The sequence below is a fragment of the Helicobacter sp. 'house sparrow 1' genome (assembly GCF_900199585.1).
Taxonomy (GTDB): Bacteria; Campylobacterota; Campylobacteria; order Campylobacterales; family Helicobacteraceae; genus Helicobacter_H.
The window spans coordinates 1-57,671 of the sequence record NZ_FZQY01000005.1; the positions used below are offsets into that span (position 1 = coordinate 1).

General features: G+C 32.4%; 54 protein-coding genes, 4 tRNA genes and 1 other RNA gene (1 of these 59 running past the window's edge). 19 read left to right on the top strand and 40 right to left on the bottom strand.

Annotated elements, in window-relative coordinates; all coding sequences use genetic code 11:
• Positions 1-362 precede the first annotated feature (362 nt).
• Positions 363-1,688: a TrkH family potassium uptake protein gene (locus tag C6H31_RS03205; protein ID WP_158654724.1), complete on the top strand. Its 1,326-nt coding sequence runs from the start codon at positions 363-365 to the stop codon at positions 1,686-1,688.
• A 100-nt stretch (positions 1,689-1,788) separates the two neighbouring features.
• Here C6H31_RS03205 and ssrA read toward each other — a convergent pair.
• Both ssrA and lolA read right to left on the bottom strand, forming a co-directional pair.
• Positions 1,789-2,156: a transfer-messenger RNA gene (gene ssrA, locus C6H31_RS03210) on the bottom strand.
• Positions 2,157-2,184: 28 nt separating this feature from the next.
• Positions 2,185-2,700, bottom strand: a complete 516-nt coding sequence (gene lolA, locus C6H31_RS03215; protein WP_104697391.1) for a LolA-like outer membrane lipoprotein chaperone — start codon at positions 2,698-2,700, stop codon at positions 2,185-2,187.
• An 84-nt stretch (positions 2,701-2,784) separates the two neighbouring features.
• On the opposite strand from lolA, the gene secA reads away from it, so the two are divergent.
• The gene (gene secA, locus C6H31_RS03220; protein WP_104697392.1) at positions 2,785-5,331 is read left to right on the top strand and encodes a preprotein translocase subunit SecA; all 2,547 of its coding nucleotides are present in this window, start codon (positions 2,785-2,787) and stop codon (positions 5,329-5,331) included.
• On the top strand, positions 5,324-6,553 hold the full coding sequence (locus tag C6H31_RS03225) for an ABC transporter permease (protein WP_104697393.1): 1,230 nt from the start codon (positions 5,324-5,326) through the stop codon (positions 6,551-6,553). Before secA ends, C6H31_RS03225 begins: the two co-directional genes overlap by 8 nt.
• Here the strand turns inward: C6H31_RS03225 and murI are convergent.
• From murI to C6H31_RS03250, 5 genes are all read right to left on the bottom strand, one after another.
• Positions 6,532-7,299: a glutamate racemase gene (murI, locus tag C6H31_RS03230; protein WP_104697394.1), complete on the bottom strand. Its 768-nt coding sequence runs from the start codon at positions 7,297-7,299 to the stop codon at positions 6,532-6,534. The two genes, C6H31_RS03225 and murI, sit on opposite strands and share 22 nt — an antisense overlap.
• Entirely contained in the window at positions 7,296-8,591 is a 1,296-nt protein-coding gene (gene rho, locus C6H31_RS03235) for a transcription termination factor Rho (protein ID WP_104697395.1), read from the bottom strand. The genes murI and rho overlap by 4 nt, the downstream gene beginning before the upstream one ends.
• Positions 8,592-8,691: 100 nt before the next feature.
• The gene (locus tag C6H31_RS03240) at positions 8,692-9,363 is read right to left on the bottom strand and encodes a response regulator (RefSeq protein ID WP_104697396.1); all 672 of its coding nucleotides are present in this window, start codon (positions 9,361-9,363) and stop codon (positions 8,692-8,694) included.
• Positions 9,363-10,847: a sensor histidine kinase gene (locus tag C6H31_RS03245; protein ID WP_104697397.1), complete on the bottom strand. Its 1,485-nt coding sequence runs from the start codon at positions 10,845-10,847 to the stop codon at positions 9,363-9,365. The genes C6H31_RS03240 and C6H31_RS03245 overlap by 1 nt, the downstream gene beginning before the upstream one ends.
• Positions 10,837-12,273, bottom strand: a complete 1,437-nt coding sequence (locus tag C6H31_RS03250) for a coiled-coil domain-containing protein (RefSeq protein WP_104697398.1) — start codon at positions 12,271-12,273, stop codon at positions 10,837-10,839. The genes C6H31_RS03245 and C6H31_RS03250 overlap by 11 nt, the downstream gene beginning before the upstream one ends.
• A gap of 153 nt (positions 12,274-12,426) precedes the next feature.
• Between C6H31_RS03250 and C6H31_RS03255 the strand changes: the two genes are divergently transcribed.
• Genes C6H31_RS03255 through C6H31_RS03265 form a run of 3 tightly spaced genes read left to right on the top strand, consistent with a single transcriptional unit; the run spans position 12,427 to position 16,226 of the window.
• Positions 12,427-14,055: a cation:proton antiporter domain-containing protein gene (locus C6H31_RS03255; protein ID WP_233709911.1), complete on the top strand. Its 1,629-nt coding sequence runs from the start codon at positions 12,427-12,429 to the stop codon at positions 14,053-14,055.
• A gap of 3 nt (positions 14,056-14,058) precedes the next feature.
• Positions 14,059-15,774 carry a M3 family oligoendopeptidase gene (locus C6H31_RS03260; RefSeq protein WP_104697399.1) on the top strand — a complete coding sequence of 572 codons (1,716 nt, stop codon included), beginning with the start codon at positions 14,059-14,061 and terminating at the stop codon, positions 15,772-15,774.
• Entirely contained in the window at positions 15,771-16,226 is a 456-nt protein-coding gene (locus C6H31_RS03265; RefSeq protein WP_104697400.1) for a hypothetical protein, read from the top strand. Before C6H31_RS03260 ends, C6H31_RS03265 begins: the two co-directional genes overlap by 4 nt.
• Here C6H31_RS03265 and recG read toward each other — a convergent pair.
• The gene (gene recG / locus C6H31_RS03270; RefSeq protein WP_104697401.1) at positions 16,223-18,082 is read right to left on the bottom strand and encodes an ATP-dependent DNA helicase RecG; all 1,860 of its coding nucleotides are present in this window, start codon (positions 18,080-18,082) and stop codon (positions 16,223-16,225) included. The genes C6H31_RS03265 and recG overlap by 4 nt on opposite strands.
• A 43-nt stretch (positions 18,083-18,125) precedes the next feature.
• On the opposite strand from recG, the gene queF reads away from it, so the two are divergent.
• From queF to C6H31_RS03285, 3 genes are all read left to right on the top strand, one after another.
• Positions 18,126-18,599 (top strand): preQ(1) synthase, encoded by a 474-nt coding sequence (gene queF, locus C6H31_RS03275; RefSeq protein ID WP_104697402.1) that lies wholly within the window; start codon positions 18,126-18,128, stop codon positions 18,597-18,599.
• 6 nt (positions 18,600-18,605) lie between these two features.
• A complete protein-coding gene (locus C6H31_RS03280) occupies positions 18,606-19,400 on the top strand; it encodes an alpha/beta hydrolase (RefSeq protein ID WP_104697403.1) in 795 nt (264 codons plus the stop codon).
• A gap of 101 nt (positions 19,401-19,501) precedes the next feature.
• Positions 19,502-21,589: a TonB-dependent receptor domain-containing protein gene (locus C6H31_RS03285; RefSeq protein WP_158654723.1), complete on the top strand. Its 2,088-nt coding sequence runs from the start codon at positions 19,502-19,504 to the stop codon at positions 21,587-21,589.
• Between the two features lie 29 nt (positions 21,590-21,618).
• Here C6H31_RS03285 and cysS read toward each other — a convergent pair whose 3' ends face one another.
• The gene (gene cysS, locus C6H31_RS03290; RefSeq protein ID WP_104697405.1) at positions 21,619-23,025 is read right to left on the bottom strand and encodes a cysteine--tRNA ligase; all 1,407 of its coding nucleotides are present in this window, start codon (positions 23,023-23,025) and stop codon (positions 21,619-21,621) included.
• 115 nt (positions 23,026-23,140) lie between these two features.
• Between cysS and C6H31_RS03295 the strand changes: the two genes are divergently transcribed.
• The gene (locus C6H31_RS03295) at positions 23,141-23,746 is read left to right on the top strand and encodes a hypothetical protein (RefSeq protein WP_104697406.1); all 606 of its coding nucleotides are present in this window, start codon (positions 23,141-23,143) and stop codon (positions 23,744-23,746) included.
• On the opposite strand, the gene murJ is transcribed toward C6H31_RS03295, so the two are convergent.
• The gene (gene murJ, locus C6H31_RS03300) at positions 23,743-25,176 is read right to left on the bottom strand and encodes a murein biosynthesis integral membrane protein MurJ (RefSeq protein ID WP_104697456.1); all 1,434 of its coding nucleotides are present in this window, start codon (positions 25,174-25,176) and stop codon (positions 23,743-23,745) included. The genes C6H31_RS03295 and murJ overlap by 4 nt on opposite strands.
• Positions 25,177-25,391: 215 nt before the next feature.
• Here murJ and C6H31_RS03305 point away from each other — a divergent pair, with 215 nt between their 5' ends.
• A complete protein-coding gene (locus C6H31_RS03305) occupies positions 25,392-27,203 on the top strand; it encodes a hypothetical protein (RefSeq protein ID WP_104697407.1) in 1,812 nt (603 codons plus the stop codon).
• 8 nt (positions 27,204-27,211) lie between these two features.
• A complete protein-coding gene (gene ruvA / locus C6H31_RS03310; RefSeq protein WP_104697408.1) occupies positions 27,212-27,769 on the top strand; it encodes a Holliday junction branch migration protein RuvA in 558 nt (185 codons plus the stop codon).
• Here the strand turns inward: ruvA and ruvX are convergent.
• The 9 genes from ruvX to C6H31_RS03355 are packed head-to-tail and all read right to left on the bottom strand — an operon-like array spanning position 27,730 to position 36,097.
• Positions 27,730-28,152 carry a Holliday junction resolvase RuvX gene (gene ruvX / locus C6H31_RS03315; protein WP_104697409.1) on the bottom strand — a complete coding sequence of 141 codons (423 nt, stop codon included), beginning with the start codon at positions 28,150-28,152 and terminating at the stop codon, positions 27,730-27,732. The two genes, ruvA and ruvX, sit on opposite strands and share 40 nt — an antisense overlap.
• Positions 28,149-28,931 (bottom strand): DNA-processing protein DprA, encoded by a 783-nt coding sequence (gene dprA, locus C6H31_RS03320; RefSeq protein WP_104697410.1) that lies wholly within the window; start codon positions 28,929-28,931, stop codon positions 28,149-28,151. Before dprA ends, ruvX begins: the two co-directional genes overlap by 4 nt.
• A gap of 2 nt (positions 28,932-28,933) precedes the next feature.
• Entirely contained in the window at positions 28,934-29,173 is a 240-nt protein-coding gene (gene minE, locus C6H31_RS03325) for a cell division topological specificity factor MinE (RefSeq protein ID WP_104697411.1), read from the bottom strand.
• The gene (gene minD, locus C6H31_RS03330; protein ID WP_104697412.1) at positions 29,170-29,973 is read right to left on the bottom strand and encodes a septum site-determining protein MinD; all 804 of its coding nucleotides are present in this window, start codon (positions 29,971-29,973) and stop codon (positions 29,170-29,172) included. Before minD ends, minE begins: the two co-directional genes overlap by 4 nt.
• A gap of 8 nt (positions 29,974-29,981) precedes the next feature.
• Positions 29,982-30,983: a ketol-acid reductoisomerase gene (gene ilvC, locus C6H31_RS03335; RefSeq protein WP_104697413.1), complete on the bottom strand. Its 1,002-nt coding sequence runs from the start codon at positions 30,981-30,983 to the stop codon at positions 29,982-29,984.
• Positions 30,984-31,032: 49 nt separating this feature from the next.
• On the bottom strand, positions 31,033-33,246 hold the full coding sequence (locus C6H31_RS03340; protein ID WP_442778070.1) for an endonuclease MutS2: 2,214 nt from the start codon (positions 33,244-33,246) through the stop codon (positions 31,033-31,035).
• Between the two features lie 5 nt (positions 33,247-33,251).
• The gene (locus C6H31_RS03345) at positions 33,252-33,647 is read right to left on the bottom strand and encodes a hypothetical protein (RefSeq protein WP_104697414.1); all 396 of its coding nucleotides are present in this window, start codon (positions 33,645-33,647) and stop codon (positions 33,252-33,254) included.
• The gene (gene murC / locus C6H31_RS03350) at positions 33,648-34,976 is read right to left on the bottom strand and encodes a UDP-N-acetylmuramate--L-alanine ligase (RefSeq protein WP_104697415.1); all 1,329 of its coding nucleotides are present in this window, start codon (positions 34,974-34,976) and stop codon (positions 33,648-33,650) included.
• Positions 34,973-36,097 carry a succinyldiaminopimelate transaminase gene (locus C6H31_RS03355; RefSeq protein WP_104697416.1) on the bottom strand — a complete coding sequence of 375 codons (1,125 nt, stop codon included), beginning with the start codon at positions 36,095-36,097 and terminating at the stop codon, positions 34,973-34,975. The genes murC and C6H31_RS03355 overlap by 4 nt, the downstream gene beginning before the upstream one ends.
• Before the next feature lie 125 nt (positions 36,098-36,222).
• Here C6H31_RS03355 and C6H31_RS03360 point away from each other — a divergent pair.
• From C6H31_RS03360 to C6H31_RS03375, 4 genes are all read left to right on the top strand, one after another.
• Positions 36,223-36,297: transfer RNA gene (locus tag C6H31_RS03360), tRNA-Gly, on the top strand.
• 35 nt (positions 36,298-36,332) lie between these two features.
• A tRNA-Leu gene (locus C6H31_RS03365) sits at positions 36,333-36,420 on the top strand.
• A 13-nt stretch (positions 36,421-36,433) separates the two neighbouring features.
• Positions 36,434-36,508, top strand: a tRNA-Cys gene (locus C6H31_RS03370).
• Between the two features lies 1 nt (position 36,509).
• Positions 36,510-36,597: transfer RNA gene (locus C6H31_RS03375), tRNA-Ser, on the top strand.
• A 190-nt stretch (positions 36,598-36,787) separates the two neighbouring features.
• On the opposite strand, the gene selA is transcribed toward C6H31_RS03375, so the two are convergent.
• The 5 genes from selA to alaS form a co-directional block, all read right to left on the bottom strand.
• Positions 36,788-38,137: an L-seryl-tRNA(Sec) selenium transferase gene (gene selA, locus C6H31_RS03380; protein WP_104697417.1), complete on the bottom strand. Its 1,350-nt coding sequence runs from the start codon at positions 38,135-38,137 to the stop codon at positions 36,788-36,790.
• A 446-nt stretch (positions 38,138-38,583) separates the two neighbouring features.
• On the bottom strand, positions 38,584-39,534 hold the full coding sequence (locus C6H31_RS03385) for an NAD(P)-binding domain-containing protein (protein ID WP_104697418.1): 951 nt from the start codon (positions 39,532-39,534) through the stop codon (positions 38,584-38,586).
• A complete protein-coding gene (gene ccoS, locus C6H31_RS03390; RefSeq protein WP_104697419.1) occupies positions 39,518-39,742 on the bottom strand; it encodes a cbb3-type cytochrome oxidase assembly protein CcoS in 225 nt (74 codons plus the stop codon). The genes C6H31_RS03385 and ccoS overlap by 17 nt, the downstream gene beginning before the upstream one ends.
• Entirely contained in the window at positions 39,739-40,290 is a 552-nt protein-coding gene (maf, locus tag C6H31_RS03395; RefSeq protein ID WP_104697420.1) for a septum formation inhibitor Maf, read from the bottom strand. The genes ccoS and maf overlap by 4 nt, the downstream gene beginning before the upstream one ends.
• Positions 40,287-42,839: an alanine--tRNA ligase gene (gene alaS / locus C6H31_RS03400; RefSeq protein WP_104697421.1), complete on the bottom strand. Its 2,553-nt coding sequence runs from the start codon at positions 42,837-42,839 to the stop codon at positions 40,287-40,289. The genes maf and alaS overlap by 4 nt, the downstream gene beginning before the upstream one ends.
• Positions 42,840-42,979: 140 nt before the next feature.
• Here alaS and C6H31_RS03405 point away from each other — a divergent pair, with 140 nt between their 5' ends.
• Genes C6H31_RS03405 through C6H31_RS03415 form a run of 3 tightly spaced genes read left to right on the top strand, consistent with a single transcriptional unit; the run spans position 42,980 to position 45,171 of the window.
• A complete protein-coding gene (locus C6H31_RS03405) occupies positions 42,980-43,258 on the top strand; it encodes a NifU family protein (protein ID WP_104697422.1) in 279 nt (92 codons plus the stop codon).
• A 24-nt stretch (positions 43,259-43,282) separates the two neighbouring features.
• Positions 43,283-43,882, top strand: a complete 600-nt coding sequence (locus tag C6H31_RS03410; protein WP_104697423.1) for a histidine kinase — start codon at positions 43,283-43,285, stop codon at positions 43,880-43,882.
• Positions 43,879-45,171, top strand: a complete 1,293-nt coding sequence (locus tag C6H31_RS03415) for a UDP-N-acetylmuramoyl-L-alanyl-D-glutamate--2,6-diaminopimelate ligase (RefSeq protein WP_104697424.1) — start codon at positions 43,879-43,881, stop codon at positions 45,169-45,171. Before C6H31_RS03410 ends, C6H31_RS03415 begins: the two co-directional genes overlap by 4 nt.
• Before the next feature lie 8 nt (positions 45,172-45,179).
• Here C6H31_RS03415 and fliY read toward each other — a convergent pair whose 3' ends face one another.
• The 16 genes from fliY to gltX all read right to left on the bottom strand — a co-directional run.
• Entirely contained in the window at positions 45,180-46,019 is an 840-nt protein-coding gene (gene fliY / locus C6H31_RS03420; protein WP_104697425.1) for a flagellar motor switch protein FliY, read from the bottom strand.
• Entirely contained in the window at positions 46,012-47,082 is a 1,071-nt protein-coding gene (gene fliM / locus C6H31_RS03425) for a flagellar motor switch protein FliM (protein WP_104697426.1), read from the bottom strand. The genes fliY and fliM overlap by 8 nt, the downstream gene beginning before the upstream one ends.
• Complete coding sequence (locus C6H31_RS03430) at positions 47,075-47,764, bottom strand: RNA polymerase sigma factor FliA (RefSeq protein ID WP_104697427.1); 690 nt, start codon at positions 47,762-47,764, stop codon at positions 47,075-47,077. The genes fliM and C6H31_RS03430 overlap by 8 nt, the downstream gene beginning before the upstream one ends.
• On the bottom strand, positions 47,761-48,078 hold the full coding sequence (locus C6H31_RS03435) for a hypothetical protein (RefSeq protein WP_104697428.1): 318 nt from the start codon (positions 48,076-48,078) through the stop codon (positions 47,761-47,763). Before C6H31_RS03435 ends, C6H31_RS03430 begins: the two co-directional genes overlap by 4 nt.
• A 14-nt stretch (positions 48,079-48,092) precedes the next feature.
• Positions 48,093-48,959, bottom strand: a complete 867-nt coding sequence (locus tag C6H31_RS03440; RefSeq protein ID WP_104697429.1) for a P-loop NTPase — start codon at positions 48,957-48,959, stop codon at positions 48,093-48,095.
• Positions 48,956-50,299, bottom strand: coding sequence for a flagellar biosynthesis protein FlhF (flhF, locus tag C6H31_RS03445; RefSeq protein ID WP_104697430.1), 1,344 nt, complete (start codon positions 50,297-50,299; stop codon positions 48,956-48,958). Before flhF ends, C6H31_RS03440 begins: the two co-directional genes overlap by 4 nt.
• On the bottom strand, positions 50,299-50,784 hold the full coding sequence (folK, locus tag C6H31_RS03450; protein ID WP_104697431.1) for a 2-amino-4-hydroxy-6-hydroxymethyldihydropteridine diphosphokinase: 486 nt from the start codon (positions 50,782-50,784) through the stop codon (positions 50,299-50,301). The genes flhF and folK overlap by 1 nt, the downstream gene beginning before the upstream one ends.
• A 2-nt stretch (positions 50,785-50,786) precedes the next feature.
• The gene (locus C6H31_RS03455; protein ID WP_104697432.1) at positions 50,787-51,812 is read right to left on the bottom strand and encodes a M24 family metallopeptidase; all 1,026 of its coding nucleotides are present in this window, start codon (positions 51,810-51,812) and stop codon (positions 50,787-50,789) included.
• Positions 51,813-51,816: 4 nt separating this feature from the next.
• Positions 51,817-52,296, bottom strand: a complete 480-nt coding sequence (gene aroQ, locus C6H31_RS03460; protein ID WP_104697433.1) for a type II 3-dehydroquinate dehydratase — start codon at positions 52,294-52,296, stop codon at positions 51,817-51,819.
• A 63-nt stretch (positions 52,297-52,359) separates the two neighbouring features.
• Positions 52,360-53,013 (bottom strand): MotE family protein, encoded by a 654-nt coding sequence (locus tag C6H31_RS03465; RefSeq protein WP_104697434.1) that lies wholly within the window; start codon positions 53,011-53,013, stop codon positions 52,360-52,362.
• Positions 53,010-53,435, bottom strand: coding sequence for a flagellar export protein FliJ (locus C6H31_RS03470; protein WP_104697435.1), 426 nt, complete (start codon positions 53,433-53,435; stop codon positions 53,010-53,012). The genes C6H31_RS03465 and C6H31_RS03470 overlap by 4 nt, the downstream gene beginning before the upstream one ends.
• A complete protein-coding gene (locus C6H31_RS03475) occupies positions 53,432-54,673 on the bottom strand; it encodes an adenylosuccinate synthase (RefSeq protein WP_104697436.1) in 1,242 nt (413 codons plus the stop codon). Before C6H31_RS03475 ends, C6H31_RS03470 begins: the two co-directional genes overlap by 4 nt.
• 55 nt (positions 54,674-54,728) lie before the next feature.
• Positions 54,729-55,658: a ribose-phosphate pyrophosphokinase gene (locus C6H31_RS03480; RefSeq protein ID WP_104697437.1), complete on the bottom strand. Its 930-nt coding sequence runs from the start codon at positions 55,656-55,658 to the stop codon at positions 54,729-54,731.
• Positions 55,659-55,708: 50 nt separating this feature from the next.
• On the bottom strand, positions 55,709-56,860 hold the full coding sequence (locus C6H31_RS03485) for a hypothetical protein (protein WP_158657711.1): 1,152 nt from the start codon (positions 56,858-56,860) through the stop codon (positions 55,709-55,711).
• Positions 56,841-57,389 carry a YceI family protein gene (locus C6H31_RS03490; RefSeq protein WP_104697439.1) on the bottom strand — a complete coding sequence of 183 codons (549 nt, stop codon included), beginning with the start codon at positions 57,387-57,389 and terminating at the stop codon, positions 56,841-56,843. The genes C6H31_RS03485 and C6H31_RS03490 overlap by 20 nt, the downstream gene beginning before the upstream one ends.
• A 67-nt stretch (positions 57,390-57,456) precedes the next feature.
• Positions 57,457-57,671, bottom strand: partial view of a glutamate--tRNA ligase gene (gltX, locus tag C6H31_RS03495; RefSeq protein WP_104697440.1) — the end only. The gene runs 1,168 nt beyond the window's last position; 215 of the gene's 1,383 nt are visible here — the last part of the coding sequence; its start codon lies off the right edge, out of view — the gene reads right to left on this strand; it ends in the stop codon at positions 57,457-57,459.

The following is a 57,671-nucleotide window of genomic DNA, read 5'->3' on the forward strand; positions in this document are numbered from 1 at the left end:
TATATTATTTAATTCATTGATAGTAACCTTTTCCAGATTTTCTTGTTTTTATATAAATCCATCTTTTGAGATTAATCATTACAAGATCCCTTATCGCCCCTTTTTAAACCCTTAGCAGATATTATCTATTTGAGATTAAAACTTTTAATCTTTATCAGATGGTTTAAGATATTAATGGTTGTAACTTTTAATTTTTGTAAAACTAATGGTTTTTTAGGTAGTAAGAGTTTTTATATAGGAGAAGGGGATAAAAATAGATTGTTTGATATTTTTGATAGGAAGCAAAACTAAACCTTTATAAAAACTGTTTATATATTTTGTAATAAACTTATTTTTACACTATTAAAAATAAAGAGGTTATTTTGGATAAACAAAGTGCTAAGTTTTTATTATTTGCTTACATTATTATCATTTTTCTTGGAACTTTGATTTTATTATTACCCCAGATGCATTCTAAGGATTTAAACTTTATTGATGCATTATTTATGGTTACATCAGCAATTAGCTCTACGGGTTTGGTGGTTAAAAGTGTTTTTAGTGATTTTACATTTTTAGGGCAGATATTTTTACTCTTTTTAATACAAGTTGGCGGACTTGGGTATATGATTATTGCGAGTTTTATTTATATTTTTTTTAAAAATTCTTTTGTGAAAAACAAAATTTTAAAAAGCAATATAGATTTGACATTTAAAGATGATCTCTCATTGGTATTAAAAAATATGATTATTTTAGTTTTACTTATAGAGTTTTTTGGAGCATTGATTCTATTTTTATTTTTTTATCCAATGATGGGTTTTTTAAATGCATTATGGGCAGGGATTTTTCATAGCATTTCTGCTTTTAATAATGCTGGTTTTTCGGTTTTTCAAGGTGGGATGTTGCCTTATGTCCATCATTATGGAGTCAATTTGACAATTAGCATATTAGTAATTCTTGGAGGATTGGGGTATTTTGTGCTGCTAGAAATTTTCCATTTAATTAAAAGAAAAAATTTATCTATTCATACCAAGATTGTGATAATTGGAACAATAAGTTTGATATTAATTTCTTGGATTTTCTTTTTCCTACTTGAATATCATAACCAAGATTCCTTAGAGAGTTTTGATTTTCAAGAAAAACTTCTTGCATCATTTTTTACAATTATTAATTATCGTACCTCGGGTTTTAATACATTGGATTTAAGTATGATTCGAGACACTTCTTTATTTTTTGCATCCTTATTTATGATAATTGGAGGATCTCCTGCTGGAACTGCTGGAGGCATAAAAATCACGACTATAGTGGTAGTGATTTTATATATTTATTGGAGTATTAAGGGTGAGGAGAGGGTAATAGTTTTTAGAAGAGAAATAGAAAAAGAAATTGTTTATCAAGCTTACTTAATTATCATGCTTACTTTTTTTGTACTCATTATCAGTTTAATGGTGCTAAGTTTTCTTGAAGATGGAAATCAAAGAGGGTTTTTAGCGTTATTATTTGAGGTTTGTTCTGCCTTTAGCACAACTGGTCTTTCTGTTGGTAATGGTGATGATTTAAGTCTTTCTGCATTATTTGGAGATTCTGGAAAAATGCTAATTATTTTTTTAATGATTATGGGCAAAATAGGAGCTTTGGCTTTTTTGATCGGCTTTTTTAGACAACAAAAACAAAGCAGAATTTCTTATGTCCAAACAAAGATTTTGCTTTAATATGCCTTTGTTAAGGCATTAATGATTAAAAAATAGGTTAGGATAAACAAAGATATGCTATTTTTAAAATCTTAGAGATCTTATACAATCTTAGATTAAGTGGTGGAGCTGTGGGGAATTGAACCCCAGTCCAAAAATCATATCCACAAAGGCATCTATACATACTTCAGTATTTGCTTATCTTATTGCGTGAGGGTGCAAACACCAAAACCATTTCACACAAGCAGTCACTTTTTTAACTCTTTTCTTTTGACATAAAAAAGAGCTAGCCTACTTAATGACGGATCTATAGATAGTAGGCATTTCTATATCACCGGCTCCAAAGCTAAGATAAACTTACGCCACTTTTGCGTAAGCTGGAGCGTAATTTGTATTATTTGCGTTTAATTTTAAAGTGGCAGGATTACGGAATGCCATCCGGTATGCAACCTAAGCAATACAACTCCTGTCGAAATCCAAGTCAGCCCCATATCAGACAAGAGGGCTGATTTTATCATCATTGTCTTATAATGTCAATATGCTCATTAGGTGTGAAATCAAAGATTTTTTTATCAAGTGAAATATTGATTTTTACTTGTTCTAGACTGATCTCAATGGAATTTTGAAAATCATCCTTATATAAAATCTGATAAGGGAGATTGTTTCTTAGAATTAATGTGTAGTCTGTATTGCCAATTCTTGTATGATAGTTTCCATCCTCACCAACTTTTGCAGAAGTGACAATGCTAAAAAAATCTACCTGTTGTGCAATATGAGAAATTGTAGCTTGTTCTAATAAAGGTTCAAAAATAATCACATTATTACCATTTAGATAAATTTCTTTTTTAATGGGGCTGGTATAGACCCATTTTGCTAAATTAGGATTTATGGCAAAGAGTTTTCCTGAGTAGATAATTTTTTCATCATTTTGATATGTTGTTTGAATAAAATCAGCCTTTATACTTTTTATGTTTTCACCCCAACCAAGAAGTAATAATAGAGTGGAAAAATAAAGCAGTAGCTTTTTTGTCATATGCTTGCCTCATCTAATTTTGTAATAAAAATTCTATCGTAACTTATGCTAGAATTGCAATTATTTGTCAATTGAGGGTTTTAGATGATACAAGCTATTTTAGGGAAGATCTTTGGCACAAGAAATGATCGTTTAATTAAGCTTTATAAAAAGCGTGTCGCATACATTAATAGTCTTGAAGCTCAATATGAGGGTATGAGTGATGAGGCACTTAAAGAATCTTTCTTTCAGCTTAAGCAACAAGTAGAACAAAAAGGTTTAGATGAAGTTTTAGCGCAGAGTTTTGCAATTACTAGGGAGGCCTCCAAGAGAATTTTGGGGATGCGACATTTTGATGTCCAATTGATTGGAGGAATGGTATTGCACGAGGGGAAAATTGCAGAAATGAAGACAGGAGAGGGAAAGACTTTAGTGGCAACTCTGCCTGTAGTTTTAAATGCATTACTTGGCAAGGGGATTCACGTAGTGACTGTAAATGATTATCTTGCAAATCGTGATGCTAAATTAATGGAGCCTTTGTATAATTTTTTAGGTTTTGAAGTAGGAGTTGTTACAGGGGATTTAAAGGATGATGCTCAAAGGCTAGAGGTTTATTCTAAAGATATTGTTTATGGAACAAATAATGAATTTGGTTTTGATTATTTAAGAGACAATATGAAATATGACCTGGAACAAAAAGTGCAAAAGAGTCATTATTTTGCAATTGTTGATGAAGTGGATTCTATTTTAATTGATGAAGCGCGAACTCCACTGATTATTTCAGGACCTGTAAATCGTCAAATGGAAAATTATCAGAGGGCTGATAGTGTTGCGTGCAAACTAAAGATTGATACTGATTTTACTATTGATGAAAAAAATCGCATTGTTTTGCTTACAGAAGAGGGAATAAAAAAAGCAGAGCAGTTATTTGGTGTAGATAATCTCTATAGTTTAGAAAATGCTGCTTTGTCACATCATTTAGATCAGGCTTTAAAGGCAAATTATCTTTTTTTCAAGGATAAAGATTATGTTATTTTAAATGATGAAGTTGTTATTGTAGATGAATTTACTGGTAGATTGAGTGAGGGGAGAAGATTTTCAGAGGGATTGCATCAGGCATTAGAGGCAAAAGAGGGGGTGAAGATAAAAGAAGAGAGCCAGACTCTAGCAGATATTACTTTTCAAAATTATTTTAGACTTTATGAAAAGTTAGCCGGAATGACAGGAACCGCACAAACTGAGGCTACAGAATTTTTGCAAATTTATAATCTTGAGGTTGTTTCAATTCCTACAAACTTACCAATTCAAAGAAAAGATCTTAATGATTTGGTTTATAAAAGTGAGGCAGAGAAATTTGATGCTGTAGTCTCAAAAATTGTAGAGTTACACACCAAGGGGCAACCTGTTTTGGTAGGAACAGCAAGTATTGAAAAAAGTGAGATATTGCATTCTTTATTGCAAAAAAAGAGAATCCCACATACTGTGTTGAATGCAAAGCAACATACAAAAGAAGCAGAGATCATCAAAGATGCTGGTAAAAAAGGGGCTGTTACTATCGCTACAAATATGGCAGGTAGGGGTGTAGATATTAAGCTTGATGATGAAATAAAGGCAATGGGGGGGCTATATATCATTGGGACAGAGAGACATGAGAGTAGGCGTATTGATAATCAGTTGCGAGGTAGGAGTGGTAGACAGGGGGATCCTGGAACAAGTCAATTTTATTTAAGCTTAGAGGATTCTTTACTTAGAATCTTTGGAAGCGATAAGATTAAAAATATTATGGAAAAATTGGGATTAAAGAATGGAGAGCATATAGAATCTGGACTTGTCACAAGATCTGTTGAAAGTGCTCAAAAGAAAGTAGAAAATTTGCATTTTGAATCTAGAAAGCATCTCTTAGAATATGATGATGTGGCAAATGAGCAAAGAAAGACAGTTTATAAATTTCGTAATGAGCTTTTAGACTCACAATATGATATTGCCAAAAGAATTGAAGAAAATCGTGTAATCGCACTTACAAGTATTTTCTCAAGATTGCAGATTATCAAAGAGGATCTGATAAACCTTGATTTAGATGCATTGATTGAGGGGATTAAAGAGAGCTTTAACTATACTCTCCAAAAAGAAGAACTGCAGGACCAAGATTATAATTTATTGTTAGAAAAAGTAAATGAGATACTTCAAAAAAATTATGAAGAAAAAATGAGTGTTTTATCTAAAGAGCAACGCAGTGAAATTGAAAGAATTGTCTATCTTCAGGTGCTAGATAATGCTTGGAGAGAACATCTTTATACAATGGATAATTTAAAAACAGGAATTGGACTAAGGGGTTATAATCAAAAAGATCCTTTAGTGGAGTATAAAAAAGAGAGTTATAATCTATTCTTAGAGTTGATTGATTCTGTTAAGATTGAAGCGATAAAGACCTTGCATATCATTCAGTTTCAGCAAGAGCAGGTTGAAAGGCAAGCTCAAGAAATTAGAAACGAATTAAATGATGAGAATCAAATAAGTTGGGGTAATACCGGAGCTTTAGGAGAGAAAAAATTAGCTAGAAATGATCCTTGCCCTTGTGGAAGTGGGAAAAAATATAAACAATGCCATGGAAAAAGTGGACCCAAAAAAGGACTTCTAGCAAAAAATGCATAAAAAACTTATCAGCTTTTTACTTTTTAGATATTTACGTTATGACAAAACACAACCCTTTATTACCATTACCGCACTACTAGCCTTTTTTGGTGTGGCTATTGGTGTGATGGTTTTGATTATAGCAATGGCTATTATGAATGGTATGAGCAAAGAGTTTGAAAAAAAACTCTTTGTAATGAATTATCCACTCAATATTTTTGCAACATCTGCTAGAGGCATATCTGTTGATGTCATAAATGCCTTAGAGCAAAGATTTCCTCATCTAATTTTTAGTCCTTATTTGCAAATGCAAGTTGTTGCCAGAAGTGGTAATGAGATGTCTGCAGGTATTATTTTTGGTATAGATTTAGAACGTGAGACGCGAATTAATGAGGTGCTTTTTAAGGCCGTTGAGAATAATGATTTAATAGAATTTAAAAAGCAGAGATTCCCTCTAATAGTGGGTAATGCACTTTCTGAAAAGTTTTTTTTGCAGAAAAATGATAAATTAACACTCTTTTTTACAAAGTTGGAACCAACGGGATTAGTTTTAAGCCCTGTAATGAAAAGATTTGATGTGAAAGCAATCTTTGATTCTGGGCTCAGGGCTTATGATATAGGATATTTATATACTAACCTTGAGGCGCTATCAAAGATTAGGAATATGCCTGCTGGGATCTTTGATGGGATTCATATTTATTCTCCAAAGCCTATGGAGGATATCAATGAGATCAAAAAAGCTTTGGGAGATATTCCTCATCATGGTTTGGGAATTGAAGGATGGTGGCAACAAAATGGTAACTTCTTTGCTGCAATGGCGCTAGAGAAGCGAGCATTGTTTATTGTTTTAATGCTAATTATATTAATTGCTTCTTTAAATATTATCAGCTCGCTTTTAATGGTTATTATGAATCGTAGGAAAGAGATTGCATTACTTTTAAGTATGGGAATGAGTAGCTCTGAGATTAAAAAGACATTTTTTTACTTAGGTATTTTTGTTGGCATAGGTGGTATTATTTTGGGGGTATGCCTTGCATTTTTAGGAATGTATATTCTTGATGCTTTCCCAATTATCTCTTTACCCGCAGATGTGTATGGGATCACAAAATTGCCTCTTGATTTGTCTTTATTGGACTTTTTATTGACAGTTTTTGGCGCAGTTTTGGTGGTAGGTTTGGCTTCCTATTATCCTGCTAAAAAAGCATCACAAATTAATGCACTCTATGTCTTAAGAAATGAGTAGTTTGGTAAGTGGAGCCACTTATTAGCAGTTTCTTTGAGAGTCTCCACATCGCTTGAAGCATAAAACTCTAATTTGGTAGTTGGAGTTTTAGAGAATATCCTTTGTCTTTGAATAAAATCTATAATAGCTTCTCCTGAATGTATTAGAGTGCTTTTGTGATTAAAATAGTTGGATATAGATGCACTTAAAAGAGGAAAATGGGTACAGCCTAGAATAATGGCATCGGGTATAAAATGGATGTCTTTGAAATAAAAATGCATCACCTCATCAAGAATTTTTCCCTCAAATATATTTTCCTCCACAAGAGGGACAAAAAGACTTGTAGCAATTGCAGTAAGGTTATGATAACCCAGTTTTATGAGGTGGTTTTGGTATTGTTTGGATTGGATGGTTGCTTTTGTAGCAAGAATAAGAATTTTTGCATCAAGATTTTTAATTTTATTTTGTAGTGCCAAAATACCAGGTTCTATTACCCCAATTATAGGTATCTTGCTTTTTTTTTGCATGTGTTTTAGACCATAGGCACTGGCGGTATTGCAGGCTACAACTATCATATCTGTTTGTTGTTGATGAAAAAAATCCAATGCTTCAAGAGAGAATTGAGCAATACTTAAAGGATGTTTGGTTCCATAAGGAAGTCTTGCGGTATCACCATAGTAGATAATGGATTCAAAAATTTGTGCCTCAAGGATGTTTTTTAATACGCTTAAACCCCCAGCACCACTATCAAAGATTCCAAGTTTCATTCTTTTTCATTCATAAGATTTAGAAATTCTTCATTATCTTTTGTTTTTTGCATTTTAGAATAAATAAAACTTAATGCTTCAATATCATCCATTTGTTGCATTACATTTCTTAGCATCCAAACTTTTGTAAGCTTTTCTTTACCAAGCAATAAATCATCTTTTCTTGTCCCTGATTTTAGAATATCAAATGCAGGATAGATTCTTCTATCAGCAATATTTCTTGCAAGAACAATTTCACTATTACCTGTTCCCTTAAATTCTTCAAATATTACCTCATCCATTCTTGAACCAGTTTCAATCAGCGCAGTTGCAATAATTGTAAGACTGCCCCCTTGTTCAATATTTCTTGCAGCACCAAAAAACCTCTTAGGTTTGTGTAAAGCATTGGCATCAACACCGCCACTAAGAACCTTTCCGCTAGATGGAGTAATAGCATTATAGGCCCTTGCAAGACGCGTAATAGAATCTAGCAAAACCACTACATCTTGCCCCATTTCTACATGGCGCTTTGCTCTCTCTAATACAAGTTCTGCTACTCTAATGTGATTATTTGCAGGTAGATCAAAAGTAGAGCTATAAACCTGTCCCTTAACACTTCTTTGCATATCAGTAACTTCTTCAGGTCGCTCATCGACCAACAAAACAATAAGTTGAACCTCAGGATGGTTTGAAGTAATACCATGTGCAAGCTCTTTCATTAATTCTGTTTTTCCGGTTCTAGGAGGAGCTACAATCAATGCCCTTTGTCCCTTCCCTATAGGGCTAAATAAGTCTAACATTCTTCCTGTAACCTTTAGGGGTTGGTATTCTAAAATCAATCTCTCATTGGGAAATAAAGGGGTAAGATTATCAAATAGGGGTCTTGTTTTTATTTCTTCAAGAGGCTGATAATTTACCGCCTCAATTTTTAATAGTGCATAATATCTTTCTTGATCTTTAGGAGGTCTTACTTGCCCTGTTACAATATCTCCATTTCTTAGAGCAAATTTTTTAATTTGAGATTGGCTGACATAGGTGTCATTTTGGCTATCTGTAAAATTCTCATCAATCCCTCTTAAAAAACCATAGCCATCGTGAGTAATTTCTAAAATGCCTGTAAATAGAATAAAACCACCTTGACTCACTTGGTTTTTCAAAATCTCAAACATTAGATCTTGTCTTTTGTATTCCTGTGGATTTTCCACTCCAAGCTCTTTGGAAATTTTGATAAGTTTTTCTATGCTATAAGTTCTTAAATCCTCTATCTTATAGCCTTCTACTGGTGTGTGAGTTCTATTTTTTTCACTTGCCATTCTTGTCCTTTTGGTGAATTACATTCTTGAGGTATCTGGATTGCTTAAACACTGAAAAATTAAAGTAAGGCTAGGATTTTATAATAACACTAAATCAAAGTCAAGTTGTTTCATCTCTAATTTCTACATTTGGATGAATTTTATAAACCTTGTTTTTGATTTTTATTAATAATCCTGCATCAATGAGTTGTTTAAAAGTTTTTACAATAGTTGGTTTTGAAACATTAATCTTTGAGATGATATCCTCATAAGATCCATAATAAATATTGTCTTTTGTAGAATTATCCAATAAGAATTTGATAATTTCAATTTTTTTGCCCCCAACAAAAGCAGATATTGCACGGATTAATAGATCCTTAGATTCCAATTCTGTTGCTTGGATTTTTGGCAAAATAGCTCTTTGTAATGCACTTAGTAATTCATCAATATCAATAGGCTTTAATATATAGCCATCTACTTTAAGACTAATAGCATCAAGGAGATAGGGAACTTCTGTATGAGCAGTTGTGATAATAATGGGGCAATTGTAATTGTGCTGATTTTCTCTTATATTGCGTATAAACTCAATCCCATTCATCTTTGGCATTAAAATATCTGTGAGCACGAGGTCAATGGGTTGTTCTTGAAAGATTTTAAGAGCTTCTTGACCATTTTTTGCCAAAATGATATTGCCTATGTAGTCCTCTAAGACCATGGTGGTTAATCTTCTAGTATCTGCATCATCCTCCACATATAAAACCCTGAGTTTGTGTAAATCCTCATATTTTTTCATTATTGCTCTCCTGACATTGGGCCTTGAAGATGAGGAATCTCAATTATAAACATTGCTCCATAAAATTCTAAGTTATTTAGCTTCCAATGAGTATTTTGGATACCTATTTTGCCCTGCATCTGTTTTTCGATGATTTCCTTTGTCATATATAATCCTATGCCTGTTCCAACGGATTTATGCTTAGTAGTAAAGTAGGGCTCAAAAATTTTATAGAGGCTTTTTTGCTTTACGCCACCAGCATTATCTTTTAAAGTGATAATGATTGTATCATATTTTTTTTCTAAAGTAATAAGGCAATATCCTTGTGATATTTTTCTTTCGATAATGGCATCTTGAGAGTTTTTTAGTATATTGAGAATAACTTGAGTAAAGGAGTTTTTATATCCATAAATTTTGTAATCTTCTTTAATATTTGTATGGATTTGAATGTTGTTTTGCTCAAGAACAAATTCAATAAGTTTTATAGAATCAAGAATGCTTTCTGTAATTGAAAAGATATCCTTATTTTTATTGGGTTGGAAAAAGTTTCTAAAGTTTTCAATAGTATCAGACATGTTTTTTGCGATTTTTAATCCATCTTCTGTTTGGCGCTCTATGAAATCTGCATCAAGTTTGCCATTATGAAATTTAGTTCTAAAGCTTTGGATTAAAATAATAAGAGAGTTTAGAGGTTGGCGCCATTGGTGTGCGATATTTTGTATCATTTCCCCCATTGAAGCTAGTCTGTCTTGTTGATACATAATTTGATCTTTTTTTCTGGAGGATTCTACTTCTTCTTGGATTGTCTTTTGTAAATTTTTATTGATTACTTCTGCTTCTAGTGTTTTTTCTCTTACAATCCTTTGGAGTTCTTTGTGATGTAGTTTGATAGAAGATAATGTATTGATTGATGAAAATACAATAACTAGCAAAATTAAAAGTAAGAAAGAAAACAAAATAATACTAGTTTTGGCATAAAAAGAATTTATTGTGCTATTTTGAATTGTTGTAATTTGTAGTTTTAAGTCAATAAGGCTGGAAATGATTGCTTGGATTTCTTGAGTAAGTTCTAAGTTTAAATTTTTGTTTGAAAATTTATAATCTTTTAAAAGAGAAATTTGTGATTGCAATTTTGAGGTTTTTGTCTGTTCTTTGAGCATTAGTTCTTGAAGTTGTATATGATTTTTTTCTAGAAAGATTTTTTCATAGCTTTGATAGATTGTAAGAAAATAATCCCCAATTTGTTTATTTTTAGATTTGTAAAGATAAGGCTTGGTAATTTTTGCATCTAAATTAAGCAATACTTCTAGATTCTTAGAATCTTGAATCATTTTTAAAAGTTGAATTTCTTGAATTTGATGTATAAAAAATTTGTCATGTTGGTATTTAAAAATATTAATCATGATAAAAGAAAGAATGCAAAATGAAACTAAAATAATTATGGTGGCTAGAAGAATTAATTTTGTCTTGGATCTGATTAAATCAATAAAATTTTTATATTTCATCTTGCAGTAAGCAATCGCTAAATGCCTGTGCTAATAGATTGAAATCCTTTTCTTGGGATTGGGATTTAAAATGAATTTGCTGGATAGCTTCCTGAATATCTTTTTTATCATTATTGATTTGTGTTTTTTCCTTATTAACTAAATCTATTTGTTGAGCAATTTTTTCTAAATCTTCTAGGATAAATTTTTTTTCATTGATAAAGTTAGATAGACTTGTGCTAAGCGCCTCTTCTTCTATGGCAGATAGATTTTGTTCTTTGATGGACTTTTTTTTGTTTTCATAGACAAGATTAAGATCTTGCAAAATAGTTTCTTTGATTTTTGCTTCTTGTTGAATAGTGTCAATTTGTTGGTCTTTTTGTTTTAAATCATCATCTAGTTTTTGAATCTTTTGTTTAAGAGTGTCAATTTTTTCTTGAACTAAAAAGAAATTTTTAGTGATAGTTTTTATCATCTCATTGGTATAAAAGTAAGAAGAGCTAAAAATGGAAGTCTTAAATTTGGGATTATTGTTTTTAATTCTATTGTCAAAATGCATCATTAGAGGGGTTGTTTCTGCTTCTTTGTAATGATAGTTTTGCAAAATATTTTTTGCTAAAAGCAAAATAGTGGTATGTTTGTTGGTTCTAATATATTCCTCAGCAAAGCAGGTTTGATGTAGGCTTGGAATTTGACTATTAAGAACCTTTCCAATTAACAATCTTAAATGCTGTGCTACAAGATCCAAAAAAGTTTCACACAATTCTTTTGTGTTGGTATTGAGATGATGGTTTTTTTCTTTAAGGGCCTGTTGTGCAGATAAAATGAGGTACTTTTTCATATCTGTATGTTTAAGAAGTCTTATAATCCGATTGCGATCATTTTCATTTAATAAAACAGCTGTATCCAATCTTTTAATGCTTCGTAATTCTTGATTAATCTGCACAAAATCATAATCAAACTTCTTGACAAAAAAATCAAAATTTTTAAAAAAAAGGCTATCTCTCAAGCTTAGCTTAAAATATTTTTTTATTGCTCCCCTTGCTATGTCCCTATAAAGCAAAATATCTTCAAAATCAAAATTGGATTTGATGTAGCCAAAAATAGATTCAAAGAATTCTGGCGTCAGCTCCTTTGGGTTTTGATCTTCTATCCAGTTTATAAGGAAATATGTATAAAGATTTTCACTGCGATTTTTGATTGTTAGGGTGATTTTTAGTGCAGGATTTTTTTGGAAAATTACAAGGGCATAAAGTCCATATTGATAGAAAAAATCAACAATCCCCCTGCGAATTTCATCAATATTTTTTTCAACACTGATTTTTTGCGTTTCTAGTACGGGAATAAAATTGTGCGTAATATCATATTTAAATTCCGCAAAGGTTTTTGAAGAACTTAAAAAATCATTAATTAATTCTATGGTTAAGCTATAGGCTTTATTTTGCATAATTTTCCCAAAAAATCTAGAGTTAGGTTGGCTCAAGCTTAAAAAAATCATATAATTTTTAGTTTGCTATTATACACATATACATAAAAATTTTTAAATCTTAAGGGGGAGATTATAGAAAACATACTTTTTATGGTCATATTGGGACTTGGAATGTCAATTGTTTTTAATCTGATTTTGAGATACTTTGATATTCCTGTCATCATTGGATATATTATCACAGGGATTGTAATTGCGTACTTTTCGCAGTTTTATGGCTCAGAGATATTAAGTGAAATTGCAGAATTTGGCATTGTATTTTTGATGTTTATGATTGGGCTTGAATTTAGCTTTGATCGTTTGAGAGCTATGAAAGAGGAGGTGCTGGTTTTTGGCATTTTGCAGGTTGTTTTCACCTCTTTTATATTTTTCCTAATAAGTTATTTTATATTTGGTCTTTCAGCTAGCATTTCTCTTATTATTGGTATGTCTTTTTCTCTTTCATCTACAGCAATTGTTTTGAAGTACTTTAATGAGAATAAACAACTTTCTTCAACCTATGGTAAGAGTGTTGTGGGAATCTTGATTTTGCAAGATATTGCAGTGATACCTATTTTAATTATTCTTGCATTAATAAGCGATAAAAATTTAGGTTTATGGAGTTTGCTTTTAAAAACTTTTGTTTCAGGTGCCATTGCTTTAACTGTACTTATTTTGCCTGGCAGGAGAATTGCTTCAAAGTTTCTTAAACTTGCAGCTAAAAGTAAGATAGATGAAATTTTTATGGCTACAGTTTTATTTATTGTTTTGGGTTCGGCTTTTTTAAGTCAAGCATTTGGTTTTTCCATGTCTTTAGGGGCTTTTGTTGCTGGAATGCTAGTTTCAAAATCAAGATTTAAGTATCGTGTAGAATCTGATTTGTCGCATTTTAGAGATATTTTCTTAGCGTTATTTTTTATAACTGTTGGAATGCAAGTTGATCTAAGCTTTTTAGTCAGTAATATTTTTAGTATTGCTTTACTTTTATTTTTTGTCGTTGCTATTAAAACTTTTGCAATCTTTAGCATTTTAAAATTTTTTAGAAGTAAAAAAAGCGCGCTAAAGACCGCGTTGTCTCTTGCTCAAATTGGGGAATTTTCTTTTGCAATTTTTATAAATGCAAGTGGAGCAAAATTATTTGATACACCACTGCATTATGGTATTTTAAAGGCTTTGCAAGATCGTGGGGTGATTAATCTCTCATCTCAAGATATTCATCAATTTTTGGTTTTAATGGTAATACTTTCCATGATTACTACTCCTTTTATTTTGAAGGGGTTGGGGGGAATTATTGAGCTTCTTTTGAGAAAAAAAGAGAATGCTTATAAAGGAAAGAAAGAGGTTGAGGTAAATATTCCTTTATTGGATTATGTGGTTGTGATTGGATATGGGACTTTTGGGAGTGTTGTTGTAAAGGAGTTGAAGCAAAAGAAGGTTAATTATATAGCCATTGATTGTGATATCACAAAAGTAGAGATGGGAGAAAAAAACAAAGATAGGGTAATTTTTGGGGATATCTCTAAAAAATCTTTTTTAAAAAAGTTTCATTTTGATGAGGTGAAATGTATTATTATTGCTATTGATAATACATCTATCGTGCATACAATTTGTGAGGAGATATTAGAAATTGCACCAAACATAGATATAATTGCTAGAGTAGATTCTGAATTGCAAGAAATAGAATTAAAAGATTTAAATGTAGTAGGTGTAAATACAAGAAGCGAGATTGCAAGGCTGTTGGTTAAGTATGCAATTAGGGAGTAAAAAATGAAAGAATTAAAGCATTATTGGGATTTAAAGTCTTTATTTGAAAATGAAGAGAAAGCACAGGATTTTTTGGAAACTTTATTAAAAAAAGCCAAAGATTTTGAGAAAAAATACAAGGGGAAGTTGGCAAAAAAATGCCTGATGATATTAGAAGAATATGAAAATCTGCTTGAGGGCATAGGAAAGGTGATGACCTATGCTTTCTTAAATTTTGCAAGAGATACAAATCAAGGGGGATTTTATGCACAATGTGAGATGTTGTGCAATCAAGTGGAAAAGTATTTGTTATTTTTTGAGGTGGAGTTTTGTGCTATTGATGAAAAAGAGCAACAAAAAATTCTCAAGCAAGCCAAAAAATATTCTTATTTTCTTGAAAAAATTATTGAAAAAAAACAATACCAACTTAGTTTGAAAGAAGAAAAAATATTATTACAACTTGCTCCAGTTGGTGCTGATGCATTTGCAAGGTTATTTGATGAGTTTTTTTCTACTCTAAAAATCCCCTATCAAGACAACTTAAAGAGTGAAGAAGAGATTTTATCACTATTGCATCATTGTGATTCTAAGGTGCGAAAAGATGCTCAAAAATCCTTTAGCAAGGAGTTGAAAAAGTCGCAATTTCTTTTAGGCTACATTTTAAATATGGTGAGAAAAAATCTCCAAATACAAGCAAAACTAAGAGGTTATCCTAACAAAGAGACTTTTAGACACTTAAGTAATCATATAAGCCAAAAGAGTGTGGATAGTCTTATAGATACTGTTAATGGTAATATGGACTTGGTGGAGCGCTATTATCTTGCAAAGTCTAAGATACTTGGCTTTAAATTAAAAGATTATGATAGATATGCACCTATTTCTTCTCAATCACAAGAGGTTTCTTATCAAGATGGCTTACAAACAGTGTTGGAATGTTTTAAGAATTTTTCTCCTGTATTTTATGATATTGCACAAAAGGCAATTAAAGAGGGTTGGATTGATTCTCATCCTAGGGATGCAAAAAGAGGGGGTGCATTTAGTCATGGGGCAGTTCCAAGCGCCCACCCGTATGTTCTTTTAAACTTTACCTCAAATCGCAGAGATGTTTTTACAATTGCCCATGAGTTTGGACATATGATTCATCAAGAGCTGAGCAAGAAGCAGGGGTATTTAAATATGGATACACCACTTACAACAGCAGAAACTGCATCTGTTTTTGCAGAAATGCTACTCTTTGATCACATTAAAAAAAGTTTATCTAAAGAGGAATTGCTAGAAGTGTATGCCTCTAAGATTGAAGATATTTTTTCTACAATGTTTAGGCAAATTATAATGACAAACTTTGAGCGTAGAATTCACGCAGTTGATGAAGAGTTAAAGATTGAAGATTTTAATAGAATCTGGCTTGAAGAAAATAAAAGGATGTTTGGAAAATCTGTAAAGCTTACCAAACGCTATGGTTTATGGTGGAGCTATATCCCTCACTTTATCCACTCTCCATTTTATTGTTACGCATATGCTTATGGCCAGCTTTTGGTATTGGCATTATTTGGTCTTTATAAGAAAAATAAAAGTAAGAATTTCATAAAAACTTATATAGACTTTTTAAGCAAGGGTGGTAGTGCTAGTCCAAAGGATCTTATTAGCGCGTTTGGATTTAATATTGAAGATCCCAGTTTTTGGGAAATTGGTATGCAGGAAGTTAGAGAGATGGTAAGAGAGTTTGAGGAACTTTTATGAGTAGATATTTAAGATTTGAAAAATTACTAGACAAACAATGCGAGGATGTAATTAGATTCTTATCTAGAGAAAAAGTTAATTTTGCTTTGGTGTGTGAAGTTAAGAATGTGGTTTTTGAACCGCCATTGCCTCAAGAAATTTTAGAAGGGTTTCAACCTTTAAGCCTTTTTGTGTTAGCAGGTTATACCTTTGAGAGTTTGGCATTTTCTCAAGATGGTATTATGTTTGAAGCAGGGTTTGGTCCTAATAATATTGGTAGTTTTGTGCAGATAAAATTTAAACATATACTCCAACTTAGTATTTCAAACCATAAAAATAAGGATATGGTAGTTTTTAGAAGATTGGATTCGTTTGAAATCTTTGGGGATGAGGAGCAAAGCAAAGTTCAAAACTTGCAACAATCAATGCAGGCAATTTTATCAAATCCTCACAATCAAAAATATTTTCATTAATCTTTAATCAACAAAGCAATAGGTTTGTTTTGTTGATTTTTTTGAGCTTCTATAAGAATATCTTGATCATTTTTTAAATCAAAAAACTTAAAGCGTTCTCCACTTTGCCTTTCTCCTTGCAGTAAATCTCCCCCATTGCGATATTTTAGATCAAGTTCTGCAATATCAAATCCGCTAAGGTGTTTTGAAAAATCAATCAGTCTTGATGAACTAGGTTGATTAGTATAAAGAAAGCAATATCCTTTTAATCCATTGCGACTTACTCTGCCTCTTAGTTGATGTAAAGTGGCAAGCCCCATTCTCTCTGGTGCAATGATTACAATGGTGCTTAGTCTTGGTAAGGAGATTCCAACTTCAATAAGCGTAGTAGCAAGTAATATATCTCCAGTTTCTCTAAATTGCTCCAAAATTTCTTCTTTATTTCTATCACCACCAAAGGTTACAAAAACATTCTTAAAATGTTTTTGCCAAAAAGGAGCACCCTGCTCCAAAGATAAATAATCTAAATGATTGCTTTCTTCAACAAGAGGATATACAATGACGCATTGATGTTTTAAATTCACTTCATTTTGGATATGAGAAAATAAAAAATTAAAGTCTTTTTTGCTAATGATAGTGGTGGTAATATCTTTTTTAAAAGGTAGATCTCTAATGAAGCTATAATCAACTAAATTTGCATTAATCATACTAAGGGTTCTTGGAATTGGGGTTGCTGAAAATTGTAGAAAATGAGGTTTTGCATTAGAGTTTTCTTGAGCAATTTTTTCAAGCTGGTGTCTTTGATTTGTTCCAAAACGATGCTGTTCATCTGTAATCACTAATGCGAGATTTTTAGAATCAAGTTTTTGATATAAAAGAGCTTGGGTTCCGATGATAAAGTGGGTTTCTCTCTCAAAAAGATTTTCTGTTTTTGGCTTATTTGAACTCATAATGCATTCAATATTGACAAAGTGGGGCAAAATTTTTTTGGCTTCTTCATAAATTTGCATTGCAAGAATTGTGGTTGGAACCATTAAAAGGGTTTTATAGGGATATGCAATTAAAGCACTAGCTAGAATAACAATAGTCTTGCCACAACCCACATCCCCCATAATAACTCTTCGTGCTGCTTGTTTGCTTTTTAAATCTTTTGCAATAGTGTCAATAGTTTGCTGTTGGGCTGGAGTAAGAGCAAAGGGGAGAGAATTTATAAAATTTTTGTAATCACCCTTGCATTGGAATTTTGAGGGAAAGTAGCGTCTTTTTTTAGATAGGCTTGAGATATGATGAAAAATTTCAATATATTTAAGTGCTTGCAGGGATTGATTAGGGAAAATTTTATATTTTTCAAAATAATTTAAAAAGCCCTTTGTTGGATTAAAAATATTATAGAGGTGTTGGGCGTAATTTTTTGGCACAGAAAGTTTGTCAAGATTTTCTATAGTGATATATTTTTTACATAGATCTTGAAGTAGAGAATCTTTTATGAGGGGAATTTTAAAGTGCAAACTAATGGTATTAATTTGATGGATAACTTTTGGTTGCAAGATGCTAAGATTGGAGAATTGATTTTGAAGCTTGCCATAAATAAATAGTGTTGCATTGATGGGGAAAAGTTTTTTATAAAAAGGCTTAGGATAAAAGAAAATAAGACTTATAGGCTTGTTAAACAGGGGCAAAAAAGCAGAAATTTTAAGAGTTTTTTTAATAAGAGTATGCTCCAAAATAAGGACTTCAAAAGCACCTAAACTGTCATTTTGCAAGGTTTTTGCCAAAGATGTATCCATATAACCCTTTGGGACACAAAGACAAAGTTCTAAGAGATTCTTTATGCCTATTTTTTGTAGTTTGTTATAATCACCCTGCTCAAATTCCATAACACTTATTTTAACATTTTAATAGAAGTTTAGGAGAAATCCGATGTCAGATCTTACGCTACTTGGAAACAAAGAAATAAGCTATGATTTTAGTTATAATCCAAAAATTTTAGAAGTTTTTGATAATAAGCATAGAGAAAATGATTATTTTGTAAAGTTTAATTGTCCAGAATTTACTTCATTGTGCCCGATTACAAATCAGCCAGATTTTGCAACAATCTACATTAATTATATTCCCAACCTCAAGATGGTAGAATCTAAGTCTTTAAAGCTTTATCTCTTTTCTTTTAGGAATCACGGAGATTTTCATGAAAATTGTATCAATGTGATAATGAAAGATTTGATTGCGCTGATGCAACCAAAATTTATTGAAGTAAGTGGAAAATTCTTACCTAGAGGGGGTATTAGTATTGATCCCTATGTAAATTATGGAATGCCAAATACCAAATATGAAGAAATGGCGCATTATCGTCTTTTAAATCATGATCTAATTTTTGAGAAAATTGATAATCGTTAGATCAAAATGAGATTGTGTATTTTGATTTTTTGTATTTGGGGTGCTTTAGTTTGTGCCCCATCACAAGAGATTGAACCCATTTCACAAAGAGCAAGAAATTTTTTTGAAATTCAAAGTCCAAAAATACTTTCTTATCAAGATACAAAATATAAAATTTTTATTGCAAAAACTAAAGCAGATGCAAAAAGATATAAGGTTTTGTTTTTGCTTGATGGGAATGCTCTTTTTTCTCAATATCTTAATTCCTATCTAGATTCACCAAAACAAGATCTCCTAGTAATTGGCGTAGGTTATGAGGATAATTTTGCTTTTAATATTCCTAAGCGCACAAAAGACTATACTCCAATGGTATTGGGAAAAGAGTTTGAAAAAGGAGGGGGTAGTCTTGATTTTTTTAATTTTTTTAAAAGAAAACTTTTGCCTTATATAAGACAACATTACCCCATTAATACATCCTACCAAGGAATTTTTGGACATTCTTTTGGAGGATTATTTGTATTATGGAGTCTTTTGCAAGAGAGTGGTTTATTCTCTCATTATTTTATAGTCTCCCCTTCTTTGTGGTGGGGAGAGGCCTCCTTTCTCCCTGATAATATTTTAATAAAAAAATGTCCAAAAATTTTTTTACTAAAGGGTTCTGAGGAAAGAATCAGGAGTAAAAATCCACAGACGGATATGATAAATTTTGCAGAAAGATTAGAAAAAGAAAGTTTTTGTTTTCCAGAAATAAAAATTTTTATAAATGAAACTCATGGTAGTGTGATTAAAAAAGCACTTGATTTTACAAAGAAAAGTTTCTAAAAGTTGTTGAATTTTTCCTGATTTTTATTGCAATTTCACACAATAAGAAATATAATAACTATTCTTATGTTTAAAAATAAAGGCAAAGAGGGAATATTATGATGAAGAAATGGCAAAGAAATATTCTAATGGTTCTATTTATAACAGGAAAAATGGTCTTGGCTCAAGATGAAAAGAAAGATACTGAGGGAAAGGATTATGATTTAGATTCTATTGTTACAAGTGCAACAGGTTTTGAACAGGACAGAAAGGATGCACCTGCAACAATTAGTGTGGTTACTAGTGAGGAAATTTTATCAAGACCTATTAAGGATTTAGGTGATGCTGTGCAGGATGTTCCAGGTGTTTATGTAGAGCAGACAAAAACAGGACAAAATCAAATTTATATGAGGGGTCTTGGATCAGAATATACGCTCATTCTCATTGATGGAAGAAGACAAAATGTCAATAGTGCATTTAATACCAATGGGTTTAATGGTGCACATTCTAGTTTTATGCCACCTGCATCAATGATTGAGAGAATTGAGGTGATTAGGGGACCTGCTTCTGTGGTTTATGGAACAGATGCAATGGGTGGAGTAATAAATATTATCACCAAAAAGAATCCTCAAAAATTTACAGGTAGTATTCAGCTTGATGCTACTATCCAAGAGCAGAGAAAAAATTTTGGGGATAATTATGGTGCAAATATGTATATTGCAACTCCTTTAATCAAAGATAAATTAAGTTTGAGTTTAAGAGGAGGAGGCAAATACAATGATGCAAACTACTTTTATGCACCAATTGTCACATCTGCAAATGGCAATCCCTATACAACTCATTCCCCAGGCAAATGGTATTCTTATAATGCTGGAGGTAGGTTAGATTATATTTTAGATGATTCAAATAATTTTTATTTTGATGGAGAGTATTATCATATTACAAATACCTCTCTTAATACTTCTGGTCGATCTATCAGTGCCACTAATGACTTTAATAAGTTAAATTTGGCATTTTCGCATGATGGAAAGTATAGTTGGGGAAAAATGCAAAGCTATGTGCAATATGCACTTACAGATAGAATTCCACAATCTACCACAGGTTTTGGTAATGTTGGTGGGAGTTTGAATTATGGTGCGATGATAAGAAACCAAGATGTTGCTGTGAGTTCAATGTATAATCATGATTTTAGCTTTGGAAAAGCAGGGGACTTAGCCCTAACTAGTGGGATTTATTATCTCTATGAGAGTTTGATTAATAAGGGACAAAAGTTTAATAGGGATATGCATCAATTAGCTGCTTTTGCAGAAGGACAATATTTTATTAATCGCTATGTTTCTACTACTTTAGGTTTGCGATACAATTGGGCAAATTTATATACTGCAAGACCCAATCCAAGATTTTATGTAAATGTGAATCCTACTTCTTGGTTTACTATTAAAATGGGTATTGCAAGTGGTATGAAGATCCCAAGTCTATCGCAAAGTTATAATGGACTTTATAATATTGATACTAGTGGTAATTACTATTATGGAACAAAGGATTTGCAGGCAGAGAAAAGTTGGAATTATGAGGTAAGTTTGATTTTTGATACAAAACCTGTTTATATTATAGCTACAACCTACTATACAGATTTTACTGACCAAATTCAGACCAATACCGCTACAAGTGGTACAACACTACCAGGAGGTTTTACCTGCCAAGGAGTCCAGTGCTACTACTTTGATAATGTAGATAGATCTTTTATGACAGGGTTTGAATTTAGCTTGCAAACAAAAGCATTTTATGGGGTAAGTTTTGATACTAGTTATGCTTTTACTTACACAGAACAGCTATCAGGAACCAAAAAAGGGTTGCCTGTTAATAGTATTCCAAAACATAAACTAATGGCTAAAATAAAATATACTTATGAAAAATTTAGTACTTATTTAAGATTGCAGGGGAATTTTTTAACTCCTACTCTCCCATCTAATAGAGGTGGAAATCCAAGAGAGATTCTTGGGGCATATTACAAGGATTATGTGCTATTGGATTGGGCAATGAGCTATAAGTTTTTAAAATTTTTCACAGCAACCTTTAGTATTAATAATCTTTTAAATACAAACTTTATTGATTTTGCAATTGCTGCAAATGGAAGAAACTATGTGAATAGCTATCAGAGATATTTACCTGGTAGAAATTATTGGTTTAGCCTCAAGATGGATTTTTAGGTTTACAGAAAGATTTTAGAAATCCTTGTTTAAAACAAGGATTTCTCCCATATACAACCATTTGGTGTATCCATAATGAGTATTCCTTGATTTTTTAATTCCTCTCTAATAGAATCTGCAAGTTCAAAGTTTTTACTTTCTTTTGCCCTTTGTCTCTCTTGTAGTTTTTGTTCAATTAGGCTTTTTTGCTCCATTGATACTCCAAGTTGAAAGTATTCTATGCTATCTTTTAGGCCAATACCTAGAATTTTTCCCAAAAAATCTAGATCATTTGAGATTCTAGCTTGCAATTCTTTATTTTTTGGGCTCTTATCTAGTTCTTGATTGGCAGTATTTAGCATTTCTTCTAAGATACTAAGAGCTTTTGAAATATTAAGATCATCTTGAAGTGCTACAAGGAAGTCTTTTTGAAATTGTGTTTTTTCTGATGTGATACTTGCACCCTGGATTCTTTTTTTGAGGCGGTAGATTTTATCTAATCGTTTTTTGCTATGAATTAAATCTTCTTCATTGAAATTTAATATCCCTCTATAATGGGTTGATATAAGATAATTGCGTAAAATTTCCCCATCATAAATTTTAAGTGCATCTTTTATAAAAAAACTATTATTAAGGCTTTTGCTCATTTTTTCACCATTGATATTAACAAAGCCATTATGCATCCAATATTTTGCAAGTTCTTTTTGATGGGCACATCTGGTTTGTGATGCTTCATTTTCATGATGCGGAAAGAGCAGGTCTGCGCCACCTGCGTGGATATCAATACAAAAATCCTTATCTTTATAAGCAAGGTGTTTATCAATCATCGCAGAGCATTCTATATGCCAGCCAGGTCTTCCAAACCCTAGAGTGCTTTCATAGCCTATATCATTTTCACCCTTGTAGGTTTTCCATAATGCAAAATCTCTTAAATCCTTTTTTTCTTCATTTTCTAAAATTCTGCTTTGATTTAGATCTTCAATTCCCCTTTGGCTGATAGAACCATAGTGTTTGTCTTTACCTACCTCAAGATAAATATCCCCGTTGCCAGTTTTATAGGCATATCCTTGTTCTAAAAGTCTTTGAATGAGATCTGTGATTTCTTGCAAGCTTTCTGTTGCCTTTGGTTGAATATCAGGAGGCAAAACATTAAGAGCTTGCATATCATCAAGATAGGATTGAATATAGGTCTTTGTTAGGACATTGATATCCATTTTATTTTGCAAGGATTTATTAATAATCTTATCATCAATATCAGTAAAGTTTTTTACTAAAGTAACCTTATAGCCACTTGCTTGTAAAACTCTTTTGAGTAAGTCAAATGCAATGGAGCTTCTTGCATGCCCTAAGTGTGCATGATCATAAACTGTTGGACCACAAACATAGATTCTAACTTCATTATCGCATAATGGAATTAAATCCACTTTTTCTTTTAATCTACTATCATAGATTTTCATTACATATCCTTGAAATTGGGTAAAAATCAAGCCTTTATTCTATCTTAAAATAAATAATTGCTATAGGGGTTTGGAGGTGTTATAATTGTAGAAGTTTTATTTTTAGAGGGAAAGTTTGAGACTTTTTGTTCTAGGCATCTTGCTAATTTCTATTTGTTTTGGAGGCGAAAAAGTATTAATTGGAGGGAATGGTGGTCTTTTGCCTTTAGGAAAGTCTCAAGATAATTGGAATGCAGGTTTTTTTGTTGGATTTGATTCGCAAAAAATAGAAGAGGAGGATATCGCAATAACATCAAGAATAGGCCTGCTATATACCTATGGTAATTTAGGTTTTGGAAGTGCTAAAATGCGATATCATAGTGTTGATATAATCCTTGATGCAATTTTTGGAAAAAAGAATAAGGGACAATCAAGAAATTTTTTTGAATACCTAGGCGGTATTGGAGGAGGCTATAGCTACAATCAGGCTATTGATTTTCGCAACTATCACGCAGGTAATATTTTATTAAGATTGGGATTAGTATTTAACTTAACAGATTTTTTAGAACTTAGTAGTATTTTTACTACTAGATTTGTACTCAATTCCTTTGGAGATGGGGATTTAAACCACGCCTCATTTTTTATCAATCGTGTTGCAATCCAAGTTTATGAAAAAGGATTGTGGATGATTCTTCCAGAATTAAGCCTTAATCTTAATTTTAAGTTTAAATCACCTTTTTAGATTGATAAAAAAGATAAAAAGAGTTTTAATACTGCTATTTCTAAAAATAGAGACAAAAACAGAATAAACCAAGCTTTTTTATAAGAAATAATCTCTAAAAAATCTTTAAAACCAAAGTGCTTAATTGTCAGGATAAAGAGCACAAAACCACCAAGACTTGAGGCAAATGCTAAGCCATAAACAGCAAAAAAATGCATGAATATACAAGAAGCAATAAGGGCAAATAAAAGAGATATGGCAGAAATAAGGGCAGCCTTACCTTGTTTTTTGTGTGCATAAAGCCAAAGTGAAAAAATCTTTGCCAATCCAAAAGGTAATAAGCCCAGTAGATATAAAGCAAAGACATAAGCAGTTGCAAGTGTATCTTCTCGCACAAAATTACCTCGTTCAAAAAGAAGGTAAATAATTTCGTTTTTAAGCAAGATTCCACCACATACACACAAAGAAAGAGGAATAAATAAAAGCCAAAAAGCCTTTTTTAGAAGTTGCTTTGCTTCCTTTTCTTTTTGATTGCGAATAGATTTTGCAATTGTGGGAAATAATGCTGTAGATATAGCAATTGCAAAAATTGCAAGAGGAAGCTGAAAGATTCTATTAGCATAATAGAGATAAGAGATACTACCGGTTGCTAAAAATGATGCAAGAATTGTGTCAAGAAAAGCTGCAATTTGAGCAGTAGAGCTTCCTAGCATTGCTGGAAAGAATTGTTTAAAAAAATCTTTCATACTACCTTTGTAGGAATTTTTTAAACTAGTTTTTGCTTTTTTTGTAAGGATGAGGTAGAGGTCTTTTAACCCAATAAGAAAAATCTTAAAAAATTTTGCTTTATAAAGAGGGTAAAAATGGATAATAATTTGTGCAATACCACCACATAAAACACTATAACTAAGTAAAAATACAATCTGTATTCCCTCAGAATCTCTTGCAAAAAAGAGCCCCAATATCATACAAATATTTAAAAGCACAGTATTGTAGGCACTCACCCAGAAGATATTTTTATATTGCAGGATTGTGCTTAAAAAAGTTGTAATGAAGACAAGTTCAAGATACCAAAAGTTGATCACAACTATAGGTTTTGCAAGGTTAATTTTCTCATCATCAAAACCATAGGCTAAGATCTTTGTAACAAATCCAGAAAACCACCATACTAAAAGCGTGAGGATGAAGATAATGCTTACAAAAATTAAAAAAGTGCTTACAATAAAAACTCCTTTTCTTTTTGTGGAAATAAGACTAGGTAAAAAACTTTGAGTAAAGGCTCCTTCCCCAAATACGCGTCTAAAGAGATTGGGAAATTTAAATGCGGCAAAGAAAATATCACTAAGCATACCAGCACCTAGAATATTTGCCATATAAAGATCACGAACAAAACCAAAGATGCGTGAAAAAAATATGCCACTACTATTAGTAAAAAAAGCCTTAAGCAAAATCAACTCCTCATTTTTTATAGGTTAATCTTTGAAACTGGAAAATTTTATACTAAAATGCTTTGATTGTTGTTTATCTTGATGGTGAAAATTTAGGTAGATAAATAGGAATTGAGAATATTAGAAATGGATTTATTAATTAGGAATTTAATTAAGTAGTAGGGGGGTTTATGGATTTATATATTAAAGAAAATACTTGGTTTGGTAACCTGTAATTGATGCAGCACACAAGATTTGTTCCACAAGTTGTTAAGCAATGTAGCGATGTGAGAGGTGAATTAGAAGGCTTTGCTAAGAATTTTAAGTTGGATATCAAAGCTATTTGGTTTGAGATTTTGAAAATACAGACATTTATAGAGCATCGCGATGGTATGGGTTTTAAATTAATGGATCCCAAAGAACTAAAGAAACTTGATGATGAAGATTTTTATAATGAAGATAGTTTTAGACTCAAACAAGTCTATGATATCCGCATTATTCCAAGAGAAAATAACTGGAATGTAGCTTTAAAAATCTCTCCTTTTGGCGACAAGGTTTCATTGTGTCTATATGATGATTGTGCACTTTTGGATACAGAAAAATTTTATGAGAGCTTCATTGGATATATTGAAACCCTTTTGGTTTATGAGGGAATTTTTGTTAGAAGAAGAGATACCTATAAAGATTTGATCATTTATCACATCAAAAAACATATTGATGAAAAATTAAAATTTCCTTATGAGTTTAAAATACAAGAGAGTGAGCAGTATCGTCCTCAACAAGAAGCTTATTTTGATTTCTTGCCCCAGATAGAATGGGAAATAGAAAATAAAAAGATTGATAATGCCTTTTATGCTGTAAATAAGGGAGATAAGGTTATTAGATATTTCAAGTCTAAAAAGAGTAGGAGTGGTAGAAATTTATATGGGAATTTTATCGCAGCAACACAGATTAACTTAGTAGGAGAGAGCATCTCACTAAATTTTAATTCAGAAGAGATTGAGGTTGTTGATCATGATGAAGAGATTTTATATAAGTCTTTGCTAGATGCATATGTAAGGGTTAAGGATAATGAGATTATCTTTTATACTCAAAAACAATTTGATTGTGTAGATATTGCAAATACTCCTCCTTTATTAGGGGGGTTAAAAAAAGGCTTAGAGCTTTATATTGCCTCAAGTGATATGACAAAAGATGCAATTAATGAGGGAGTGATTTTGGAAGCATCTAAGATAGAAATTGTGGGAAATATCGGTCCAAATGTCAGATTGCATGCAACAGACCTTAAAATTGATGGTCAAACACACCAAGATGCCGAGATTATTGCTGTAAATGCAGATATTGCAGTACATAAGGGTAATTTAATTGCAAAACAGGCAATAATAAAAAGCTTGGAGGCTGGTTTTGTACAAGCAGAAGAACTTCAGATTGAGAAATGTCTAGGAGGTAGTATTTTATCTAAGGAGGCAAAGATTGATAATATTATGAGTAATAATAAAATTACAATTAGTCATAAGTTATCTATAGGTAATATTGAGGGGAATAGTAATATCATCACTCTTTCTTCACTTGCTTATACTAAGACAAAAGATCTTATTGATAATTTAGTAAAAAAGAGAGATTTTTTAATTAGTAGTGCCAAAAAAGTTTATGCAAAGTATCATAAAATTTTATGTATGGTAAAGAAGAATAAAGAACTAATTGATAGAGTGAATGCCTCAAGCCAATCTGTCAAAAAACAGATTATGCAACATAAGAATATAATTGAGGTTTATGAATATCACAATAAGATGACAAAAGAACTTAGAGGCTTAAAACAAGAGCTACTTGATTACCAATATTTTGTACAAAATACGATTGAGAAACTGACGCATGTTGATGAGGAGATTTTGAATGCACAAATTTATTGTGATGCATCTTGGGGGGAAAATACAAAAGTAGTGTATCAGAGAGAATTTCCTAAAAAAGAAATAAAGAGTATTAATGTAATAAGGGATCATAAGGGGGGGTATAAGATTGATAAAGAAACCAAAGAGATTGTTGAATTTTAGGAAGAAGCATGCTATTTGCAATAAAGGGTAGAATATTTTCTATAGAACCAACAAGGCTTTTATTAGAACAATCTGGATTGATTTATGAGATTTTTATATCTTTTACAACTTTCAACCAGCTAAACACTAAACAAGAGGTTCTTGTTTTTGTTACTAAAATTATCCGTGAGGATTCACACGCATTATATGGTTTTAGTGAGGAAGTAGAAAAGAATATCTTTGATCGGCTGATAAAAATCAATGGAGTTGGACCAAAAGTTGCACTTGCTATTTTATCAACCTATAACCCACAAGAATTTTTAATGATTATTCAAAATAAAGATATTGCCTCCTTGCAAAAGGTATCAGGAATTGGTGCAAAGAGTGCGGGAAAGATTATGGTGGATTTGTCGGGTTTTTATATACAAACTCATGAGGAAAAAGCTCCTCAAAAATCAAATATTGAAGCAAAAATGGCATTAGAAAGCTTGGGGTTTAAACCAAGCGTGGTGGATAAGGTTTTAAAACAAGTTAAGGCAGTAAAAACTCAAGATATTATTAAAGAGGCATTAGGATTATTAAGATAGCGCCTTAAAATTTCGCATGCAGCTAAAGAATCTAGCTTGCCATCTTTAAGAGAGTTTTGTTTTTTTTGTTTTTTAAGATGTTGTATTTTGCTGGTAGCCTCATAGCTACTGAAGTCTTCATCAATAAAGACTTTTTTTACATTAGATTCTAAAAGATTGCAAAAAAATAAAATCCTTTGTTTTGTTTCTTGGCATTGTTTGCTTTCTGAACAAGGCAATCCTATTACAAGTGTATCAATTTGTCTTGAGATGAGAAGGGCGTCTAATTCTTTGGATGCTTGCATACGATTTTTTCTTAAAATAGGCTGTAGGGGTAAAATAATGCCATTGATACAGGTTGCAATACCAATGCGTTTTAATCCAATATCACAAGCTAGAATCATAAAATCACTATCTTATTATTTTCTCTTTTTATTTTGCCATCAAGTTCATACTCTAATAATCGATCACCAAATTTCATCAAGGCCTCTTCAAAATCATTGTACTGAGAACAAAACTCTAGTAAATCATCTTGTATAGAATGTTTCTTTAAGTTTAAAGAACTAAGAAATTTTTGAATATTATAGATTCCTTTTGCTTGATTATCTTCAAGCAAGGCGTTTGTTCCAAGACTTTCATCAATTCTATGAGGTAATACATAAAGAGGTTTTTTGGCTTGAATTGCCATTTGCGCACTTTGCATACTCCCGCTTTCTAGATCAGCTTGAGGGATAATGACAATGTCGCTAAGATGGATAATGATGCGATTTCTTTGCAAAAAAGAATATTTTTTTGGTTGATACTGTTCCTTGTATTCACTAATAATTAAACCTTGATTAGCAATATCTTTGATAATGGAAGCATTTGCTGAGGGGTAGATATAATCCAGACTACTTGGAGATACCATTATGGTATTAGGCAGGCTATTTTGATGAGCGATGATATCAATCCCTAGGGCTCCGCCACTAATAATTACCCCGTATTTACTAAGTTCCCTTGCCAAAGTTGCACAGAATATTTTGGTGTAAGGATTAGGTTTTCTTGTTCCAACAATGGCAACAATAAGATTCTTTGTTAAAAGATTCTTATTGCCAACATAAAATAGATTTTTTGGGGGACTTTTAATATTTTTTAGTTTTTCTGGAATATTAAGAGGTTTTGCAATAAAAGAACTTTGTAACAAATTTACTGCTGTTCCTCCAAAAATATTTCAACCTCAAGCATATTTATATTTTGATTGGAATCTGTTTTTATATTTACTCTTGAGTTTTTTGTATATTTTCTTACCACTTCTAAAATCTCTTGTTGCATTTCTTGCATATAAGGCACATTCAAACTTCTTTCGTGTGCAAGCATTAAGCTTAAGCGATTTTTAGCCTTAGAGGCACTTTCACCCTTACCAAAAAGAAAAGAAAATAAACTCATTGGAACAACCTCTTAAGAGTGTTTAAAAAGCCTTTTTGTTGTAAATCTTCAAAAGGAACTTCATTACCCAAGATTCTTTGGATTATATTTTTATAGCTAGTAGCGCTTGGGCTATTGGTATAAATAACAGGTTCTCCAGTGTTTGTAGCAGATACGATACGACTATCTTCTGGCACAAGGCCAATGAGAGGAAGTGCTAAAATGCTTAAAACATCATCTGTGCTCAACATCTCACCCTTTGCAACAAGCTCTGGCTTAATACGATTAATAATGATATGTTTTTGCACCTCTTGATTATTTTTTGCTTTATCAGATTTTGCATCAATAATACCAATTACCCTATCACTGTCTCTTACAGAGCTGACCTCAGGAGTTACAACAATCAATGCACGATCTGCCCAAAAAATAGCATGTTCAAATCCACTTTCAATACCCGCTGGAGAATCTAATAAAATAAAGTCAAAATCTTTTTTTAACGACTCAATAAGGTTTCTTACCTTTTCTTTATCAAGAATTGTTTTATCCTTGCTTTGTGAAGCAGGCAAGAAATAAAGAGTCTTTGTTTTTTTGTCATTGATTAGGGCTTGATTTAGATTGCATTTTCCTTCCATCACATCAACAACATCATAAACAATTCTGTTTTCTAGTCCCAAAATCATATCTAAATTTCTAAGACCAATATCAAAATCTACAGCAACCACTCTTTTTCCAGTCTGTGCCAACCCAACTGCTATATTCGCAGTACAAGTAGATTTTCCAACACCGCCTTTACCTGATGTAATTGTAATAACTTCTGCCATTTTCCTTCCTAATTAGTGAGTTTATCTTTAAAAATTTTTTTACGCAAATCATTCCCCATCCTTTCAATGGAATGATCTTTTATATTTTTTCTTTCAGCCTTTAGGCATATATAATTGCTTTGTTTTTCTAAAATAAAGTCCTTAGCAAAGCTTCCATCTTGAATCTTTTCTAAAAGCTCTCTCATTATTTGCTTGGTTGAGGGAGGGATGATTTGTTTTTGGCTTTTAATCATTCCATATTCCGCGGTATTAGAGATTTGTTCATGCAATCTTGTGAGCCCACCTTCATAGATAAGATCCACTACAAGCTTAAGTTCGTGTAGGCATTCAAAGTAAGCTAGCTCTTCAGGATATCCTGCTTCTACCAAAACTTCAAATGCATTTTTAATTAGTGCTTTTAGTCCCCCACATAAAACCGCTTGTTCTCCAAAAAGGTCAGTTTCGGCCTCCTGCCTAAAGGTAGTTTCAATAATAAAGCTTTTATGAGATCCAATACCAGCTGCATAGCTTAGTGCCAAATCTCTAGCATTTTGTTCTTTATTATCCTGTTCTATTGCAATAAGAGCAGGGACACCACTACCTTTTAGAAATTCATTTCTTACACCTCTGCCTTGAGCTTTTGGAGCAACCATAATGATGCCTACATCCTGAGGAGGCGTGATAAGATTAAAGCAGATGCTAAAACCATGACAAAATACCAAAGTATGATGAGGTTTTAAAAAAGGTTTGATTGCTTTCTCAAAAACTTCTGAATGCAACTCATCAGGAAGCATAAAAACTATCAACTCACTTATTTTTACAGCTTCAGAAACTTCAAAAACTTCAAAGCCTAAATCTTGAGCAATCTTCCAGCTTTTGCTACCTTGATAAAGTCCTATAATAACATTAGCTCCACTATCTCTGAGGTTTTGTGCGTGGGCTTTCCCTTGCGATCCAAAACCAAGTATTGCTATTTTTTTACCACAGACAAGCTCTAAATTACAGTCTTGTTGTGTATAAACCCTTAGCATCTATGACCCCTGATATTTAAAAAATTATGAGAAATTATAACAGATAAAACTAGAGTTTAACTACTTTAGCGCCAAAACCTCCAAGGTTTGGAGGAGCATCCTCAAAAGAAACAACTTTTGGATGAGAGCTTAAAAATTCTCTTACTACTTTGGCTAAAATTCCACCTCCAATGCCATGATAAATAAGCACTTCATCAAACCCACTTATAAGGCTATCAGAAATAAACTTATCTAGTTTTTCTATGGCCTCTTGAGCTCTTAATCCGTGCAAATCTAAGTGGAAAAAAGCATTGCTTGGTTGTATGGTTTTGGGTTTTATTAAGAGATTTTTTTCTTTGCCAATAGGCTTTAAATGTGTGGAATCTACCTTTAGGCGCATTCCTTCATCAAGTTCAATCAGGTATTTATTATTTTGAATTGCTAGAATGGTGGCTTTATTTTGCTTATATTTTACACGATCATGAACTTGAAAAACTCTTTGTTTTGGGGCTTGGATTGTTTGTGGCTTGAGAGAAGCAAGGATTTTATTTGCGTTGTTAATAGAACGATGAATATCTTGCATTTGCTTATCTTTAAGATCTTTTTTTACAACCTCAATAGCATCATAATAAGTCTTTTTTAAATTTTGTTCTTGTTGCTTAAAATCTAAGGCTAGTTTTTCTCTTAAATCTTTAAGAGATTGTTGTTTATTTTTATAATCTTGGATTTGAGAATCTAGATCCATAATTTTTTGTTTTAGCTCAATTTCTAACTGCGCACTTTTTTCAATAAGGATATTTAGTTTTTCTTTATCCTCACCATAATTTTGTTTTGCCAGCTCTATTAAATTTGATGGAATTTTATAACGTTTTGCTGTTTCAAAAGCATAGCTCTTGCCAATACAACCATAAAGAAAATTAAATGTAGGTTGCTCTTTTTCTTCATCATAAATTGCTGCACAAAGTTGGATTCTTGAATCATTAGCCATAATTGATGCTAAACGTTTATGATGAGTTGTAACAATAATTTTTGCTTTTTTGTCTAAAAGATTTTCTAATAAGACTTTATAGAGACTAGCGGCCTCATCTGCATCTGTTCCAAGTTCAATCTCATCAATTCCTAAAATCAAATCTTTTTCTTGTAAGATTTGTGAGAAATCAAGCATCCTGCCTGCAAAAGTTGAAATATCATTTTTACTATTTTGTGGATCAGAAATAATGGCAAAGATATTTTTAAAATGAGGAATTTTTGATTTTTGTGCATCGATTTTAAAGGGTATTAGATGTTTGCTTAAAAATACTGCACTTAAAATAGATTTTAAAAGCATTGTTTTCCCACCAGCATTTACCCCAGTGATGAGCAGGAGCTGTTTGGAAAAGTCTAGATTGATTAATTTTGGATTTTGTAGTATAGGGTGTGCAAAGTCTTTTAAAACTAGGTGATGATTCTTGTATTGAGGGAGGATAAAATTTAGATTAAATTGCTTTGCAAAGAAGATTCTTGCTTGAATGTGATCAACCTTATCAAATTCCTTATTAATAAAATTCAAAAAGGCAAAGTGTTTATGCAAGGTTTGTGAAATTGTTTTGCAAATTTCATAGACTACTTGTTCAATCTGATTTTCTATGTCTTGTATTTTTTGATAAATTATCTTAACTTCTTCAGGTAAGAGGTAAAAAAAACCACTATGAGATCTTTGCAAAACAATCCCTTTTATTACGCTCTGATAACCTGATCTAAGCAATAGAGTTTGAGTTTGGTTTATGAGATGGATTTGCTGATCTATAAGGTAGGGTTGGATTTTTTTAGAATGTAAAATCGTATTAAGGGTTTGTTGTATATTCTTGTTTTGATAAATGAGACTTTGATTTAAATGATCAAGTTCCAAGAAAATGCCTTGCTTAAATGCACCCTTATCATCAAAGTAAGCTTCTATATTTATGAGATATTCAGGAATAACAATTTTTTGTAAATAAGTATAAAAATAAGGACAGTTAGCAAGATTGTGATGATTTTTTAGATAGCTAAAATAGCGTATTATTTTTATAATTTCAAAGATTTCATCAGATCTTAAAATACCAAACTTTTTGATATTTTGTAGGGCATCATCAAGAGGTTTTATAGAATCTGGAGGTCTAAAGTCAATTAAATCAAGTTCTTTGATATATTCAAAGATAATATTTTTATCTCCATCAATGACAAGATCTTTTTTTCGGGAGAAGAATCCTTGAAAGGTTGTAAGAAAAGCATCTAAATCAAGTTGGCTTATAATCTTTTGCAACAAAATTCTTATTCCTTTTCAAGTTGCTCTTGGATTGTGTTGATATTTTGTTTATTATTTTTTTGGACACATTCATTAAGTGAAAAAATAAGATTATGAAAGGGAGTATCCTTCTTTCCTATAAAATTTAGAGTTCCACTCACAAAGTTAAAATTTTTAGCATCCACTTCAGTGTTTTTGCATAAAATTGTTTCACCTCTTAAAAAAGCCATTTGTAATAAGAAGATCTGTTTATCAACCTGACTTTTTCTATAACTATAAAATCCAATAATTACCGCAAGAATTAGTAAGGATATAAAAGTCAGACTTTTTTGTTTCTTGCTTACCATTCCAAAATCTTTAAGGATAAAAAATAAAGTTAGGGTTGCAATTAAAATAAGCAGAACAATGGGAAGTAGGGTCATTTATTTTTCTCCTCGAAGCTGGTAGGTGATATCTCCTGCACCAAGCCCTATAACAAGATTATCTTGAATTGTTTTGATTAATTGAGTTTGGTTGTAAATCTCAATAACTCCTTTATTGTTTTTGATATGTGTTGCCAAGATAGGAGAATATTGCTTAAAAAGCTCTTGCATATCAAAATATATTTCCTTTTCGCCTGCCTTCCAAGTAGGTAGGATAATAAGTTCATCACAGTTAATAAAACTTTTTTGAAAGGCTTCTAGATTGTCTCTTAATCGAGAAAACTTATGAGGTTGCCAAATTGCAATAATTTTTTTGATGTGTTTTAAGGTGGCATAGGTTTTAGTTGCGCTAAGTGTTGCCACAATTTCTGTTGGATGGTGTGCATAATCATCTATTATATAGAGTTTGCCCTTTTGGATGATATCAAATCGTTTTTTTATACCTGCAAAGTTTTTTAGATTTTCTCGAATTGTTTTGATATCCATTTGTGTTTGTGCAATTAGTATTGCAAGACTTGCATTAGATGCAGTATGCTCTCCAAATCCCCATACTTCAAACTCTCCAAGATCTTTTAGTTCAAAACGACAAAAAGGCTCATCATCTCTTAGAAAAAAATGGATATTTTTTATATCTTTTTTTGGAGAAAGGGTAATGTATTGATCCTTTAGGGTATGAAGAAAGGGATCATCAATATTAATACAAGCTTTTTTTGCAGATTTTAAAAAATCTTTATAGGCTTGATAAAATTTCTCTAAGCTATAATCATAGCTTTCCATATGCTCTGGTTCTGCATTTGTCACAATTGCACAATAGGGATTTGAATTTAGGAAGCTTTTATCAGATTCATCTGCCTCAAAAATAATTCCCTCGCTCATATTCTCTCTAACATTAGAACCAAATTCTTTACTCTCTGCTCCAATAATTGCACCAAAATTATTAAAAATACTACTTAGCATTGCACTTGTGGTGCTTTTTCCATGAGCTCCACACACGCTAAATACTTTCTTTTGTCCTAGTATGAGATTTAATGCATCCTTGCGAGATAAGATGGGGATATTTTTCTTCTTGGCTTCAATAATTTCTATATTATCTTCTTTGATAATTGCTGAATGAATTACTAAATCTTGATTTTGTATTGCATCAGGGCAGTGAGGAATATAAACCTTAACTCCTTGCCCTTCTAAGCTTTTTACCAGTTTATTGGAAGCGATATCACTACCACTAATGGTGGCTCCTTGAGCCTTTAGATATTTTGCAATACCTGATATGCCAATACCACCAATCCCAATAAAATGAATTTTTAAATCTTTAATAGGTTTCAACTTCATCCTTTTTTCAAAAATCTTGCAATTGTTTTTAAAATAGGTTCTAATATGGGTGTTTCATAAACTAAAGCAATTCTCACATACCCTTTACCTGCATTATTTCTACCTAAGAAACTACCAGGCAAGACTAAAATACCCTCTTCTTCATAAAGTTTTTTGCAAAATTCTATTTCATCTCCAACATAAAGCCAAACATAAAAACTAAAGGGATATATTTTGGTTTCAGGAAATATTTTTTTGGCAAGTGCTAAATTTTTGGCATATTGCATTTGAATCTGTTTGGCTTGTGTATGAGATTCCCAAGCCATACTGGCTGTTTTTTGCAGGGGCGAGGGAATTGCTACTCCTAGATAAGTGCGATAAGTGAGATAGGGTTTTAAGATATTACTATCTCCTGCTATGAAACCACTTCTAAGACTTGGAGCAGAGAGCCTTTTAGAAATGGAATTGACACATAAAATATTTTTAAAATCTTTATTCCCCATATCATAAGATGCTCTTAATATTCCCTCTGGAGGCTCTTGTTGATAAATTTCACTATAGCATTCATCATTTAGTAGGACAAAATCATACTCTAATGCATTTTGTATCCATTGTTGGAGTTCTTTTTTGGTGAGGGTTGAACCTGTGGGATTATTAGGAGAGTTTAATATTACAAGCTTTACTTCCTCCATCTGTTCTTTTGTAAGGGAGGGTTTAAAATCATTATCTTGATTTAAATCCATTAAAAAAACCTTGGAATTGCTTGCAATACTCGCACCTTCATAAATTTGATAGAATGGATTAGGATAGGCCATAGAGGGATTAGTAGTATTTGCAAGTAAAAATTGTGGAAAGTTAAATAAAACCTCTCTTGTCCCAAGAGTGGGAATAAGCTGATTATTTTCTAGGTTGAGATTATAGCGGTAAGAAAGAAAGTTTTTAATGGATTTATAAAGATACTCTTCACCCTTTGTTGTTGGATAATAGCGTAACAAATCAGTGGAATTTTTCAGTGCATCTTGGATATTTTGAGGTGTTTTAAACTGTGGCTCACCAACTGTCAGCTTAAAGATAGGCTTTTTAGGAATGATATCTTTAATAAGGTTTTGAAGTTTCTCAAAAGGGTAGGGTTGGAACTGCAAAGTAATCTTCCTTAAAGTTTTTTATGGATTATTATATAATTTTTAGGTGTTTTTTACTCTCATTGCTTGATTTTTTTAAAAAGCATTGCTAGAATTACGCTTTATTATTTTATGAAGAAATAAATGCGGGAATAGCTCAGTGGTAGAGCACAACCTTGCCAAGGTTGGGGCCGCGAGTTCGATCCTCGTTTCCCGCTCCATTTAATTTATCACATAAAAAAGCTTTGTTATTGTCGCCCGGGTGGTGGAATTGGTAGACACAAGGGACTTAAAATCCCTCGGATATTGCTTCCGTGCCGGTTCAAGTCCGGCCCCGGGCACCACTATTAGAGAGATGGCGACATAGCCAAGTGGTAAGGCAAGGGCCTGCAAAGCCTTGATTCCTCGGTTCAAATCCGAGTGTCGCCTCCATCGGGAGATGGCTGAGTGGTCGAAAGCGGCGGTCTTGAAAACCGTTGAGGGTCACACCTCCGGGGGTTCGAATCCCTCTCTCCCGGCCACCTATCTCATATTTAACCCCCCCCCCCTTTTTTTTTAATTCTTGTATGTTTTTATGTAGTTGGATTAAAATAGGGTGTTTTGAGCCAACTTCAAACAAAGAAAGGACAACTAGAAATCTCTTGGTTTTTTATTGACTAAAGATTGTCTGGATAAAAATTAGATAAGTTTTAGAATATTAAAAAAGCATAATCATATAAGAGCCTCTAATATTTTTTTAATCCAAGCAAAATGTTCATCTTTTATACATCTTACATCAAGAAGAATTTTATCTTTGAATATTCTACTAATTAGTCCTTGCTCTCTTAAGATCTTATGTAGTTCTTGGGCGCAGATTTTATGATGGTCAAGTAAGATTCCATAAGAATTAAAATCTAAATGAGGCAGACTTCCACCCCCAGCTTTTGATTGGGTTTTAATTACTTCATAGTTGAAAATATTTAATCCTTGTAAATAATCTTTAAGATTATTTGCTCTTTGCAATAATTCCTGAGGCGATTGATTTAGCATTTTTAATGTGGGGATAGTATTATAAGTTTCTAATAGATATGCCAATAGTGTTTCTTGAAGTAATATAAGATTGATCTTATCAATTCTCAAAGCCCTTAGTAGATGATTTTTCTTTAATTGTTCTATCAGTTCCTTTTTTCCAAAAATAATCCCCGCTTGAGGACCTCCTAGTAGCTTATCTCCACTAAAGCTTACAAGCGATGGTTTTAGGCTTGCAATCTCCAATAAAGATGGTTCATCACAATCAACCCCACTAATATATCCACTTCCTATATCATAATAATCAATTAGATTGTTTTGTTTTGCAAGCTGATGGATTTGTTGGTACTCTACACTAGAAACAAAACCAATTTGGCTAAAATTGCTTTGATGCACCTTTAAAATCATTGAAGTATTTTCATTAATCGCATCCTGATAATCTCTCAGGTGGGTTTTATTTGTAGTTCCTATCTCGTGCAAAATACCCCCAGATTGTTTAATAACTTCTGGGATTCTAAAACTACCCCCTATTTCTACAAGTTCACCTCTAGATAAAATCACTTCTTTATCTTTTGCAAATGTATTGATAATAAGCATTACAGCAGCTGCATTATTATTGACAACAAGTGCGTCTTGGCAATCAAAAAGTGTGCAAATGATATTTTTAAGATGGTGATAACGCTCTCCCCTCTTTCCTTCTATGAGGTCATACTCAAGATTGTTGTACTCACTTAAAAGAGGTATTATTTTTGCAAGCATATCTTGAGAAAAAATACTGCGACCAAGATTTGTTTGTATGACCACACCAGATGCATTAATGAGTGGTTTTATGGTTGGAGATATAAGTTCTAAATATTTTGTTTTAATTTGTTCTATGACTTGTTCTGTGTCTAGTGGTTGTAAAATTTTTTGTTCTAAAATATCATTTCGCAGGCCTTGGATAATATTTTGAGCTACTTTTTTAAGCAAGGTTTTGTTAAAACCATCAAAAGCGGGATGAGTGAGTATTTTATCTATTTTTGGTAGCGAAGAGAGTAGGTTTTGTGTGCACATCTTTTGCCTTTAAGATCATAAAAATAAAGGCTATTTTATGATTTTAAAGTTAAGATATTTTTATTTTTAGATAATTTTTAGCTTAGAAAGAGTACAAAAAAGTCTAATAATACCCTTATCTTTTTCAATTTGAGCTAATTTAGACTAAAGTAAAATTCTATAAATTTTTTAATTAAGTGGTGTTGAAAAATTAATACTTTTGTGCAAAATTACCTTTATTAAAGGGGGATAGATAAGGCTAGTAGGCTTATAATAGGGATAAATTTTACAAAAACTAGTCAAAGTAAAAAGAGTGTATAATTTGAATTATGAGAAAAAATTTATTATAATACCCACCACCCTATAAGGGGGGCAAGTGTGCTGGTGTGCACCTTGGGCTTCAAACCCAAAGAATGGCTAGGTGTCTAGCTGTTGAGGAGTTCGATTCTTCTGCCCTCTCGCTAAACTTATAGCTTAGATTTTATACTCTGGATTGCCTCATAGCCTTGATTGATTCCAACTGCAATAGAAGCGCCATTCTTTGAAAGAATATCTCCAGCGACAAATATATTTTTAACTGAACTCTCTAAATTGTTTGTAAGAGGAATGCCTGCATCATCAAGCTCTAAACCACATTTTTTTAAGAAATCAATAGGAGCGGCACCACCAATTGCATAAACAATCTTATCGAATGTTTCGGAGCTACCATCATCAAAAAATACTTGAGGTTTTGATTGATTATCTTCAAGTTTTTCTATATTAATACCCAATTTTGTTTTTAATTGGTTTTGCATCGCTTGCTTAAGATTCTCTGCATTGATTTCATTGATTCTTGCAAATTCTTTGCGTCTATAATTGAGTGTTGTGTCAGTGATTTCAGTAAGATATGTTGCATATTCTACTGCTGAATTTCCTCCTCCAACTACAAGAACTTTTTCTCCTGCTTGGATGGTGTTGATATTATAAGCCACCTTTTTTAGCAAAGTTGGAGGAATTTTATAATCTGGCTTATTTGGTTGCCCCATTTTGCCTATAGCAATTACAACGAATTTGGATTGAAAAACTTCATTATTTGTAGTATGGATCTCAAAAATACCATCTACCTGAGTAATTTTTTCAATATCTGTGCCATACTTTGGATTGAGATCATATTTTTCAATGAGATGATCAAATAACTCAAGAGTGCTTTCTTTGCTTCCATCGCTAAAAGATATATTGCCCTTAAGATCTGTGACATGCCCTTTGTAGTCTTTATCTACACGCTTGCCATCTTTATAAAATTTTCTTATTGTATTTGAGTGTTCTTGTGTTTTTTCAAATAAAATAATTTCAGAGATACCTGCTATTTTAGCTTCTGCAGCAGCGCTAATTCCTGCAGGTCCAGCCCCTATAATTGCAATATCATAAACTTTTTTCATCAAATCTTTCCTTTTTTAGTTTTTCCTTTTTTCTTTGTTGTGTTATTGCTTGATTGAGATCCTCAGGACTATCAAATAAAACTCCTTGCGTGATTTTCTTTTCATCATCAAATTGCCCAGTCTTAAGGCCCCATAAAAAGGCAATACAACCAAACAACCCAATTAAGATAGATGTAAATAGCATCACAATTAAAAGTGTTGTATTCATATTATCTCAAAAAAAGGTAAAAATTTCTCTATACTAAGCCCTCTGGCAGTAGATAAAAGCCCTTTTCCTTGAATAATGTATTTTTGATGAAATCCTTCTAGCATAATACCTCCAGCCTTATTTTTCCAAAGATTAGATTCTAAATAATGTTCTTTATCTAAAGAATCAAAAAATTTAAAGCTAAAGCTAGCACAAGAGACATCATAAAGTTCAATCTTACTAGATTTAAAAATCTGCGCAGTGATGATTTTTACCTCATTGCCACTTTGATTGGTTAGCATATCTCTAGCTTCTTGTATATTTTTTGGCTTTCTTTGAAGAATATTATTTACACTCACTACGCTATCAGCTACTAGAATTGGAAGGTTGGTCCCAAATTTTTGCAAAGCTTTAAAAAATTTTCCTTTGCAGGCTTCAAAAGCAAAGGTCTTGGGACAAGTAGTTTTGATTGTCTCTTCATCAAAATCTACGCTTTTTTGCACAAAATCAACACAAAATTCTTCAAGAATTACTTTGCGACTCTGTGAAGATGATGCAAGAATAATCATTGGATTTTATCTATAATAAATTTTTTTGCAGAGTCTAAGGCTTCTTTGATTTTTGAGGAATCTTTGCCTCCAGCGGTTGCAAAATCCGATCTTCCACCACCATTACCCCCAAGTATTTGTGCTACAACCTTAACCCATTCATTTGCCTTAATGGTGTTGTTTTTTGTTCCTGCTACAATCTGTAGTTTTTGAGAATCAATCAGTAAAATCGCAATATTTTCATACTTATTTTTTTGCTCATCAACAATTTGTTTTAAATCACCCCCTTGAAGGCTTTGCACAATAAGAGTGGTTTCATTGATTGTTTGTATTTGCAAATCAACTTGTGATTGTTTAAAGGCTAGCTGTTTTTCTAGCTCTTTAATTTTGTCTTTTAGTTTAGTGATTCCTAGTATTGGATCATTATTTTTTAGCAACTCTTTTGTATGGCTTACTTGTTGGATAAGATTTTTTGTAAAAAGATATGCACTTTCTCCACAAATTGCTTCAATGCGCCTTATGCCATTTGATACCCCTGATTCTTTTATGATAATAAACTCTCCAATAAACCCCGTGTTTTGGATATGAATACCACCGCAAAGTTCGCAAGAATAATCATCAAAACTTACCACCCTTACACTATCTTCATATTTTTCTCCAAACAAAGCAATTGCTCCCTTATTTTTAGCATCTTTTAGAGACATATTTTCAATGCTTGCAGGGATATTTTGCATAATTAATTGATTGACTTCATCTTGAATTTCTTGGATTTCTTCAGTTTGAAGGGGTCTTGGAAAATTAAAATCAAATCTTAGGCGGTTAGCTTCAACCAAACTTCCAGCTTGTGATACTTGCTCTCCTAGTTTCTTTTTCAAAACAGCGTGCAATAGATGTGTTGCAGAGTGGTGCTTTGCAATTTCTTGGCGCATCCCATCTACTTTAGCAACAACCTCCTTGCCTATAGAAACAGATTCTAAGGGCTCAATTTGACTAATATTCAATCCAAAATATTTCTTTGTATCTAAGATGTTGGCAATTTTTTTACCATCAAGAAAAATTTCCCCTTTATCTCCTATAGCCCCACCACTTTCTGGATAAAAAGGTGTTTTATCTAATAAAATAAACCCTTTTTCTCTAAGGGTCTGTGTCTCTGTAAATGAGGTATCAAATAATGCAAGAATCTTGCTATGAGATTGTGTATTTTCATAACCAATGAAATCATTACCTTTAAATTTTTCTAAGATGGTTTTAAAATCTCCTTGAATGGTTGCATCCCCGCTGCCTTTCCAAGAAGCTTTGGCCAGTTCTTTTTGTTTTTGCATATGAAGTTCAAAGGATTTTAGATCCAATGAAAGATTATTTTCTTTTAGCATATCTTGTGTAAGATCAAGAGGAAAGCCAAAAGTGTCATAAAGCTTAAAGGCAACCTCTCCACTAAATATAGTGCTATTTTTAGATTTTAAAGTTTCTATCTCTTTTTTAAAGAGTGTAATACCCTGATCAATGGTTTCAAAAAACTTTGCTTCCTCCAGTTTGCATTGATTAGCAATTATGTCTTTCTTCTCAATAAGATAGGTATAAAAACTTCCCATTTCTTCACATACTTGCATTACAATCTGATATAAGAATGGTTCCCTCAACCCTAAAAGATAGCCATATCTCACTGCGCGCCTTAAGATTCTACGCAAGACATACCCGCGTCCTTCTTTATCAAAATTCACGCCTTGGGCCAACAAAAATGCTATTGCCCTAGAATGATCAGCAATAACTCTAAAGCTTGCACCATCCTCATAGTTGTAAACTTTTTTTGTGAGTTGTTCCACTTTTCTTATTAAGGGCATAAATAAGGAGGTATCAAAATTACTTTTCTTTTTTTCCAGTAGTGCATAAACTCTCTCAAGACCCATTCCTGTATCAATACTTGGTTTTGGGAGAGGAGTTAGACTACCATCGCTATGTCTTTCAAATTGCATAAAGACAAGATTCCAAATCTCTAAGAATCTATCCCCATCTCCACCAAAATAATCTTCTTGGGTATTAAATTCCTCACCTTGATCCACAAAAATTTCACTACAAGGTCCGCATGGACCTGTATCTCCCATCTGCCAAAAATTATCCTTATCTCCCATTCTTTTAATTCTACTGGGATCAATATGCTTGCTCCATATCTCAAAGGCTTCATCATCATTTTCATGAACAGTAACATATAAGACAGATTTATCAAAACCTAATACTTCGGTTACAAATTCCCATGCATAGGCAATGGCATCTTCTTTAAAGTAATCTCCAAAAGAAAAATTACCAAGCATTTCAAAAAGCGTATGATGCCTTCTTGTGAAGCCAACATTTTCTAAATCATTATGTTTTCCACCAGCCCTTATGCAAAGTTGTGAAGAAGTTGCTCTTGGTATTTGCGGGATGGGTATTTTTCCAATAAAAATATCTTTAAATTGCACCATTCCAGCATTAGTGAAAAGTAAACTAGCATCTTCAGGAACAAGGGGCATACTCCCATAAACTTGATGACCTTTTTTTTGAAAAAAATCTAAGAATTTTGAACGAATATCCATATCAAGATCCTTGTAGCATAATTCTTGTCTCTTTAATATATGAAAGTATATCTAAAAGCTCTTAAAATCCTATTTATCCTTAATGGCTTTATTTTGATAGAATTGCAACAAGTTTATGACTTAAAGAGGAGGTTAATAAAATGTTTCCTTTTAGTGATGAAGAGCTTTATGAGCCTGTAGAAAAATCAATACAAAAGGTTCGCCCCATGTTACTTACAGATGGTGGGGATATCACTGTTTTGGGAATTAGAGATGCAAAAGTTTATGTCAGGTTGGAGGGAGCTTGTCAGGGGTGTTCTAGTGCACATTTAACATTAAAAAATGGTATTGAAAGACAGTTGAGAATGGATATACATCCAGATTTGCAAGTAATTGAGGTACCAAAAAATCAAGATTTGGAAAGTATTTTAAAATCCTAGGACAAGGATTCTAAGGAGTTATATTTGTCTCTTATTAATCATCCAAAAAAACGAGTCCTTATACAAAAAGGTTTTAGGGCATTTGAGGCTGAAGATTATTCTGGTGCAATGAGGTTTTTTTCTGATGCATTGCGCCTAGATGAAGAGGATTTGGAAGCAAAAATTGGTTTGTTGTTATCAGATATGATTTCAGATTTTCCCAAAGAGGCACAAGGTTTTTATGAGTTGTATAAGGCAATGATTTTAAATAACCCAAGGGCAATGCGTAAAAAAATACAACAAGGTATTTTAGATAGTATCCAATCTTTTGATAATGGTATTGAAAAGATTTCAGCAGTTTTATGTGAAGATAATAATCAAAAGATTGATGAGATGGATGGTATTTTATATAGTGATTTTAAGGCAATGTGTTTGGAAACTAACTTTAAAGAGGTTTTTGAGAATCTAATCTTTAGCACAAAAATTATTTTTACCAAAAAGGAAGATTTTTATGATTTTTTAGAAGTATTGCTTGAAAATAATTTTGTTGATTTTTGTTTGCAATACATAGAAAATATGAAAGAAGCAATGTATTATGATCTAAGAATTAAAGATATTTTACAAAGGGCTGTGCAGAAGTTATGAAAATAGATTTTATGATAAATTATGAGGGTAGAGAATATCAATATTTAAGTGACAATACAAGGGATGATGCAGAGAATGTTTTATTTGTCGAAACACCAAGAAATAAGGAGTTTGCAGAGGCTTTTAAAAGATCCAACAGGGCTGTTTTAAATTATAAGGAACTTAAGAAATATTTTTCTTTTCCTTCAAAAATTATAGGTATTACAGGGACAAATGGGAAAACAACCATTGCCAATCTCATCTATCATATACTTTTAGATAATGGCTATTCTTGTGCAATGATTGGAACCCAAGGGGTGTATTTTAATCATAGGCAGGTTAAAGCAAAAGGACTTACTACACCAACAATTTTAGAGCTCTATCAAAACTTTGATTTTTTGGCTAAAAATCAATGTGAAGTTGTTGTGATGGAGGTAAGTTCTCATGCAATTGAACAAGAAAGAATTTATGGGATTGATTTTGATGTAAGAGTTTTGAGTAATATTACAAGTGATCACCTTGATTACCATAAAGATTTGCGAACCTATAGGGATGTTAAGAATAGTTTTTTTGGCAATCAAGGAAAGAAAGTAATTAATTTGGATGAGAAAAATGCAAAGTTTAATCCATCAAATACATTGCTTTATAGTATTTTTTCTCAAGCTGATATTTGGGTAAAAAGATATGATCTAGCAGATGGAATTTCTGCACAGATTGTTTGTGGTGATAGGGAAATAGAGTTAAAATCTAGACTCTATGGATTGCATAATCTTTATAATATACTTGCAGCAGTAGGGAGTATATGGACATTAAATCTTCTGCCACTAAAAAAAGCTATCCAAAGTTTGGAAAATTTTAAAGGGGTGAGTGGGCGTATGGAAGTAATCTCTAACCAACCTTTGATTATTGTAGATTTTGCGCATACCCATGATGGAATGGAGAGAATCTTTCAAAGTTTTCCAAATAGAAATATTGTAGTTTTATTTGGTGCTGGTGGAGATAGAGATAGAAGCAAGCGCCCATTGATGGGTAAGATAGCAGATCAATATGCCAAAAGAATCTATTTAACAAATGATAATCCAAGGACAGAAGATCCCTTATTGATACTTCAAGATATTTTAGATGGTATTAGTCAAAAACAAAAAGTGGTAGTAGAGCTTGATAGAAGAGAAGCTATTAAAAAAGCAATGGATTCCCAAGAGCAAGATGAAATTTTGTTTATCTTGGGAAAAGGTGATGAAGTAGAGCAGATTTTAAAAGATAAAACCATTCCTTTTGATGATAGGGAAGTAGTAAGAGAGTTTTTATAAGTAAGGGCTTAATGGCCTTTTAGTTGTTCTAATCTTTGGCGCTTTGTCCCTATTTCTGTCACTTGGATTCCAAAGTTTCCATCTACAATTACCACTTCACCTTTTGCAATTACTTTATCATCAATTAAGATTTCTAGGGGGTCGTTTGCAAGTTGATTTAATTCTATTACGCTTCCAATATCCATAGATACCACGTCTTTTAAAAGCATTCTTTTTTGTCCAATTCTTACTTTTACATTTAGTTTAACATCCAGTAGCATTGCAATATTTTTCATCTCATCGCTTGAAAGACTACTTGTTGTTTGTGCTTGTTCTTGAGTGGTTGTTTCTTTAGCTGTAGGGGCTTCTTGTGTCAGATTGTTTTCCAAATCAGCTGAAGATAAAAGCCAAAAATGCGATGAAATTGTGTTGAGTTCAAAAGAGAAATTATAGGCTTTAGTATAGCCTTGATGATCTTGATCTGAGGTTACAAATTCTATGCTTTTGCAAGAAAAACTTAGTTTGGGCAATTTTTTTTGAGAACCCAAGCTGGTGGATAGGGCACCAAAAATATTTGAATTAATTTCTTTATTAGCATCCAAATCATCATCATCCATACTTTCTTTTGCATTACCTTCTCCACCAACCATTGTATCAGCAAGGGCAGTTGCAAGTTCAACGGGAGTTGCAATTGCTAGTGAGGTATGAAAGTCTCCACTAGTTTCAATAGAAGTCAGTGCATAGGGAGGAGAAATCTTTTCTTGTTTTAAATCTATGCTTTTTATTTCCTTAATATTGGGACTTGATCCTGTTAGTCCTTCTATTGTAGAGATAGCCTCTTGAATAAAAAGTTTAATAAAATCATTCATAGTTTTCTTCCTCCTCTGTTTCTATTTCATTAATTCTATTTTTTCTTCGCATTTCAAGCATTTCTAATATCTCTTTTACTTGGTCTTTTTCTGTTTTTAAGACCTCTTTGATTTTTATGCTCTTTCGATATCTTTGTAATCCAATATCTGCTAAAAATTTATCTTTGCCATCAATAGCTACCAAAACTGTATCATCAGCTTTTCTATTTAATCTAATAATATCTCCTGCTTGTAGATCTAAAATATCTCTTAGAGATAGACTTGCTTGACCGATAGATGCACTAATATTAATATTTGCACCTCCAATTAGAGCCTGTAATTCTTTATTGCGACTTTTTTTAGAGCTTGTTTCAGAGAACACAAGATCTCTGCTACCTAATCTTGATAGGATTGTTTCAAGTGAAATCACAGGATAACAAAGATTAATCATACCACTACTATGTCCTATAATAATTTCCATTACAACCATGATAACTACTTCATTTTGTGCAACAATTTGGACGACATTAGGACTAGATTCCTTGGCATCAATACTTGGAAAGATCTCGGTAACAGGAGCCCAAGCATCTTTTAGAGTTTGCATTATTTGCCTTAGAATACTATCTAAAAGATTTAATTCAATATCGCTAAATTCTCTTTGGCTATCATAAGTTTCCCCCTTTCCTCCAAGTAAGCGATCAATCATTGAAAACACAATGCTTGGATTAATTTCTAAAACCCCCGTTCCATCCATGGGCTTCATTGAAAAAACATTAAAGCTTGTGGGACTTGGGAGACTCATTAAAAATTCTCCATAAGTCATCTGATCTACACTGTGTAATTGAATCTCAACAATGCTACGCATAATGGCAGAAATCTGACTAGAGAGATTTCTAGCCATTTTATCGTGAATGCCTCTAAAGGCCCTTAATTGCTCTTTGCTTACACGGTTGGGTCTTTTAAAGTCATAAAGCATCACTTGCTTATTTGGGAGTAAACTGCTTCTTTCTAGCTCAGGAGTATGATCCTCATCTATTACTTCTAGTAGCGCATCAATTTCCTCTTGACTTAATATGTCAGCCATTATGTTCTCCTATGGATCTTCTAATCTTCTTGATTACTTCTTTTGTGATTTGTGAAATTCTAGATTCTGTGATATCTAAAACCTCCTTGATTTCACTAAGGCTCATTTCTTCAAAAAAATACATCTGTATTACAAGCTGTTCCCTTTCTGTTAGCTCTGAGAGAGCAGCTTTAATTTTATCAATAAGTTCTTCTTGCTCAAGCTTATCAATAATTGTGCTACCCTCAATTACATTGTACTGCTCATCAATAGGGACAAGAAGATAAATATCTGAAGCAATTTTTGCTTCTTTGATCTTTTCTAAAGTCTCATTAAGAATTTCTGCAAGATATTCATCACTAGGCTCTTCTTGATATTTATTGTAGTAGCGAGTAGTCTCAAAATCAATACTTTTAATGAGTTTTCTGTTAGCACGCGAGATGATATCAAGCGATCGGAGATAATCTAGTAATGCTCCATTAACTCGTGTTCTAGCATATCCCCAAAATGAATCATTAATAGCACTATCATATTTTCTGGCAAGCTTAATTAACTCCTCAGTTCCTATAGAGATCAAATCATTAATATCCACAGAGCTTGGTACTCTCTCTTTGATGCGATAGGCCATAGCCCTTACTGCTGGAAGATATTGTATGGCAAGTTCATCTTGAGAATGTCTGATATTTTGGTTATAAACATTCATTGCATCTTACCATCATAATCAAAACTTTTAAGATAAAGTCTTATATTTTGCACCTCTCGCTCTTGCAAATCAAATTCCTTATCAAAATCATCCAAACGACTCTCTAAGCTTGCCTTATCAAAAATATTAAAGCTAAAATTTAAAGACCAAGTGTAGATTGCAACAATAAGCATAGCAATCAGATAAAATCCAATTGTTGATACAACTGTCCAGAATAATACGATTTCTGGTTCATCAAATTTTGCAACAGCTAGGGCAAGGCCCAAAAAAAACCCAAACGAAACAGAAAGATTGAGATAATTAGTTGGTTTCATCTCATTTCCTTGAACTAAAGATAACTAAGCATCCTTTTTAAGAAACTACCAAAGTTTGCTTTTGGAGTTTCAAGCATATTGCGTTCCACTTTTGAGATTAATTGTCTTGCTACTTCCTCCATATTAAGACTAAAGGCATTATATGGTTCGGTTTTTGTGATGAGTTCTCTATATTTAGTAGACCCTCTCACGGTATTATTGGCCAAAAAGTTGCCCAAATAAAAGAGTTTTAGATGAGGGATATTTTTTAGAGCCACACTTTGTATTTTTTGGAAAATATTTAAGGCCTCTTGATTTCTTGAAGCCATATTAACAATCATTAAAATCTCTTCTCTATATTTTGCATTGATTTTTATTGTCGCATAGGCATCTGTAATCGCAGATGGATCTGGTGTGGTGATTACAATCACATAATCTGAAGCATTTAAAAAAGCCTGTGTGGTAGTTCCAATACCTGCACCCGTATCTACAATCACATAATCAAAAGCTTCAAAAACAAGACTCTCATTTGCAAAACTATCCAAAATATTAAATTTATCGGCAAATTTCAATATCTCTTCGCCACTATCTCCAGGTATTAAGAAGAGGTTTTTATCTACAGGACAAATAATATCATCAAAGCTTGCTTCTCCCTTTAGTACATGCAATATATTTTGTTTGGTGCGCACACCAAAAATAAGATCAAGATTTGCTAATCCGATATCTGCATCAAAGACCCCAATTTTATATCCCATTTTTGCAAGAATAAAGGCAAGATTGGCACTAATTGTTGATTTTCCTACCCCACCTTTTCCGCTTGTAATTGCAATAAACTTCGTGGAATGTAATTTCTTTTCACCACGAAGTAATTGTTCAAGTTTTGTTGCTTGATTTTCGCTCATTTTCTACCTTTACTTGGATTATAAAAACCATCAAGCAAGCAGTCAGCAAGATAGTCATTTGACGCCACACATAGGTCTGTGGGTACTTCTTGACCTACAGAAAGATAACTAATTGTTTTTTTTGTTTCATATGCAAGAGAAAACAGATTTCCCAAACCCTTGCTTTCATCTAATTTACTAAAGATAAAAGAATCAATATCTAGTTCACTAAAAGATTGATAGATATCCCTTAAGTCCTCATATTTTGTTGTCGCAGATAAAACTAGCGCGATGTCAATTTTATAATTGTTTTGTGTGAATTTTTTTAGTTGATTGATTTTTTGTTTATCATGCTGAGAGTGCCCAGCTGTATCTACAAGAATAATATCACAATATCTGAGCGCATCAATTTCTTTTAAGAAATCTTCAGGCTCAATCACTGTTTCTATACTAATTTTCATTTTTCTTGCATACCAAGTAAGTTGCTCTAAAGCACCTATTCTATAAGTGTCTAAAGTTATGATTCCCACTCGATATTTCTTATCTAAAAGTTTGGAATATCTTGCGGCAAGTTTTGCTAATGTTGTGGTTTTTCCAACTCCTGTTGGTCCAGTTAGCATAATAATTTTTTTATTTCCTAAATCAAGGTTTTCATTTCGGCAATAAAGCATTTTTCTCAAGACTTCTCTGAAATACCGCTTGATAGTCAAAGAGTTTTCCCTCATTTTTAAAGGCATCAGCTCTAAGCTTAATTGCATAATTTCATCAAGATGGGCAGAATGCATACCGCTATTTTTTGCAATTCTATAAATTTCTGCAAATTCTTGGGGGATTTGTATATTATTGGGTGATTTTTCTTCCCAAAACATACTTTGGATAAGCTTCATCCTATCATTAATTTTATCCAGTTCGGTTTTTATTGCCTTGAATTCTTTGCTCTCATTTTGTTCTTTTTTAAATTTTTCCTCTTCTTTTCTAAGAACTTTGCTTTCAAACCTTAAATCAAAATCATCAGAAGCTTTTTTATTATCTAAAGTTTGATTGATTTCTCTTACAGCGCTTGAAAGTTGAACGCTTACAGCATCATTTTGATTTTCTTCTTCAAAATTACCAAAATATTTTTTCTTTGCATTTTTTTGTGTAATTTCATCAAGACGCTTTTGAATACTATTTTTTGGAGGAGGTGGAGTATCTTGAGTGTCTTCTTCTACTGCAACAATAATCTCATACAAACCTGCTTGACCTAATGTCTTTTTTCTCACTTCTCTAGTTTTTACAACAAGTGCATCTTCACCATGCTTTTCTTGCGCAATTTTTAATGCTTGAGCAGCAGTTTCTCCACCATAGGTATAAAGTTTCATCACCTTTCCTTTTGTAGATTTTGTAGCATCAGTGGTATTATAACAGATTCTCGTTGTTTCCAATACGGGTGGGGAATTTTTAGATGCGGGTAGGTGATTTTAATCTTATTAAAGAATAAGAGATCAATATCTAGGGTTCTTGGCGCATTTTTAAAAACTCTTTTTCTAGGTCTTTTGAATTTTCTTTCAAGATAGAAAATTGTACAAAAAACCGCCCTTAAATAAAGAGGGGTTTGTAGAGTAAGAGTTGCATTATAAAAGTCTTGTTGGTTGGTATATCCAAATGCAGGATTTTGATAAATGGGACTTGAGGAGACAATAAAAAAGAGTTTATTTTTTTGAAACCATGAAAATAAATGATCAAAAGTTTGGAAGCAATTCCCTTGATTCCCTCCAATTCCTATTGTAAAAGTATTTAAAGCAGAATTTTTTTTAAAAAAGGGAGTGGAGAAAGGAAAATGGGGGGTAAAAAATATCTTCCGCATCTCTAAAGAATATGAGCCCTGCCATTTTTTATTACAACAAGATCTTCAATTCTTACTCCAAATTCATTAGGAAGATAGATTCCTGGTTCAATAGAAAAAACCATGCCATCTTCTATAATCTCTTCGCTTCTTGGGGAAATAAAAGGTAGCTCATGTATATCTAGTCCAATTCCATGTCCTGTGCTATGGTTAAAGAAATTCCCAAAACCATGTTCTTCTATAATGTTTCTTGCTATGGCATCAATTTCTTTACCCTTCATCCCACTTTTGATACTCTTTATTGTTTCTTCCTGTGCCTTTAATACAATATCATAAACTTTTTGTTTCTTAATATCTTTGAAACTTTGTTGTTTCTCAAAATGAAAGTTCTCATCAAAAATGGCAGTTCGTGTTCTATCAGAACAATAGTGTTTAAATTTGATACCAGCATCAAAGAGAATCAAATCTTCTTTATTAAGAAGAGAAGTAGAGGCTAATGCATGAGGTTTTGCAGCATTTGCATTGATACCAATAATGGGTTCAAAACTTAATTCATAATTGCCGTGGTCTTGTAAAAAATTCTTCGCATAAAAAAGGAGTTCTTTTTCATTTAAAGGATTTTTTTGATTTAATAAAAAAGAGGCAAATTTTTCATAAGCCTTTTGGTTGAGGTGTTGAGATTGAGCAATTTTTTGTATTTCTTCTTGGTTTTTTATTATCCTTAAGCGCTGATGAAAGGAAGCTTTAGGCTTTAAACTCGTATTGCAGAGTGATGATATTTGATTAAAAACAGAAACACTTACTTGTTGATCATCAAAAATCAGCTCTTTGGGCTTTAAACTATTAATAAGCTTAATAAGCCCCTGAGTGATATTAGATTCTTCAATAATTTGTGTATTTTTGGAGCAAAATTCCTGTGCCTCAAGTGTGTATCTAGAATCTGTGATAAAAAAGCAATCTTTTTGAATTTTTAATAGCCAAGCATTATCACAACTAAACCCACACTCATAAAGCTGTGCACTTTGATCTTGAGTAAAAAAATCAAACATAAGACTAGTTGTTTTGTTGTTTGGCTTGAGCCTCTTTAACTGCTTGAATTTCATTGAGAATTTGTAAGATTGAAATTAAAGCAAGATGGTAGCCAAAAGCTCCAAAACCTGTAATAACACCGGCAGAAGCAGCACCAGTGTAGCTATTTCTTCTGAATTCTTCTCTAGCAAAAATATTGCTTAAATGAACCTCAATTACAGGAACACCAGCAGAAGCAATAGCATCAGCAATTGCAATAGAGGTGTGAGAGTATGCACCAGGATTGATGATGATCCCCTGATATTCTCCCCCAATACATTCTTGAATTTTATCAATAATCTCGCCCTCAAAATTGCTTTGAAAAAAATCAATATCAAACTTGTTTTGTTTTGCAAACTCTTGCATATTTGAGTGAATTTGCTCAAGCGTTATTGGTCCATAGATTCTTGGATCTCTATGTCCTAGAATATTTAAGTTTGGCCCCTGTATAACTAGGATTTTCATTTTTAATTCCTTAATAATAGATTTCTATTACTATATAAAAAAGTAGCTGATTTTTTAATTAAATTAAATGAGAGGTTTTTTTTGTTCCCCATCAGGAATGCTCATAATATGCTCCTCCTGCACTTCTTGTTTTTTAACTTCTTGCTTTTTTTCCTCAAATGGAGGACCCTTTTTAAGGGTTTCTGTTAATAATGCTGCTTTTTTAGGCTCCATTTTTGCCAGAATTTTTCCAATTTCTTGTGGCTTAAGATAAAAAAGAATATTGGCAGCCTCACTAAGGCTAAGATCACTTAAAATTGCTGCAGCTTTTGAATCTTTCATTTTAGAGTAGGTTTGCGCAACCTTGCTCTCTGTTTCATCGCGGATTTGTCTTAATATATCCTCATTTTTTGCCAAAATTTTTTTTACCCTTTCTTCAGCTTCTTTTTGTTTTGTTTGTAAAAGAATTTCCTTGTCATTTAAGGCTTGGGTTTTTTGTTTTAATTCTTCTTCTTTATCTTGAAGTTTTTTTTCTCGTTGATTAAATAAGTCCTCGCTTGCTTTTTGTAGCATTTCTAAAGATTGTTTTTTTTCTTCAAGGGTTTGGATTTGTTGAATAATTTCTGATTTTTTTGCTTCAAAGATTGCATTACACTGTATAAGCTTTGAGCTTTCCTCTTGTGTTTCTTCTGCATAAAGATAGCTGAGTATAAGAGCCAGAAATATTTTCTTTTTCATTTTTTATCCTTATTGAAAGTAAATAACATTGTACTCACTTCATCGATATGTTTTGTATGCTGTTTTTTGATTTCATTAATTCTTCTTTTTTGTTCTGATGTGTGTATATAATTTAGCTTTTCATATTCTATATAAATTTTTTGATAAGCTTGCTCAAGCTCCCTTTTTGTTTGCTTGAGATTTGAGATTTCAGCGTGCATTGAATCTATTTGAAATAAAAATGCATTTTTATATTCTTGCAAAACTTTAAAATCTTGAAAATTTCCAGAATGTGGAATACTAAATTCCTTCATTTGAGATTGAAATTGCGCAATTTCATCAAATTTATGTGCAATAAGATGATTGATTTGGGCAATTTCCATTTCTTTTTGTTCTAGTTCTTGTTTTTTTATTTTGATAAGAGGATAAAATGATGTTTTCATAAAAAAATAATATCATCTCTTTGAGGTGAGGTGGAAATAAGAGAAACTTTAACACCAATAATTTCCTCTAGGGTGCGGATATAATCTTGAGCTTTGGCAGGGAGGAGGTTAAAATCTCTGATGCCTAGAGTATCTCCCCAGCCCTCAAGAGTTTTATAAATTGGTTTAATGTTTTGCATATTGCTTGGTACATAGTCAATGATTTGGCCATCAAGTTCATAATGTGTGCAAATTTTTACTTCTTCAAAATGATCTAAAACATCTAATTTCATCAATGCTAAACTTGTACAACCATTGATTTTGCAAGCATATTTTAGTGCGACTGCATCAAGCCATCCACAGCGTCGCTTTCTTCCTGTGGTCGTTCCAAATTCATGTCCTTTTTGACAGATCAGATCTCCTATTGGTGAGTTTTCTTCAGTTGGGAATGGACCATTGCCTACTCTTGTGCAATAAGCTTTTGCTACACCAATAATATGATGAAATTCTTTTGGAGGAATGCCTGTTCCACTGCTTGCACCAGCAGAAATTGTGGTAGAACTGGTTACAAAAGGATAGGTTCCATGATCAATATCAAGCATACTCCCTTGAGCCCCCTCTAATAGAATCTTTTTTCCTTGATCAATTCCATCCCACAGAAGTTTTGTAGTATCTGTGATAAAAGGAAGAATAGATGGGCTTAATTGTTGTATTTGTTTGAAAACACTATCAGGGCTTGGAAAGGTGATGTTATAAATACTCTCTAAAGATTTAATGCCCTCATAATAATCTTGAAGTTTTTGGTAGAAAATATCAAGATTATTTAGATCTCCTATTCTAAAACCAGATCTTGAAACTTTGTCACTATAAGCAGGCCCAATACCTTTTTTTGTGGTTCCTATAGCTTCTTTTAAAATATTCTCTTTAGCAGAATCTAAGATTTGATGATAAGGGGTAATAATATGGGCACGATCGCTAATAAAAAATCTACCATCAAGATTTTGATATTGTTGCATTTCTTTTGTAAGAGCTTCAAGAGATACTACAACACCATTTCCAATAATATTTTTGCATTGAGGATAAAGAATACCTGATGGCATTAAATGTAGAGCATATTTTTTATCATCCACCACAATAGTATGTCCAGCATTATGACCACCTTGATATCTTACAACATAGTCATATTCTTTTGCTAATTTATCAACAATTTTTCCCTTACCTTCATCACCCCATTGGATCCCAACAATTAAATCTGCCATATTTATCCTTATTTTTTATATTTTTAATAATGCTATTTTATACTTAATTAAGTCTCTAGATAAAAAGAGAATTAACGCTTTCATTGTAGTGGATTCTGCGAATAACTTCAGCAAATAATGGAGCAACGCTAAGCACAGTAATTTTTGAACAAGAATTTTTAAGGGGAATGGAATTGCTGACTACAACCTCATCTAAAACACTCTCTTGGATTCTTTGGATAGCAGGACCACTTAAAACAGGATGGGTTCCAAGAGCCATTACAGAATTTGCTCCTCTAGATTTTAATACATGGGCAGCCTTGCACATAGTCCCAGCTGTATCAATCATATCATCAACCAAGATAACATCTTTACCCTCAACATCTCCAATAATATTCATCACCTCGCTTTCATTTGCCTTTTCTCGTTTTTTATCTACAATGACTAGATCTAGGTGCAGTTGATCTGCAAAATATCTTGCTCTTGATACGCCTCCAATATCTGGACTTGCAATAATTGGATTGTTAAAGTTTTTTGAGCGAATATAATCTCTAAAAATAATAGAGCCATAAAGATTATCTACTGGGATATCAAAGAAACCTTGAATCTGTCCTGCGTGTAGATCCATAGTAATGATGCGATTAATACCAGCACTCTGCATTAAGTTTGCAACTAACTTTGCTGTAATTGGAACTCTTGGTGCAGCCTTTCTATCTTGTCTTGCATATCCAAAATAAGGAATAACAGCATTAATGGAATTAGCAGAACTTCTTTTAAATGCATCTGTCATGACTAGCAATTCCATTAGATTGTCATTTGTTGGAGCACAGGTTGGTTGAATGATAAAAATATCTTTACCACGCACAGATTCTGAAATTTGAACACTGATTTCTCCATCACTAAAACGACTTATATTTGCCTTTGAGACAACGCCATCAAGATATTTGGCTAGCTCTTTACTAAACTCTGTATGGGCAGTCCCACTGAAAATTTTAAAACCCTTCATAAAACATCCTCATTCTTTCTTGAAATTATAAGTTGTTAAACCTTAAAAGATTATTTGTATCCCAGTGTATTTAACAGCTTGTGTGTATCTAGACTTAAAGTCAGCATTTGTTGGTGATAAAATCCTTCATGATTAAAGTGTAAAATAAAGCTAAACCTCCCGACTAAATAATGATTCTTGTATTCATAATAAAGCTCTGCACGGTCATAGAAACGAGATTGATAAAATGGTAATCCTGCATAGAAATTTTCACCATATTCTCTAAAATATTTAAATTGTCTATCGCCAAAATATAAACTATTGTCGATACCAAAACCCTTGTATTGTAGTTGTGTATCAAGTTGCCATCCAATTTGATTGCTAAAAGGATCTGTTCCAGTAGAGAGCCTTCTTTTTCTCTCCATTGAAGAAAGATTGCTAAAAGAAATTTTTATTTTATCTAGGCTAGGAATAAGCTGGGTGAGGTCTGTGCCAATAAACACCTGATAATAAAAACGATCTAAAAGATAGGTATCAAAATTATTTCCATCAAGATTTAAGAAATTGCTATTTTTAAAGTGATAGAGCAAGAAAGAACCACCAAGAAAGAACTTTTTATCAAAAAAATTCTTTCTTAAATATCCTTGTGTTAGAAACTCATCATCTCTTTTTTGAATATTTCCTCCATACCAGTCAAAAATAAATTCTGCTTGTAAATCAAGATTTTTTGAGTCATATTGAAACATTACACCATTATTTACAGGGTTGTAAAACAAGAAATCCTTTCTAAAAAAAAGATTAGAATATTCGCCTATCCAGTTTTTTTTTGAAAAGATTCCAAAATAGCCCTTAATATCATTGTAAGTAAAATCATAAGAGAGTGTAATTCCCCCCTTCATGGGATAATTCTCACCCATATTGTTGATAAAATATCCACCAAGATTAAGATTTTGATTATAAAAATGCACCCCAATGTGAGGAAATAAACTTCCAGCAAACAAGGTTCTTGTAGGCCAAATTTTTTGAGATTCTTCAAGGTTATCTAGTAAAAAATCAAAGTCAAAACCATAAATGAATTGAATAGGGCGTTGTAGCTTTGCTTGATCTGTTTGGTTGGAAATATTAAAGGAGGGAGGATTTTCCTGAGAAAAAACAAATGTAAAAACAAGAATGCTAAGCAGATAAAATCTGCTTAGAAGAGAGTTATTTTTCATATATTTCAAGTTGAATAGACACTTTTGACTCATTGCTTACAATCATATCACCAATACCTGTTCCAATATCAAAGTCTTTGCGCAGAATTACTCCTTGAATATCTAAAGCCATTACTTCTTTTTTGTTTAAAGGACTAATAGCAGGACCACTCACTTCAACATCAAATACAACAGGTTTTTTGATACCCTTGAAAGTCAAATCTCCATAGATTTTGTTTCCCTCGTGTTTTGTCATCACAAAATAACCCTTGTTAAACTTTTTAGAATCAAAAAAGTCATTTGAAGTTAAATGCTCATCTCTTTTCTTATTTTTGGTGCTAATAGAAGAGATATCAACCTCACCCTCAAATTTATTGATCTTTTTTGTTTGAGGATCAATATCTATATTTCCAGTAAAGGTCCCAAAATCACCACTTACTTTACTTAGCCCCAAGTGTTTAACTTCAAAGCCAACAGATGAGTGCGTGAAATCAATAGTATAGGGCTTTGCAAAACCAACTGAGCCGATAAAAAATAATGCTAATAAAAACTTTTTCATATTTTTCCTTTCTCTTATGTTTTATTAACCAGCAAAGAAGATATTATAAAATCCATGGGTTAATAATTTACAAAGCCTTGATTAATTTTTCCAAGCGTTTTAGGCTTTCTTCTTTACCTAAAATAAAACAGGTTTCCATTACACCAATACCTCCAGGCTTCCCAAGTAGGGCAAGACGGAGATTTGGCATCAGATTTCCAATTTTGATGTTTTTACTTGTTGTGAAATTGTGGATAAGGGTTTGAATATTATCTAATGAGGTAACATCTTCTTTTTCAAAAT

Bases quoted from the DNA above. Each gene is read 5' to 3' on its own strand.
- lolA (WP_104697391.1), bottom strand. From the start codon at position 2,700: ATGACAAAAAAGCTACTGCTTTATTTTTCCACTCTATTATTACTTCTT.
- secA (WP_104697392.1), top strand. From the start codon at position 2,785: ATGATACAAGCTATTTTAGGGAAGATCTTTGGCACAAGAAATGATCGT.
- C6H31_RS03225 (WP_104697393.1), top strand. From the start codon at position 5,324: ATGCATAAAAAACTTATCAGCTTTTTACTTTTTAGATATTTACGTTAT.
- murI (WP_104697394.1), bottom strand. From the start codon at position 7,299: ATGAAACTTGGAATCTTTGATAGTGGTGCTGGGGGTTTAAGCGTATTA.
- rho (WP_104697395.1), bottom strand. From the start codon at position 8,591: ATGGCAAGTGAAAAAAATAGAACTCACACACCAGTAGAAGGCTATAAG.
- C6H31_RS03240 (WP_104697396.1), bottom strand. From the start codon at position 9,363: ATGAAAAAATATGAGGATTTACACAAACTCAGGGTTTTATATGTGGAG.
- C6H31_RS03245 (WP_104697397.1), bottom strand. From the start codon at position 10,847: ATGAAATATAAAAATTTTATTGATTTAATCAGATCCAAGACAAAATTA.
- C6H31_RS03250 (WP_104697398.1), bottom strand. From the start codon at position 12,273: ATGCAAAATAAAGCCTATAGCTTAACCATAGAATTAATTAATGATTTT.
- C6H31_RS03255 (WP_233709911.1), top strand. From the start codon at position 12,427: ATGTCAATTGTTTTTAATCTGATTTTGAGATACTTTGATATTCCTGTC.
- C6H31_RS03260 (WP_104697399.1), top strand. From the start codon at position 14,059: ATGAAAGAATTAAAGCATTATTGGGATTTAAAGTCTTTATTTGAAAAT.
- C6H31_RS03265 (WP_104697400.1), top strand. From the start codon at position 15,771: ATGAGTAGATATTTAAGATTTGAAAAATTACTAGACAAACAATGCGAG.
- recG (WP_104697401.1), bottom strand. From the start codon at position 18,082: ATGGAATTTGAGCAGGGTGATTATAACAAACTACAAAAAATAGGCATA.
- queF (WP_104697402.1), top strand. From the start codon at position 18,126: ATGTCAGATCTTACGCTACTTGGAAACAAAGAAATAAGCTATGATTTT.
- C6H31_RS03280 (WP_104697403.1), top strand. From the start codon at position 18,606: ATGAGATTGTGTATTTTGATTTTTTGTATTTGGGGTGCTTTAGTTTGT.
- C6H31_RS03285 (WP_158654723.1), top strand. From the start codon at position 19,502: ATGAAGAAATGGCAAAGAAATATTCTAATGGTTCTATTTATAACAGGA.
- cysS (WP_104697405.1), bottom strand. From the start codon at position 23,025: ATGAAAATCTATGATAGTAGATTAAAAGAAAAAGTGGATTTAATTCCA.
- C6H31_RS03305 (WP_104697407.1), top strand. From the start codon at position 25,392: ATGCAGCACACAAGATTTGTTCCACAAGTTGTTAAGCAATGTAGCGAT.
- ruvA (WP_104697408.1), top strand. From the start codon at position 27,212: ATGCTATTTGCAATAAAGGGTAGAATATTTTCTATAGAACCAACAAGG.
- ruvX (WP_104697409.1), bottom strand. From the start codon at position 28,152: ATGATTCTAGCTTGTGATATTGGATTAAAACGCATTGGTATTGCAACC.
- minE (WP_104697411.1), bottom strand. From the start codon at position 29,173: ATGAGTTTATTTTCTTTTCTTTTTGGTAAGGGTGAAAGTGCCTCTAAG.
- minD (WP_104697412.1), bottom strand. From the start codon at position 29,973: ATGGCAGAAGTTATTACAATTACATCAGGTAAAGGCGGTGTTGGAAAA.
- ilvC (WP_104697413.1), bottom strand. From the start codon at position 30,983: ATGCTAAGGGTTTATACACAACAAGACTGTAATTTAGAGCTTGTCTGT.
- C6H31_RS03345 (WP_104697414.1), bottom strand. From the start codon at position 33,647: ATGACCCTACTTCCCATTGTTCTGCTTATTTTAATTGCAACCCTAACT.
- murC (WP_104697415.1), bottom strand. From the start codon at position 34,976: ATGAAGTTGAAACCTATTAAAGATTTAAAAATTCATTTTATTGGGATT.
- selA (WP_104697417.1), bottom strand. From the start codon at position 38,137: ATGTGCACACAAAACCTACTCTCTTCGCTACCAAAAATAGATAAAATA.
- C6H31_RS03385 (WP_104697418.1), bottom strand. From the start codon at position 39,534: ATGAAAAAAGTTTATGATATTGCAATTATAGGGGCTGGACCTGCAGGA.
- ccoS (WP_104697419.1), bottom strand. From the start codon at position 39,742: ATGAATACAACACTTTTAATTGTGATGCTATTTACATCTATCTTAATT.
- maf (WP_104697420.1), bottom strand. From the start codon at position 40,290: ATGATTATTCTTGCATCATCTTCACAGAGTCGCAAAGTAATTCTTGAA.
- alaS (WP_104697421.1), bottom strand. From the start codon at position 42,839: ATGGATATTCGTTCAAAATTCTTAGATTTTTTTCAAAAAAAAGGTCAT.
- C6H31_RS03405 (WP_104697422.1), top strand. From the start codon at position 42,980: ATGTTTCCTTTTAGTGATGAAGAGCTTTATGAGCCTGTAGAAAAATCA.
- C6H31_RS03415 (WP_104697424.1), top strand. From the start codon at position 43,879: ATGAAAATAGATTTTATGATAAATTATGAGGGTAGAGAATATCAATAT.
- fliY (WP_104697425.1), bottom strand. From the start codon at position 46,019: ATGAATGATTTTATTAAACTTTTTATTCAAGAGGCTATCTCTACAATA.
- fliM (WP_104697426.1), bottom strand. From the start codon at position 47,082: ATGGCTGACATATTAAGTCAAGAGGAAATTGATGCGCTACTAGAAGTA.
- C6H31_RS03430 (WP_104697427.1), bottom strand. From the start codon at position 47,764: ATGAATGTTTATAACCAAAATATCAGACATTCTCAAGATGAACTTGCC.
- C6H31_RS03435 (WP_104697428.1), bottom strand. From the start codon at position 48,078: ATGAAACCAACTAATTATCTCAATCTTTCTGTTTCGTTTGGGTTTTTT.
- C6H31_RS03440 (WP_104697429.1), bottom strand. From the start codon at position 48,959: ATGAGCGAAAATCAAGCAACAAAACTTGAACAATTACTTCGTGGTGAA.
- flhF (WP_104697430.1), bottom strand. From the start codon at position 50,299: ATGAAACTTTATACCTATGGTGGAGAAACTGCTGCTCAAGCATTAAAA.
- folK (WP_104697431.1), bottom strand. From the start codon at position 50,784: ATGCGGAAGATATTTTTTACCCCCCATTTTCCTTTCTCCACTCCCTTT.
- C6H31_RS03455 (WP_104697432.1), bottom strand. From the start codon at position 51,812: ATGTTTGATTTTTTTACTCAAGATCAAAGTGCACAGCTTTATGAGTGT.
- aroQ (WP_104697433.1), bottom strand. From the start codon at position 52,296: ATGAAAATCCTAGTTATACAGGGGCCAAACTTAAATATTCTAGGACAT.
- C6H31_RS03465 (WP_104697434.1), bottom strand. From the start codon at position 53,013: ATGAAAAAGAAAATATTTCTGGCTCTTATACTCAGCTATCTTTATGCA.
- C6H31_RS03470 (WP_104697435.1), bottom strand. From the start codon at position 53,435: ATGAAAACATCATTTTATCCTCTTATCAAAATAAAAAAACAAGAACTA.
- C6H31_RS03475 (WP_104697436.1), bottom strand. From the start codon at position 54,673: ATGGCAGATTTAATTGTTGGGATCCAATGGGGTGATGAAGGTAAGGGA.
- C6H31_RS03480 (WP_104697437.1), bottom strand. From the start codon at position 55,658: ATGAAGGGTTTTAAAATTTTCAGTGGGACTGCCCATACAGAGTTTAGT.
- C6H31_RS03490 (WP_104697439.1), bottom strand. From the start codon at position 57,389: ATGAAAAAGTTTTTATTAGCATTATTTTTTATCGGCTCAGTTGGTTTT.